52 protein-coding genes and 1 tRNA gene (2 of these 53 cut by a window edge) are annotated in these 57,671 nt (G+C 44.0%); 21 read left to right on the top strand and 32 right to left on the bottom strand.

Annotated elements, in window-relative coordinates; genetic code table 11:
* The 11 genes from rpoC to deoC all read right to left on the bottom strand — a co-directional run.
* Positions 1–2,885, bottom strand: the 5' portion of a protein-coding gene (gene rpoC, locus L3V43_RS19505) for a DNA-directed RNA polymerase subunit beta' (protein ID WP_039494556.1). The gene continues 1,297 nt to the left of window position 1, outside the view; 2,885 of the gene's 4,182 nt are visible here — the first part of the coding sequence; it begins with the start codon at positions 2,883–2,885; the stop codon falls past the left edge of the window.
* A 109-nt stretch (positions 2,886–2,994) separates the two neighbouring features.
* Positions 2,995–7,020: a DNA-directed RNA polymerase subunit beta gene (gene rpoB, locus L3V43_RS19500; protein WP_102055954.1), complete on the bottom strand. Its 4,026-nt coding sequence runs from the start codon at positions 7,018–7,020 to the stop codon at positions 2,995–2,997.
* Positions 7,021–7,370: 350 nt separating this feature from the next.
* Complete coding sequence (gene rplL, locus L3V43_RS19495; protein WP_070982798.1) at positions 7,371–7,733, bottom strand: 50S ribosomal protein L7/L12; 363 nt, start codon at positions 7,731–7,733, stop codon at positions 7,371–7,373.
* 71 nt (positions 7,734–7,804) lie between these two features.
* On the bottom strand, positions 7,805–8,299 hold the full coding sequence (gene rplJ, locus L3V43_RS19490; RefSeq protein WP_010376227.1) for a 50S ribosomal protein L10: 495 nt from the start codon (positions 8,297–8,299) through the stop codon (positions 7,805–7,807).
* A gap of 337 nt (positions 8,300–8,636) precedes the next feature.
* A complete protein-coding gene (rplA, locus tag L3V43_RS19485) occupies positions 8,637–9,341 on the bottom strand; it encodes a 50S ribosomal protein L1 (protein WP_010376228.1) in 705 nt (234 codons plus the stop codon).
* Between the two features lie 6 nt (positions 9,342–9,347).
* Complete coding sequence (gene rplK, locus L3V43_RS19480; protein WP_010376229.1) at positions 9,348–9,776, bottom strand: 50S ribosomal protein L11; 429 nt, start codon at positions 9,774–9,776, stop codon at positions 9,348–9,350.
* A gap of 167 nt (positions 9,777–9,943) precedes the next feature.
* Positions 9,944–10,501, bottom strand: coding sequence for a transcription termination/antitermination protein NusG (nusG, locus tag L3V43_RS19475; RefSeq protein ID WP_010376230.1), 558 nt, complete (start codon positions 10,499–10,501; stop codon positions 9,944–9,946).
* A gap of 4 nt (positions 10,502–10,505) precedes the next feature.
* Entirely contained in the window at positions 10,506–10,883 is a 378-nt protein-coding gene (gene secE / locus L3V43_RS19470; protein ID WP_010376231.1) for a preprotein translocase subunit SecE, read from the bottom strand.
* A gap of 133 nt (positions 10,884–11,016) precedes the next feature.
* A tRNA-Trp gene (locus tag L3V43_RS19465) sits at positions 11,017–11,093 on the bottom strand.
* A gap of 96 nt (positions 11,094–11,189) precedes the next feature.
* Complete coding sequence (locus L3V43_RS19460; RefSeq protein WP_102055952.1) at positions 11,190–11,690, bottom strand: hypothetical protein; 501 nt, start codon at positions 11,688–11,690, stop codon at positions 11,190–11,192.
* Positions 11,674–12,423, bottom strand: a complete 750-nt coding sequence (gene deoC, locus L3V43_RS19455; RefSeq protein ID WP_237117229.1) for a deoxyribose-phosphate aldolase — start codon at positions 12,421–12,423, stop codon at positions 11,674–11,676. The genes L3V43_RS19460 and deoC overlap by 17 nt, the downstream gene beginning before the upstream one ends.
* A gap of 664 nt (positions 12,424–13,087) precedes the next feature.
* Here deoC and cysG point away from each other — a divergent pair.
* The 6 genes from cysG to cysQ are packed head-to-tail and all read left to right on the top strand — an operon-like array spanning position 13,088 to position 20,006.
* Positions 13,088–14,509: a siroheme synthase CysG gene (gene cysG / locus L3V43_RS19450; RefSeq protein WP_237117228.1), complete on the top strand. Its 1,422-nt coding sequence runs from the start codon at positions 13,088–13,090 to the stop codon at positions 14,507–14,509.
* Between the two features lie 42 nt (positions 14,510–14,551).
* Positions 14,552–15,451: a sulfate adenylyltransferase subunit CysD gene (cysD, locus tag L3V43_RS19445; RefSeq protein WP_010376235.1), complete on the top strand. Its 900-nt coding sequence runs from the start codon at positions 14,552–14,554 to the stop codon at positions 15,449–15,451.
* Positions 15,451–16,866 carry a sulfate adenylyltransferase subunit CysN gene (gene cysN, locus L3V43_RS19440; protein WP_237117227.1) on the top strand — a complete coding sequence of 472 codons (1,416 nt, stop codon included), beginning with the start codon at positions 15,451–15,453 and terminating at the stop codon, positions 16,864–16,866. The genes cysD and cysN overlap by 1 nt, the downstream gene beginning before the upstream one ends.
* Positions 16,867–16,899: 33 nt before the next feature.
* A complete protein-coding gene (locus tag L3V43_RS19435) occupies positions 16,900–18,624 on the top strand; it encodes an SLC13 family permease (RefSeq protein WP_029215936.1) in 1,725 nt (574 codons plus the stop codon).
* 11 nt (positions 18,625–18,635) lie between these two features.
* Positions 18,636–19,232, top strand: a complete 597-nt coding sequence (cysC, locus tag L3V43_RS19430; protein ID WP_010607813.1) for an adenylyl-sulfate kinase — start codon at positions 18,636–18,638, stop codon at positions 19,230–19,232.
* Positions 19,233–19,235: 3 nt separating this feature from the next.
* A complete protein-coding gene (gene cysQ / locus L3V43_RS19425; protein WP_010376240.1) occupies positions 19,236–20,006 on the top strand; it encodes a 3'(2'),5'-bisphosphate nucleotidase CysQ in 771 nt (256 codons plus the stop codon).
* 48 nt (positions 20,007–20,054) lie between these two features.
* On the opposite strand, the gene L3V43_RS19420 is transcribed toward cysQ, so the two are convergent.
* Together L3V43_RS19420 and L3V43_RS19415 are read right to left on the bottom strand one after the other, a co-directional pair.
* The gene (locus L3V43_RS19420) at positions 20,055–20,885 is read right to left on the bottom strand and encodes an arylamine N-acetyltransferase (protein ID WP_237117226.1); all 831 of its coding nucleotides are present in this window, start codon (positions 20,883–20,885) and stop codon (positions 20,055–20,057) included.
* Positions 20,886–21,018: 133 nt separating this feature from the next.
* Entirely contained in the window at positions 21,019–23,676 is a 2,658-nt protein-coding gene (locus L3V43_RS19415) for a bifunctional diguanylate cyclase/phosphodiesterase (protein ID WP_237117225.1), read from the bottom strand.
* 129 nt (positions 23,677–23,805) lie between these two features.
* Here L3V43_RS19415 and L3V43_RS19410 point away from each other — a divergent pair, with 129 nt between their 5' ends.
* Positions 23,806–24,813 (top strand): extracellular solute-binding protein, encoded by a 1,008-nt coding sequence (locus tag L3V43_RS19410; RefSeq protein ID WP_237117224.1) that lies wholly within the window; start codon positions 23,806–23,808, stop codon positions 24,811–24,813.
* Here the strand turns inward: L3V43_RS19410 and L3V43_RS19405 are convergent.
* Positions 24,790–25,452, bottom strand: coding sequence for a hypothetical protein (locus L3V43_RS19405; protein WP_237117223.1), 663 nt, complete (start codon positions 25,450–25,452; stop codon positions 24,790–24,792). The two genes, L3V43_RS19410 and L3V43_RS19405, sit on opposite strands and share 24 nt — an antisense overlap.
* 84 nt (positions 25,453–25,536) lie before the next feature.
* Entirely contained in the window at positions 25,537–25,806 is a 270-nt protein-coding gene (locus tag L3V43_RS19400) for a hypothetical protein (RefSeq protein WP_010607806.1), read from the bottom strand.
* A 198-nt stretch (positions 25,807–26,004) separates the two neighbouring features.
* Here L3V43_RS19400 and L3V43_RS19395 point away from each other — a divergent pair, with 198 nt between their 5' ends.
* Positions 26,005–26,373 carry an RNA-binding S4 domain-containing protein gene (locus L3V43_RS19395; protein WP_045962213.1) on the top strand — a complete coding sequence of 123 codons (369 nt, stop codon included), beginning with the start codon at positions 26,005–26,007 and terminating at the stop codon, positions 26,371–26,373.
* Between the two features lie 268 nt (positions 26,374–26,641).
* On the top strand, positions 26,642–29,377 hold the full coding sequence (gene acnA / locus L3V43_RS19390; protein ID WP_237117222.1) for an aconitate hydratase AcnA: 2,736 nt from the start codon (positions 26,642–26,644) through the stop codon (positions 29,375–29,377).
* A gap of 49 nt (positions 29,378–29,426) precedes the next feature.
* Here the strand turns inward: acnA and L3V43_RS19385 are convergent, their stop codons facing one another.
* The gene (locus tag L3V43_RS19385; protein ID WP_010607803.1) at positions 29,427–30,188 is read right to left on the bottom strand and encodes a hypothetical protein; all 762 of its coding nucleotides are present in this window, start codon (positions 30,186–30,188) and stop codon (positions 29,427–29,429) included.
* 95 nt (positions 30,189–30,283) lie between these two features.
* On the opposite strand from L3V43_RS19385, the gene L3V43_RS19380 reads away from it, so the two are divergent.
* From L3V43_RS19380 to L3V43_RS19370, 3 genes are all read left to right on the top strand, one after another.
* On the top strand, positions 30,284–30,721 hold the full coding sequence (locus L3V43_RS19380; protein WP_010607802.1) for a hotdog fold thioesterase: 438 nt from the start codon (positions 30,284–30,286) through the stop codon (positions 30,719–30,721).
* Positions 30,722–30,798: 77 nt separating this feature from the next.
* Complete coding sequence (locus L3V43_RS19375; RefSeq protein WP_102055937.1) at positions 30,799–31,017, top strand: hypothetical protein; 219 nt, start codon at positions 30,799–30,801, stop codon at positions 31,015–31,017.
* A gap of 71 nt (positions 31,018–31,088) precedes the next feature.
* The gene (locus L3V43_RS19370) at positions 31,089–32,174 is read left to right on the top strand and encodes an NAD(P)/FAD-dependent oxidoreductase (RefSeq protein ID WP_235368568.1); all 1,086 of its coding nucleotides are present in this window, start codon (positions 31,089–31,091) and stop codon (positions 32,172–32,174) included.
* Here L3V43_RS19370 and L3V43_RS19365 read toward each other — a convergent pair.
* The 5 genes from L3V43_RS19365 to L3V43_RS19345 all read right to left on the bottom strand — a co-directional run bounded on the left by L3V43_RS19365 (position 32,171) and on the right by L3V43_RS19345 (position 37,955).
* Positions 32,171–32,710 carry a DUF4124 domain-containing protein gene (locus L3V43_RS19365; protein WP_237117221.1) on the bottom strand — a complete coding sequence of 180 codons (540 nt, stop codon included), beginning with the start codon at positions 32,708–32,710 and terminating at the stop codon, positions 32,171–32,173. The genes L3V43_RS19370 and L3V43_RS19365 overlap by 4 nt on opposite strands.
* Positions 32,711–32,723: 13 nt before the next feature.
* Positions 32,724–33,488: an amino acid ABC transporter substrate-binding protein gene (locus L3V43_RS19360; protein ID WP_237117220.1), complete on the bottom strand. Its 765-nt coding sequence runs from the start codon at positions 33,486–33,488 to the stop codon at positions 32,724–32,726.
* Positions 33,489–33,592: 104 nt separating this feature from the next.
* Positions 33,593–34,333 carry a phosphoadenylyl-sulfate reductase gene (locus L3V43_RS19355; protein WP_010607797.1) on the bottom strand — a complete coding sequence of 247 codons (741 nt, stop codon included), beginning with the start codon at positions 34,331–34,333 and terminating at the stop codon, positions 33,593–33,595.
* A 38-nt stretch (positions 34,334–34,371) separates the two neighbouring features.
* Positions 34,372–36,093, bottom strand: a complete 1,722-nt coding sequence (cysI, locus tag L3V43_RS19350) for an assimilatory sulfite reductase (NADPH) hemoprotein subunit (protein ID WP_235368570.1) — start codon at positions 36,091–36,093, stop codon at positions 34,372–34,374.
* Between the two features lie 44 nt (positions 36,094–36,137).
* Positions 36,138–37,955, bottom strand: a complete 1,818-nt coding sequence (locus L3V43_RS19345; protein WP_211859888.1) for an assimilatory sulfite reductase (NADPH) flavoprotein subunit — start codon at positions 37,953–37,955, stop codon at positions 36,138–36,140.
* A 300-nt stretch (positions 37,956–38,255) separates the two neighbouring features.
* Here L3V43_RS19345 and L3V43_RS19340 point away from each other — a divergent pair, with 300 nt between their 5' ends.
* Positions 38,256–39,866: an endonuclease gene (locus L3V43_RS19340; protein WP_237117219.1), complete on the top strand. Its 1,611-nt coding sequence runs from the start codon at positions 38,256–38,258 to the stop codon at positions 39,864–39,866.
* 67 nt (positions 39,867–39,933) lie between these two features.
* Here the strand turns inward: L3V43_RS19340 and L3V43_RS19335 are convergent, their stop codons facing one another.
* Together L3V43_RS19335 and L3V43_RS19330 are read right to left on the bottom strand one after the other, a co-directional pair.
* Positions 39,934–41,103 (bottom strand): DUF3103 family protein, encoded by a 1,170-nt coding sequence (locus L3V43_RS19335; protein WP_237117218.1) that lies wholly within the window; start codon positions 41,101–41,103, stop codon positions 39,934–39,936.
* A gap of 118 nt (positions 41,104–41,221) precedes the next feature.
* Positions 41,222–41,602, bottom strand: a complete 381-nt coding sequence (locus L3V43_RS19330; protein ID WP_010376275.1) for a hypothetical protein — start codon at positions 41,600–41,602, stop codon at positions 41,222–41,224.
* A 155-nt stretch (positions 41,603–41,757) separates the two neighbouring features.
* Here L3V43_RS19330 and L3V43_RS19325 point away from each other — a divergent pair, with 155 nt between their 5' ends.
* The 4 genes from L3V43_RS19325 (at position 41,758) to L3V43_RS19310 (ending at position 45,216) form a co-directional block, all read left to right on the top strand.
* Positions 41,758–42,468: a hypothetical protein gene (locus L3V43_RS19325; protein WP_237117231.1), complete on the top strand. Its 711-nt coding sequence runs from the start codon at positions 41,758–41,760 to the stop codon at positions 42,466–42,468.
* 85 nt (positions 42,469–42,553) lie between these two features.
* Entirely contained in the window at positions 42,554–43,174 is a 621-nt protein-coding gene (locus L3V43_RS19320; protein WP_010607791.1) for an endonuclease, read from the top strand.
* Positions 43,175–43,237: 63 nt separating this feature from the next.
* The gene (locus L3V43_RS19315) at positions 43,238–44,830 is read left to right on the top strand and encodes a S41 family peptidase (RefSeq protein WP_237117217.1); all 1,593 of its coding nucleotides are present in this window, start codon (positions 43,238–43,240) and stop codon (positions 44,828–44,830) included.
* Positions 44,830–45,216 (top strand): hypothetical protein, encoded by a 387-nt coding sequence (locus L3V43_RS19310; RefSeq protein ID WP_010607789.1) that lies wholly within the window; start codon positions 44,830–44,832, stop codon positions 45,214–45,216. The genes L3V43_RS19315 and L3V43_RS19310 overlap by 1 nt, the downstream gene beginning before the upstream one ends.
* Before the next feature lie 23 nt (positions 45,217–45,239).
* Here the strand turns inward: L3V43_RS19310 and L3V43_RS19305 are convergent, their stop codons facing one another.
* On the bottom strand, positions 45,240–46,127 hold the full coding sequence (locus L3V43_RS19305) for a LysR family transcriptional regulator (protein ID WP_010607788.1): 888 nt from the start codon (positions 46,125–46,127) through the stop codon (positions 45,240–45,242).
* Between the two features lie 107 nt (positions 46,128–46,234).
* Between L3V43_RS19305 and L3V43_RS19300 the strand changes: the two genes are divergently transcribed.
* The gene (locus L3V43_RS19300) at positions 46,235–46,801 is read left to right on the top strand and encodes an NAD(P)H-dependent oxidoreductase (RefSeq protein ID WP_010607787.1); all 567 of its coding nucleotides are present in this window, start codon (positions 46,235–46,237) and stop codon (positions 46,799–46,801) included.
* Between the two features lie 121 nt (positions 46,802–46,922).
* Positions 46,923–47,609 carry a 4'-phosphopantetheinyl transferase superfamily protein gene (locus tag L3V43_RS19295; RefSeq protein WP_237117216.1) on the top strand — a complete coding sequence of 229 codons (687 nt, stop codon included), beginning with the start codon at positions 46,923–46,925 and terminating at the stop codon, positions 47,607–47,609.
* Positions 47,610–47,765: 156 nt separating this feature from the next.
* On the opposite strand, the gene L3V43_RS19290 is transcribed toward L3V43_RS19295, so the two are convergent.
* From L3V43_RS19290 to L3V43_RS19275, 4 genes are all read right to left on the bottom strand, one after another.
* Positions 47,766–48,281: a DUF2489 domain-containing protein gene (locus L3V43_RS19290; protein ID WP_010376294.1), complete on the bottom strand. Its 516-nt coding sequence runs from the start codon at positions 48,279–48,281 to the stop codon at positions 47,766–47,768.
* Positions 48,281–48,868 carry a Der GTPase-activating protein YihI gene (yihI, locus tag L3V43_RS19285; RefSeq protein WP_010607784.1) on the bottom strand — a complete coding sequence of 196 codons (588 nt, stop codon included), beginning with the start codon at positions 48,866–48,868 and terminating at the stop codon, positions 48,281–48,283. Before yihI ends, L3V43_RS19290 begins: the two co-directional genes overlap by 1 nt.
* Before the next feature lie 24 nt (positions 48,869–48,892).
* The gene (locus L3V43_RS19280) at positions 48,893–49,546 is read right to left on the bottom strand and encodes a class I SAM-dependent methyltransferase (RefSeq protein WP_010607783.1); all 654 of its coding nucleotides are present in this window, start codon (positions 49,544–49,546) and stop codon (positions 48,893–48,895) included.
* A gap of 636 nt (positions 49,547–50,182) precedes the next feature.
* Positions 50,183–50,815 carry a c-type cytochrome gene (locus tag L3V43_RS19275; RefSeq protein WP_010607782.1) on the bottom strand — a complete coding sequence of 211 codons (633 nt, stop codon included), beginning with the start codon at positions 50,813–50,815 and terminating at the stop codon, positions 50,183–50,185.
* A 453-nt stretch (positions 50,816–51,268) separates the two neighbouring features.
* On the opposite strand from L3V43_RS19275, the gene yihA reads away from it, so the two are divergent.
* Entirely contained in the window at positions 51,269–51,907 is a 639-nt protein-coding gene (yihA, locus tag L3V43_RS19270) for a ribosome biogenesis GTP-binding protein YihA/YsxC (RefSeq protein WP_010607781.1), read from the top strand.
* A 17-nt stretch (positions 51,908–51,924) separates the two neighbouring features.
* Here the strand turns inward: yihA and L3V43_RS19265 are convergent, their stop codons facing one another.
* From L3V43_RS19265 to polA, 4 genes are all read right to left on the bottom strand, one after another.
* Complete coding sequence (locus L3V43_RS19265) at positions 51,925–52,455, bottom strand: DUF1285 domain-containing protein (RefSeq protein ID WP_010607780.1); 531 nt, start codon at positions 52,453–52,455, stop codon at positions 51,925–51,927.
* Positions 52,442–53,011 (bottom strand): YceI family protein, encoded by a 570-nt coding sequence (locus L3V43_RS19260; RefSeq protein WP_102055922.1) that lies wholly within the window; start codon positions 53,009–53,011, stop codon positions 52,442–52,444. Before L3V43_RS19260 ends, L3V43_RS19265 begins: the two co-directional genes overlap by 14 nt.
* Before the next feature lie 533 nt (positions 53,012–53,544).
* Positions 53,545–53,736 (bottom strand): hypothetical protein, encoded by a 192-nt coding sequence (locus L3V43_RS23845; protein ID WP_323054434.1) that lies wholly within the window; start codon positions 53,734–53,736, stop codon positions 53,545–53,547.
* A gap of 155 nt (positions 53,737–53,891) precedes the next feature.
* On the bottom strand, positions 53,892–56,648 hold the full coding sequence (gene polA, locus L3V43_RS19255; RefSeq protein ID WP_237117215.1) for a DNA polymerase I: 2,757 nt from the start codon (positions 56,646–56,648) through the stop codon (positions 53,892–53,894).
* A 431-nt stretch (positions 56,649–57,079) separates the two neighbouring features.
* On the opposite strand from polA, the gene elbB reads away from it, so the two are divergent.
* Positions 57,080–57,671 carry the 5' portion of an isoprenoid biosynthesis glyoxalase ElbB gene (elbB, locus tag L3V43_RS19250; RefSeq protein ID WP_237117214.1) on the top strand. Its footprint extends 59 nt past the window's final position, so only the first 592 of its 651 coding nucleotides appear in the window; it begins with the start codon at positions 57,080–57,082; its stop codon lies beyond the right edge, outside the window.

Raw genomic sequence — 57,671 nt, 5'->3', positions numbered from 1 at the left:
TGAAGTTTCAGATTACCATTGTTCTTAACTTGAACACTGTTCTCTGCAGAAGCTCGTGATGCCGCACCACCGATGTGGAATGTACGCATCGTAAGCTGTGTACCCGGCTCACCGATTGACTGTGCCGCGATTACACCAACTGCTTCACCAGGGTTGATGATGTGGCCACGTGCCAAGTCACGACCATAACAGTGTGCACACACACCAAAGTCGTTTTGACAGGTGATTACAGAACGTACTTTAACTTCGTCTACTGAGTGCTCTTCTAGAAGGTCACACAGTTTTTCGTCAATCATTACGTTACGTTCAACCAGTACTTCTGTTGTACCAGGCTTAACCACGTCTTCAGCAACAACACGACCTAGTACACGCTCACGAAGCGGCTCTACAACGTCACCACCTTCAATTAGCGGCTTCATTACTAGACCTTCTTCGGTACCACAGTCTGATTCATTGATAACCAAATCTTGTGCTACGTCTACTAGACGACGAGTTAGGTAACCCGAGTTCGCTGTCTTAAGTGCCGTATCCGCTAGACCCTTACGCGCACCGTGCGTCGAGATAAAGTACTGTAGTACGTTTAGACCTTCACGGAAGTTCGCTGTAATTGGCGTTTCGATGATTGAACCATCTGGACGTGCCATTAGACCACGCATACCCGCTAGCTGACGGATCTGAGCAGCACTACCACGAGCGCCAGAGTCTGCCATCATAAACACTGAGTTAAATGACGGTTGCTCTTCTTCGTTGCCTTCAGCGTTGATGACCGTTTCTTTTGAAAGGTTAGCCATCATCTCGCGAGAAAGGTTTTCGTTTACACGTGACCAGATATCGATAACTTTGTTGTATTTCTCACCGGCAGTTACAAGACCTGATTGGAACTGTTGGTTGATTTCTGCAACTTCAGCTTCCGCACGATCGATGATCTCACCTTTAGTTGGTGGGATTACCATGTCATTGATACCGATAGAAACACCTGATTTCATCGCGTAGTGGAAACCGGTATACATCACTTGGTCAGCAAAGATAACAGTATCTTTAAGACCTAGACGACGGTAACACTCGTTAAGAAGACCAGAAATTTGTTTCTTACCTAGTGGTTTGTTGATCAGTTCAAACGGCAAGCCTTCAGGGATATTCAATGAAAGGATTGCACGACCTACTGTCGTATCTACTAGGTGAGTTAACGTGCCGCGCTCACGTGTTTCTTCGTCGATAGTCACTTCTGTGATACGCACTTTAACACGAGCGTGAAGCTCAGCTGCACCTACACGGTATGCTTTTTCTGCTTCTTTAGCATCTTTAAATACAGTGCCTTCACCTTTACCGTTGATACGATCGCGAGTCATGTAGTAAAGACCTAGTACAACGTCCTGTGAAGGAACGATGATTGGTTCACCGTTAGCTGGTGCTAGGATGTTGTTGGTAGACATCATCAATGCACGCGCTTCCAACTGCGCTTCAAGCGTCAGTGGTACGTGAACAGCCATTTGGTCACCATCGAAGTCAGCGTTATACGCCGCACACACTAGCGGGTGCAGGTGAATCGCTTTACCTTCGATAAGTACAGGTTCGAATGCTTGGATACCTAGACGGTGAAGTGTTGGCGCACGGTTAAGTAAAACCGGGTGCTCACGGATAACTTCGTCTAGTACGTCCCAAACTTCTGGTACTTCACGCTCAACCATCTTCTTCGCAGCTTTGATGGTTGTCGCCATACCACGGCGCTCTAGTTTACCGTAGATAAATGGCTTGAATAGCTCAAGTGCCATCTTCTTAGGTAGACCACACTGATGTAGTTTCAGCGTAGGACCAACGGTGATAACAGAACGGCCTGAGTAGTCAACACGCTTACCTAGAAGGTTTTGACGGAAACGACCTTGCTTACCTTTGATCATGTCAGCAAGCGACTTCAGTGGACGCTTGTTAGAACCCGTAATTGCACGGCCACGACGACCATTATCAAGTAGCGCATCAACCGCTTCTTGAAGCATACGCTTTTCGTTACGTACGATGATGTCTGGTGCAGCTAGGTCTAGAAGACGCTTCAAACGGTTGTTACGGTTGATCACACGACGGTAAAGGTCGTTCAGATCTGAAGTCGCAAAACGACCGCCGTCTAGTGGTACTAGAGGACGTAGATCTGGTGGAAGAACCGGTAGCACGCTCATTACCATCCACTCAGGGTTGTTACCTGATTGGTGGAACGCTTCCATTAGTTTAAGACGCTTAGTGATTTTCTTACGCTTAGTTTCAGAGTTGATTGTTGGCAACTCTTCACGCATTTCAGCGATTAACTGACCAAGGTCTAGGTCACGAAGTAGATCAAGTACAGCTTCTGCACCCATCTTCGCTTCAAACTCATCACCGTGCTCTTCAAGTGCATCTAGGTACTCTTCTTCACCTAGTAGTTGACCGCGCTCAAGCGTAGTCATACCTGGCTCAGTTACCACGAATGATTCGAAATAAAGTACGCGCTCGATATCACGAAGCGTCATATCTAGCATTAGGCCGATACGTGACGGTAGTGATTTCAAGAACCAAATATGCGCAACTGGGCTAGCCAGCTCGATGTGACCCATACGGTCACGACGTACTTTTGTTAGCGTTACTTCAACGCCACACTTTTCACAGATAACACCACGGTGCTTCAAGCGCTTGTATTTACCACACAAACACTCGTAATCTTTTACTGGGCCGAAGATACGGGCACAGAATAAGCCATCACGCTCAGGCTTGAAAGTACGGTAGTTGATTGTCTCAGGTTTCTTTACTTCACCGTAAGACCATGAACGCACCATGTCTGGCGAAGCAAGACCAATGCGAATTGCATCGAATTCTTCGGTCTTATTTTGTTGCTTCAGAAACTTAAGTAAGTCTTTCACCTTAGCTCTCCTGTCGGAGGTTAATCTTGAGGGCAAGCCACGCTCACCCCTACATTCTTTTCAGTCCGGTTGCAGTTATGCAACGCCGCAGCGCACTGCGGCGGTCGGATTAAATTTCTTCCAACTCGATGTTGATACCTAGCGAGCGGATTTCTTTCAACAGTACGTTGAACGACTCAGGCATACCCGGTTCCATCTTGTGGTTACCGTCTACGATGTTCTTATACATCTTAGTACGACCGTTAACGTCATCCGACTTCACTGTCAACATTTCTTGTAGTGTGTAGGCAGCACCGTATGCTTCTAGTGCCCATACCTCCATCTCACCGAAACGCTGACCACCGAACTGTGCCTTACCACCCAGCGGCTGCTGAGTAACTAGGCTGTAAGAACCTGTTGAACGCGCGTGCATCTTGTCATCAACAAGGTGATTCAGTTTCAGCATGTACATATAGCCTACTGTTACTTGACGCTCAAATGCATCACCAGTACGACCATCATATAACGTTACCTGACCACTTCTTGGATAACCACCAAGCTCTAGCATGTCTTTGATTTCAGCTTCACGTGCACCATCAAATGCTGGTGTTGCGATTGGAAGACCACCTTTAAGGTTATCTGCCAAGCGACGGATTTCATCATCAGAGAAGTTAGCAATATCTACTTTCTGACGGCAGTCACCGATTTCGTAAGCTTTCTTGATGAATTCGCGTAGCTCGTGAATTTCGCGTTGCTCTTTCATCATTTCTTCAAGACGTTCGCCGATACCACGAGCAGCTAGACCCATGTGAGTTTCTAGGATCTGACCGATGTTCATACGAGATGGTACACCCAGCGGGTTAAGTACGATATCTACAGTACGACCTTTATCATCGTAAGGCATGTCTTCAACAGGAACGATAGTTGAGATTACACCCTTGTTACCGTGACGACCCGCCATCTTATCACCAGGTTGAATACGACGTTTAACAGCTAGGTATACTTTAACAATCTTAAGTACGCCAGGCGCTAGGTCATCACCTTGAGTGATCTTACGACGCTTGTTCTCGAAACGCTTATCGTAGTCAGCTTTAAGCTCGTCATACTGTGCAGCTAGTTGCTCAAGCTCTGCTTGGTGCTCTTCATCAGCAAGACTTTGCGTTAGTAGCTTCTCAGTGTTAAAGCCAGCAAGCTGCTCTTCACTCATACCTGATTTAATCAGTAGGTTACGAGCGTGAGTCAGGATACCGCCTTCAAGGATTCTGAACTCTTCGTTGAAGTCTTTCTTCGCTTCGCGAAGCTGCATATCTTCAACTTCTAGTGCACGTTTGTCTTTTTCAACACCGTCACGCGTAAACACTTGTACGTCGATAACCGTACCAGATACAGAGTTTGGTACACGTAGTGAGCTGTCTTTAACGTCAGACGCTTTTTCACCGAAGATAGCGCGTAGTAGCTTTTCTTCAGGTGTTAGCTGCGTTTCACCTTTAGGCGTTACTTTACCTACAAGGATGTCGCCGCCTTTCACTTCAGCACCGATATATACAACGCCTGATTCGTCAAGCTTACCTAGTGCAGATTCACCTACGTTTGGAATATCCGCAGTGATTTCTTCTGGACCAAGCTTAGTATCACGAGCAATACACTGAAGCTCTTGAATGTGGATAGTCGTTAGACGATCTTCTTTTACAACATTCTCTGAAAGTAGGATTGAATCCTCGAAGTTGTAACCATTCCAAGGCATGAACGCTACACGTAGGTTCTGACCAAGTGCTAAATCACCTAGGTCTGTTGAAGGACCATCAGCAAGCACGTCACCACGTACCACCGGCTCACCAACCATACAAGTTGGTTTCTGGTTGATACAAGTGTTTTGGTTTGAACGTGTGTACTTAGTTAAGTTATAGATGTCGATGCCCGCTTCACCTTGGATGCGCTCATCTTCATTAACGTTAACAACAATACGGCTTGCATCAGCATACTTAACGATACCGCCACGCTTAGCAACGATTGTTACACCAGAGTCTTTCGCTAGTGTACGCTCAATACCAGTACCAACTAGCGGCTTATCAGCACGTAGTGTAGGTACAGCTTGACGTTGCATGTTCGATCCCATCAATGCGCGGTTCGCGTCATCGTGTTCTAGGAATGGGATAAGCGCTGCAGCCACAGAGATTACCTGCTGTGGAGATACGTCCATATACTGGATGCTGTCGCTTGGCATAAAGGTTGATTCACCTTTAAAACGACATGGAATCAATTCTTCAGCAAATTGGTTGTCATCGGTTAGCGTTGTATTCGCCTGTGCGATAACGAACTGACCTTCTTCAATTGCTGATAGGTAATCAACATCGTCAGTAACGATACCGTCTACTACTTTGCGGTATGGAGTCTCTAAGAAACCATAGTCGTTTGTACGCGCGTAAGTAGATAGCGAGTTGATTAGACCGATGTTTGGACCTTCAGGCGTTTCGATAGGACAAACACGACCGTAGTGCGTTACGTGTACGTCACGTACTTCGAAGCCAGCACGCTCACGAGTTAGACCACCCGGACCTAATGCAGAAATACGACGCTTGTGCGTTACTTCTGAAAGCGGGTTGTTCTGGTCCATAAACTGTGAAAGCTGTGAAGAACCAAAGAATTCTTTTACTGCTGCAGAGATTGGCTTAGCGTTGATCAAATCCTGTGGCATAACGTTATCTAGGTCACCAAGACTTAGACGCTCACGTACCGCACGCTCAACACGTACAAGACCTACACGGAATTGGTTTTCAGCCATTTCACCTACAGAACGGATACGACGGTTACCTAAGTGGTCGATGTCATCAACATCGCCTTTACCGTTACGGATGTCGATCAATACCTTCATCACGCTCACGATATCTTCTTTAGATAGCGTACCGTCACCTTCGTCTGAATCATAACCAACACGGCTATTGAACTTCATACGACCAACAGTTGAAAGGTCGTAGCGCTCTTCAGAGAAGAATAGGTTATCAAATAACGCTTCTGCAGCCTCTTTTGTTGGTGGCTCACCAGGGCGCATCATGCGATAGATTTCTACCAATGCTTCTAGGCGATTGTTAGTAGAATCAACACGTAATGTCTCTGACATGTACGCACCGCTGTCTACTTCGTTGATGTAAAGCGTATCGATCTTTGAGTGACCTGCCTTCACCAATTCAGCCATAAGCTCTAGTGATAGTTCAGAGTTCGCTTCTGCAATCACTTCGCCTGTTGATTCGTCGATATAGTTTTTAGCAACAACACGACCGATGATGTACTCATGCGGTACTTCAAGAGTGTCGATGCCTTGCTTTTCGATGCTCTTAATGTGGCGTGCAGTAATACGACGGCCTTTTTCAACCAATACGTCACCGTTTGCATCTTTAATATCAAATGCAGCGGTTTCACCACGTAGGCGTGAAGGCACAAGTTCCATCAACACTTTGCCATCTTTTACTTCGAAACTTGTCGTTTCAAAAAATAGTGCCAAGATTTCGTCTGAAGTGAACTCTAGCGCACGTAAGATGATAGATGCTGGTAGTTTACGGCGACGGTCAATACGAACGTAAAGGTTATCTTTAACGTCGAATTCAAAGTCAAGCCATGAGCCACGGTAAGGGATCACACGTGCGTTATATAACACTTTACCAGATGAGTGTGATTTACCACGGTCGTTATCAAAGAATACACCAGGTGAACGGTGTAGCTGAGAAACGATAACACGCTCAGTACCATTGATTACAAAAGTACCGGTGTCTGTCATGAGCGGGATTTCGCCCATGTAAACTTCTTGCTCTTTTATGTCTTTGACTGTGCCAGGTGCATCTTTGTCCATTAGCACAAGACGTAGTTTAACGCGAAGTGGAGCAGAATATGTCACACCGCGAATTTGACATTCTTTAACGTCAAATACTGGCTCGCCAATACGATAACTGACGTATTGAAGTTCAGAGTTGCCCGAGTAGCTCTTGATAGGGAATACAGAACGGAAAGCAGCTTCCAATCCAGTATCGCCATCGGCATCAGGCGCAATGAACTTATCGAACGATTCCAACTGCATTTGCAGTAGGAAAGGTATGTCCAAAACCTGTGGACGTTTACCAAAATCCTTACGGATACGTTTCTTTTCAGAATAAGAGTAAGCCATGGGGTTCCTCAGCTTGCTGATCTTTGACCCAACCTGTCCAAAATTGAACAGACTTCACTGGCATCTAAGCCATGATAACAACATCTAAATTGTCACACTAACTTGCTTAACTAACGGCTTAAATGAGCACAATTCAGGCTATATTCAAATCGTTAATGTCATCAAATTAGTGTTACTTCAAATGCCATTGCGATTTTCAACAAAAACTTCTAAGTTATTGAAAATTACAGTGAAATTCGAAGATTTATGCACGATAGAAATGCATATCTCTATAGCGCAAAAGGGCCGGTGATTAAATAATCACCAGCCCTTGCCTGATTTCTCAGGCAGCGAACCTAGCGGGAGCTAGATTACTTGATCTCAACTTCAGCACCAGCTTCTTCAAGATCTTTCTTAAGCGCTTCAGCTTCTTCCTTAGATACACCTTCTTTGATAGGTGCAGGAGCAGACTCAACTAGCGCTTTAGCTTCTTTAAGGCCTAGACCTGTTGCGCCACGTACCGCTTTGATTGCAGCAACTTTGTTACCGCCAGCAGCAGCTAGGATTACGTCGAACTCAGTCTTTTCTTCAGCAGCTTCAGCAGGACCAGCAGCAACAACAGCAGCAGCTGCAGTTACACCGAACTTCTCTTCCATAGCTTCAACTAGTTCAACAACTTCCATTACTGACATTTCAGCAATAGCGTCAAGGATTTGGTCTTTAGTTACAGACATTTCAAATTTCCTAATTATTTACGAACCCATGCGGTTCAAAAAATTTATTAAAGAAAGGAGCGTTGCTTAAATTAAGCAGCTTGCTCAGCTTTCTGTACACGTACCGCTTCAATTGTTTTACACAATTTGCCAGCAGACGCTTCTTTCATAGCGCTCATTAAGCGTGCAACAGCTTCGTCGTAAGTAGGTAGCTTAGCAAGCATATCTACGTCAACGATTTTGCCTTCGAATGCAGCAGTTTTAAGCTCAAATGCTTCGTTCTTTTTCGCGAAATCTGCAAAGATACGCGCAGCAGCACCAGGGTGCTCTGAAGAAAAAGCGATTAGGCTTGGACCAACTAGTGATTCATTTAGGCATTCGTAATCAGTGCCTTCAACCGCACGTCTAGCTAGGGTGTTACGAACAACTTTCATCCATACACCAGCTTCACGAGCTTCTTTACGAAGAGCAGTGATTGCACCTACTGTTACACCACGAGAATCAGCAACAACTGCTGAAAGAGCACCTTTGGCAGCTTCGTTGACTTCAGCAACAATTGCTTTTTTGTCTTGAAGATTTAAAGCCATGGGTGTTACTCCTGGTTTATAGAAAAACAAACATGTTTTTCAGTTCTACTCTACCCTGCTAAAAACTTTAGCAGAGATGCTTTTTACGGCGAGAGCCAGAAGATTAGGAAAATCTAGCTGGGATTCACACCGTCTACGTAGGACGATTAAGGCCGAAGCCACCTACGGTCTTGGACGGAAGCGCAATTTATCGATTCATTGTAGACCATGATGGAAACAATTTTCGAAATTATACGCTTCAACCCGAATTCTTTGCTTTGTAAAGAAGCACACTTCTCTACAAAATGGCGCAAAATTATAGTCTAATTTTTACGCCATGTAAACGCTAAACTCTAAATTATACTACTTGAGTATTTAGAGTAGCTTGGTCTAAAGCAACACCAGCACCCATCGTAGTAGAGATGCTTACTTTCTTCACGAAAGTACCTTTTGCAGTAGAAGGCTTAGCCTTCTTAAGCGCGATGATTAGCGCTTCAAGGTTTTCTTGAAGTTGGTTAGCGTCAAAGTCTACTTTACCGATAGTAGTGTGGATGATACCGTTCTTATCGTTACGGTAACGAACCTGACCAGCTTTAGCGTTCTTAACAGCTTCTGCAACGTTAGGCGTTACAGTACCTGTCTTAGGGTTAGGCATAAGACCACGTGGACCTAGGATTTGACCTAGCTGACCAACAACGCGCATTGCATCTGGAGAAGCAACAACAACGTCAAAGTTCATTTCGCCTTTCTTAACTTGCTCTGCAAGGTCTTCCATACCTACTAAATCAGCACCAGCTTCTTTAGCAGCTTCAGCATTTGCACCTTGAGTGAATACCGCTACGCGTACATCACGACCAGTACCGTGAGGTAGTACAGTTGCACCACGTACGTTTTGGTCAGATTTACGAGCATCAATACCTAGGTTTACAGCAACGTCAACACTTTCAACGAACTTAGCAGTAGCAAGTTCTTTTAGAAGAGCAACAGCTTCGTTGATTTCGTACTCTTTAGTCGCATCCACTTTCTCGCGGATAGTACGCATACGCTTAGTTAATTTAGCCATTCTCAATTACTCCTCTACGTTCAAGCCCATTGCACGTGCAGAACCTGCAATCGTGCGTACAGCTGCGTCCATATCAGCAGCAGTAAGATCTGGACGTTTCGTCTCAACGATCTCTTCAAGTTGAGCACGAGTAACTGTACCAACTTTTTCAGTGTTAGGACGACCAGAACCAGACTTGATACCAGCAGCCTTCTTAAGAAGGTATGCCGCAGGTGGAGTCTTCATTTCAAAAGTGAAAGAACGGTCACTGTAAACAGAAATAACAACAGGAACAGGTGCGCCTTTTTCGATAGACTCTGTACGTGCGTTGAACGCTTTACAGAATTCCATGATGTTTACACCGTGTTGACCTAGTGCAGGACCTACTGGAGGACTAGGGTTAGCCATACCAGCAGCAACTTGTAGCTTGATTAGAGCTTCAACTTTCTTAGCCATGATAATACCTCAATTGTGGGTCTTTGCCTCGTGCGCGTGAGGACGCGTACTCAAACGGCTTCCCAGTTAAAAAATTCAGTCTTTTTGCCGCATATTTTTGCGTACAACAAAAAGGCCGCTGATTATAGATTAATCAGCGGCCTTTGACAACTTTTTCAAGTTAGAATTTATTTGTCTTTCTCAACCTGACCAAATTCTAGATCTACAGGCGTTGAACGACCGAAAATAAGTACCGAAACTTTCAGGCGACTCTTTTCGTAATCCACTTCTTCAACCACACCGTTGAAGTCAGCAAATGGACCATCTGTAACACGAACCACTTCACCCGGCTCAAATAAAGTAGCAGGTTTCGGTGCTTCAGCATTTTCTTGCAGACGGTTAAGAATACGATCCGCTTCTTTTTGACTGATTGGTGCAGGACGGTCTGACGTACCACCAACAAAGCCCATTACACGCGGTGTACTATTCACCAAGTGCCAAGACGCATCGTCCATTACCATTTGAACTAATACATAGCCAGGGAAGAATTTACGCTCAGATTTACGTTTCTGACCTGCACGCATTTCAACCACTTCTTCAGTCGGCACAAGGATCTCACCGAATAGGTCTTCTAACCCTTCGATTTTAATATGCTCGATAATGGTTTGTGCTACGCGTTTTTCAAAACCCGAAAACGCTTGGATCACGTACCAACGTAATTTCTTTTCTTTGTTCTCATCCGACATGGGATCAGATCTCCAATCCAGTTAAAAAGCCTACTGCACGGAAAAGTATACCATCTAATCCCCATAGGATTAATGCCATAATCACCGTTGCAATGATCACGATGAAAGTAGTGTGAGTCGCTTCCTGACGCGTTGGCCAGATAACTTTACGTACTTCAATACGTGATTCTTTAGCAAAAGCGATAAAGGTACGGCCTTTTTCAGTCGTTACCAAAATGCCCAAAGCCGCAGCGATAGCTGCAACTACGCCAACAGCGCGTACTAAAACAGATAAATCGGCATATAGATAATTACCAACTACGGCACCAGTTAGAAGTGCAATAGCAGCTAGCCACTTTACCGTGTCCATCGAGCTTGACGAGTTTTCAACATTAGTGCTCATAATCAATTTTACCTTAAATACAGACACAACAACCCCGCATAGAACAGGGTAAATCCATTCAATCCAAATTTACAAATAAGCGACTTAAGTGGTTTTGGGTCACGTTATTTTAAATGTGGACTTGTTGCTGAATTGGCAGGGGCGGCAGGACTCGAACCCGCAACCATCGGTTTTGGAGACCGCTGTTCTACCAATTGGAACTACGCCCCTGCAAAGTGGATGCCCATTATACTGACGAAGCAAACGAAAACAAGTGTAAAAGATATGCAAAGTAACATTTAATCTAAACTTGGTTTTACGACGTCTTCAGAAAAGACGCAATAAATCTCCGTGATAAAAATCACAAAGCACCCAAACTTGCTCAAATGGATGACAATCAGGGATCTCCCAAGTGGCTTTTAAGCGCTTAAAATCATCAAGATGATAGATGGGGCTAGCATTTCGAATTAACAACCAAACACGTTGTGAATCATAGTATTTTTTGGCTTTTTGATTGAGCAGCCGCTGTAAGCCGATACTCAGTTGATCGGAGTCAGCGGCTTGACTCATTGCTGCCAGCTCTCTTTGCGTGGAGAGAGACAGCTGACGTCCAAGCACAGCCATCGCTTCTTTCTCACTTGCATAAAAATGGGCTATTTCTATATCAAGCTGTATTTTTCCTTGATAACAACTGACGTCCGGTTTATTGGGCTCATTGTGCCAAATATGGCGCATATGCACTGCAAACTGCTTTTCATAACTGCGTAAAAACAGTTTAGCCGCGTCATGCTCAAGTTTTATTTTTTCTGCTTCACTCGCTCTGTCCATTCACAACCACTGCTACATCACTCAATAAGCTTGAAGCACCGAATCTAAAATTCTTGGCATTGAGCCACTCGGCCCCCATAATTTCTTCAGCCAATCGTAAATATCGCTGCGCTTCAACTACTGACTTTACTCCACCGGCCGCTTTAAATCCAACCGATTTACCGCTGCTTTTGATTGTCTTAAGGATAACTTCAGCCGCTTCAGGTGTAGCATTGACAGCAACCTTTCCTGTACTTGTTTTAACAAAGTCCGCGCCCGCCATAATGACAAGCTGCGCGGCTTCCGCAATGAGCTTTGGTTTAGCCAATACGCCACTTTCGATGATGACCTTGAGCTTTGCTTTACCTTGACAAGCAAGCTTGCTTGAATGCACATATTGCCAAGGTGTATCTGGGTCACCCGCCATCAGCTGCTGATAAGGAAGCACAAGATCAATTTCGTCGGCACCATCTGCGATTGCTGAATGAGTTTGTGCAACGACCTGCTGGAGCTTTTGTTCTCCAGATGGGAAGTTGGTCACCGTTGCCACTTTTATCTGCGGCCACTCACGCTTTTCCAACTCTTCTTTTACTAACATCACAAACTGCGGATACACACAAATCGCCGCTGGTAGTCCGATATCAGGGTTAATGCTATTCAATAATGCGAGAATACTTGCCGGCGTATCGTCCTCTTTCAAAGAGGTTAAATCCATTAAACTCAGCGACAACCGAGCATCAGATTGTAAAGTCATTACCGTGTTCCTTTTCATTCTATGTAATAAGCCTAGGGCCTGTTCATCTTTCAAGTTTGTTTTTGCAGCAACTTGATTGGTATTTATACAAGGCAGAGCCTGCGTAGCATAGTTGCTCTATGTGAGTTAGGCGATAAAGACTTTGTGCTCCTGCAAAGTCACCTTACCCCACATCCTTGTGGGGCAACACAGAAGAAATGCCAATCAAGCGCTGCCCTTTGGGTTCACCTGAGTGCGCTTTGTTCATTGTTGCTCAACTTTTGCCTAGATTACTAGGCAGCAAATTGAGCGCCGCGACCAAAACCCACTCAGAAGAACAAAAATCAAACAGCAAAGGTCAACAGACCCTAGTTAAATGCATACAGCAGGACCAACAATAGGACAAATGTCCGCATACAATTACCTGTCGGACGCGGTTTTTACTATTGTTCATTAAATGAATATCTCATAACCAAACACTATAATCGTCAAATCACAGCAAAAACTTAAGTTAACCTAATGAAACAAAAAGAAAATTACATTTAACTGGTTTTTTTATAACTTTTGGTTATATGGAGTCGGTTTAAATTATTTTTTCCCACATTTGCAACTCTATATGCTGCGCTCTATTACTGATATCAATCAATATTGATATCAACCGTCGTGATGTTTAGCAGAGGTTATCGTGCAATACTTGCCAATTTTTACCAAACTAGAAAATAAACCTGTATTGATTGTAGGTGGTGGTGAAGTTGCGCTGAGAAAGTGCCGCGCCTTTTTGAAAGCCAATGCAGCAGTCACTTTGGTTTCACCTGAGTTTTGCACTGAGCTTTTATCACTAGCAGCGGATGCAAGCGTTGCACTTCGACATAAGCCATTTGATGCATCAGACCTAGATAATGCCATGTTAGTCGTTGCGGCAACGGATATTGAGGCCGTAAATGCAGAGGTAGCAGAGCTTGCTGAAGCGCGAAACCTTTTCGTTAACGTAGTCGACGACCAACCAAAGTGTAATTTTATTTTTCCGTCAATCGTGGATAGAAACCCTATAACGATTGCCATATCCAGTGCTGGAACTGCGCCCGTCCTTGCAAGACGATTACGAGAGAAGTTAGAAACCCTTATTCCACAGCATATAGGTCCGCTGGCAACGCTTGTCGGTCAATTCAGACATAAAGTGAAAGCGCGCTTTAAACACTTTGCTGACCGCCGTCAGTTTTGGGAATCTGTCTTTGATTCAAATGTGGTAAGTGAAGTACAAGCTGGTAACAATGAAAATGCACAAATTCAACTTGAAGCCATGCTAGAAAGCACTCCCTCCCCTGAAGGCGAAGTTTATATCGTCGGTGCGGGTCCTGGCGACCCTGAGCTACTGACGCTTAAGGCATTACAACTAATGCAACAAGCCGATGTGGTAGTGTATGATTATCTGGTATCTGACGAAATAATGGACCTTGTACGTCGTGACGCTGATTTAATCTGCGTGGGCAAAAAAGCCGGTAATCATAGTGTTAAACAAGAACACACCAACGAGATTTTGGTTGACTTAGCCAAACAAGGTAAAAAGGTTTGTAGGATAAAAGGCGGCGACCCATTTATTTATGGTCGCGGTGGCGAAGAAGTGCAAGTGTTGGCCGAAAATAGCGTTAAATATCAAATTGTTCCGGGCATTACTGCTGCTGCAGGATGTAGCGCATACGCTGGTATTCCATTAACTCATAGAGATCATGCTCAAGCTATTCAATTTGTGACTGGGCATTGCAAGCAAGATGGACAAGAACTCGACTGGGAAGGCTTAGCTAAGGCGAATCAAACGCTTGCCGTATACATGGGAGTGATAAAATCTCCACACATTCAGGCACAATTACTCGCTTATGGCCGCTCGCCGAATACACCTGTAGCAATTGTTGAGAATGGCACGCGTAAATCTCAGCGTGTAGTAAAAACACAATTAGATCAACTTGCACAGACTATTACTGCGCATGATATTCAGTCGCCAGCACTATTGATTATTGGTGAAGTAGCAGCATTACATGAGCAATTAGCTTGGTTTAATAAGAACAATCAAATCAGTAGCTTTGCTCAACCCATTACGCAAGTCGCGTAATAACCGTAACAGATAGTTAAATTTATAAGTAGGACATTAATCATGGCTTTAACCCATCTCCAGCAACTCGAAGCTGAGAGCATAAAGATCATCCGAGAGGTTGCCGCAGAGTTTGAAAACCCAGTAATGCTGTACTCGATTGGTAAAGACTCGTCGGTACTGCTTCATCTTGCTCGTAAGGCTTTCTACCCTGCGAAGATCCCTTTTCCTCTACTCCACGTTGATACCAATTGGAAATTTAGAGAAATGATCGAGTTTCGCGATAGATTAGCAAAAGAGTATGGATTTGAACTGCTTGTGCACAAAAACCCAGAAGGGCTAGAGATGAATATAAGTCCATTTGTTCATGGTTCATCTAAGCATACCGATATCATGAAAACACAAGGCCTTAAGCAAGCGCTAGATCAATATGGCTTTGATGCGGCTTTTGGTGGTGCGCGCCGTGATGAAGAAAAATCTCGCGCAAAAGAAAGAGTTTACTCATTTAGAGATAAACACCATCGCTGGGATCCTAAAAACCAACGTCCGGAGTTATGGAATACGTATAACGGCCAAGTGAACCCTGGCGAAAGCATTCGAGTTTTCCCATTATCAAACTGGACAGAGCTCGATATTTGGCAATATATCTACCAAGAAGGTATTGAGATAGTGCCACTTTACCTATCTAAGCCAAGACCGGTTGTCGAGCGTAACGGAACGTTAATTATGGTCGATGATGACCGTATGCCACTTGCAGAAGGTGAAGTGCCTGAAATGAAATCAGTACGCTTCAGAACGCTAGGCTGTTACCCACTAACGGGGGCTGTTGAATCAGAAGCCGATACACTTACCGGAATTATCGAAGAAATGTTGTTATCTACGTCGTCAGAACGTGAAGGACGAGTGATTGATCACGATTCGTCAGGGTCAATGGAGAAGAAAAAGCGCGAGGGGTATTTCTAATGTCAACAGCAAATGAAGTGAAAGAATTAGGCATTGAAACCTACTTAGCACGTCAGCAAGACAAGAGTTTGTTGCGCATGATGACCTGCGGCAGCGTAGATGATGGTAAATCAACGCTGATCGGCCGTTTGCTGCACGATAGCCATCAAATCTATGAAGACCAATTAGCTGCGCTACACAAAGACAATGAAAAAGTCGGCAATGCGGGTGAAGATCTAGATTTAGCGTTACTTGTTGATGGCTTACAAGCAGAGCGTGAGCAAGGTATTACCATTGATGTGGCTTACCGCTATTTCTCAACTGCGAAGCGTAAATTTATTATTGCCGATACGCCAGGACACGAGCAGTACACCCGTAATATGGTTACGGGTGCTTCGACCAGTGATTTGGCCATTATTCTTGTCGATGCCCGTTATGGTGTCCAAGTTCAGACTAAACGCCATAGCTTTATTTGTGATTCACTGGGTATCAAACAGTTCGTTGTCGCGATAAACAAGATGGATATTGTTGATTTTGATGAGGCCGTATTTGAGCGCATAAAGGCCGACTATTTGAAATTTGCTGAACAACTGAACGTACGAGATATTCGCTTTGTGCCAATGTCAGCACTTAAAGGCGACAATGTTGTAAATCGCTCAGACAAAACGCCTTATTATCAAGACAAACCATTGCTGGAACTGCTGGAAGACTCTCCTGCGGCAGAGCCTAATCATGGTTTTGAAGCGCGCTTCCCGGTGCAATATGTTGTGCGTCCTAATCTAGACTTTCGTGGTTTCCAAGGCACATTAACCTCTGGTAGCTTAAGCGTTGGCCAAGCGGTTAAAGTATTGCCATCAGGTAAGACTTCAACCATTAAAGAACTCGTGACTTTTGATGGCAATCTAACTCAAGTGGAAACCGGACAAGCATTCACTATCACCCTAGCAGATGAAGTCGATGTGAGTCGTGGCGACGTGATAGTGCCTGTAGAGTCGACTGCTCAGGTGACGAATCAGATCACTGCTAAGCTGGTATGGATGCACGAAACACCACTACAATTGGGTAAAAGTTATAACCTTAAATTGGGTAGCAAGAAAACCGCGGCAATCGTGAAAAATATCGAGCACACTATCGATGTGAATACACTTGAGCACGGCCAAGCCGATTCATTGTCATTAAATGAAATTGCTATCGTAACCATCGAGCTGACAGAAAATGTCGTTGCGGATGAGTATTTAAATAATCGTGAAACCGGCTCGTTTATCTTAATTGATCGCCTATCTAACCTAACGATAGGTGCAGGTATGGTGGAAACGGTTCAAGCCGCAACAGCAACGTCCTCAAGTCAGTTTAGTGAATTTGAGATTGAGTTTAATGCATTAGTTCGCAAGCACTTCCCTCATTGGCAAGCGCTTGATATTTCGAAGCTAAAATAATGCAATTTAGCCTGTTAGACGAGGTATGACGTCATTATGGAACAAGTCATTTTAACAGGCATTATGCTAGCGTTAGTCGTGTGTCTTTTTGCCACACGCATTAACGCTGCATGGCTATTCACAGGCGCAATCGCCACTAGTTATTTGACTGGCCTCATCGATCTTGAATCGATGTTGGTGAATTATGCGAACCCGTCTTTAATCACGCTTGTGCTACTTATCCTAGTTTCTATTGCGATTGAAAAAACAACCTTAGTCAAAAAACTCGCCCACTCAATGGCACAAGGTAGTCTCGCAAAAGCGGTGATTAAACTGGGTTTATCCACCGCCTTTTTGTCTTCTTTTACCAATAACACTGCGGTGGTTGCTTCGCTGATCACCACCGTTAAAGAGAGCAAAACACACGCGCCTTCTAAGCTGCTATTACCGCTTTCTTATACCGCTATTTTAGGTGGTACGTTAACGCTAATAGGTACTTCTACCAACCTTATTGTTAATGGCTTTGCCGTAGAAGCAGGGATGGCACCGCTGGGCTTTTTTGACTTTACCTTAGTTGGTCTCGCCGTCCTGAGTGTTGGTTTATTGACCATCACGATTATGCTCAAATATTTGCCCGACAACGGCAAAAATAATGATGAGGTCGTGCCGTTTTATTTAGAAGGGAAAGTTGAGCCAAGTTCCAAGCTAGTTGGCCGCACGGTTGAAGAAAACGGCCTGCGCGACCTCAAAGACTTATTTCTTGCTGAAATCATTCGTGGTGAACGACGGATCTGCGCCGTTACGCCACAGCAAGAAATTCTTGCTGGTGATGTTCTGCTATTTGTGGGCGACATCAACTCAGTGCCACTGTTACAGCGTTTCGATGGATTAAAGATAGTCCATGATAAACACGAGAAAGACGTTGAGCACTTGGTGGAAGTGGTCGTCAGTCAGTCTTCACGCTTTCTTGGAAAAACCATTAAAGAGATCCGCTTTAGAGAGCAGTTTCATGCTGCTATTATTGCGATACGTCGTGGTCATGATCGCCTACAAGGTGGAATCGGTCAGGTCGAATTACAAGCGGGTGACTCTTTAATACTAGCACCAAGCAGCGATTTTTATGCACTCCCCAATCTCAAACGCGAATTTGTGTATATCTCGGGCCTAGATTTACAAACACATCTATCTCGCAATAAGTCCAACACCGTACTTGCGAGTTTTGCGACAGTGGTTGGCCTTAGCATCTTTGGAGTTGTACCGCTGGTAAAAGGGTTAATCGTGTTACTCGCTGCCCTTGTGGTGCTCGGTACAATTAAAGTCCCAGAGATGAAACGCCGTTTTCCTATTGAGCTTGTCGCTATTGTTGGCAGTGCGATAGGACTGGCGAAGTTAATGATTGAAACCGGGCTGGCAGCCGAGATTTCTTCGAGCTTATTGTGGTTGTTAGGGGATTTTGGTCCTTACGGTGCATTTATCGCCATTTTTGTGATGACTGTGATATTTACCGAACTCATCACTAACAATGCCGCGGCAGCACTTTCATTCCCAGTAGCTTATGCGCTGGCAAGTGGCTTTGATGTAAGTCCATTACCATTTGTAATGGCGGTAGCCTTTGGCGCATCCGCGAGCTTTATCTCACCTTTTGGCTATCAAACTAACCTCATGGTGTATAGCGCAGGCAACTATCGAATTCGTGATTACGTCACCATGGGACTGCCCTTGTCGTTGATTTATTCAGCGACGGTACTGACTGTTATTCCATTTGTCTTTCCATTTTAATAGAGCAAAGTATGGACGAAAATATTGTTTGGCATAACTATGCCGTAGATAAAACAAAACGTAGCGAGTTAAAAGGTCATAAGCCTTGCGTGCTGTGGTTTACAGGCTTTTCTGGCTCAGGTAAAAGCACCGTGGCCAATGCACTTGAGCATGCACTGCAAGCAAAAGGCATACATACCTACCTCCTTGATGGGGATAATGTCAGGCATGGACTGTGTAAAGACTTAGGGTTCAGTGATGAAGACCGCGTCGAAAACATTCGTCGAGTGGGTGAACTCAGCAAACTCATGGTAGATGCGGGACTAATGGTACTCACCGCTTTTATCTCACCTTTTCAAGCTGAACGAGACATGGTGCGTAACTTAGTCGCAAGCGGCGAGTTTATTGAAGTATATCTAGATACGCCGCTTGCAGTTTGCGAGCAACGAGACCCTAAAGGTTTGTATAAAAAAGCGCGTGCTGGAGAAATAAAACATTTTACTGGCATAGATTCGGCGTATGAGCCCCCAATTAGTCCAGAAATATGTTTAAATACTTCCGAGCAGTCGCTGGAAGAATCTGTCCAGCAGCTAATACACTATCTACTGTCAAAAAATTTAATAGGGTAAGTCATGAATCATACGGATCTGCTGGAAGAAGTATTAAATCTAAGTATTCGCGCTGGTGAAGCGATTATGGAGATTTATGCCAAGGACTTTAATGTTGAATATAAAGAAGATGAAAGTCCCGTCACTGAGGCAGATCTCGCTGCACATAAAATTATTGTTGCAGGCCTAAAGACTCTAACTCCCGAAATGCCGATATTAAGCGAGGAAAGCGCGGGTATAGATTGGCAAGAACGCCAACAATGGCAAGAGTATTGGCTGGTTGACCCCATTGATGGCACCAAGGAATTCATCAAGAAAAATGGCGAATTTACGGTAAATATTGCACTTATCAATAACGGTGAACCCATTCTTGGTGTTGTTCATGCTCCAGCACTTAATGAAAGCTACCTTGCAGAAAAAAGTATTGGCGCGTTCAAGCAAACGGGTGAAGCTCGCATAGAGCTCAAAGTCACCACCAAGCCCAATCAGGGTTTAATCAAAGTAGTTGGCTCGCGCTCACACCCTTCACCAGATTTAGCCGAGTACCTTACCCGCTTCGAGCAAGTCGACATGGTGCCTAAAGGCAGTTCACTTAAGTTATGTTTAGTGGCCGAAAGTAAAGCCGATGTTTACCCTCGTCTTGGCCCAACTTCAGAGTGGGATACCGGAGCAGGACACGCGGTGGCGAGTATCGCAGGGGCAAAGGTCAGCCAAGTGAATGGCGAGCCTCTGCGCTATAATCAAAAAGCCGAGTATCTTAACCCCTATTTTGTGGTTTCTAGGTTGGAAGACTAAGCTAGAAGGTGATAATACCGTAAACTAATTCACGTACAACCAGTCGAATTAACGTTCGACTGGTTTATTTGCGGCGCGAGTTAGGACTTTATCGTATACGCTTTTTAAAACTGCTCTTGGCGTTTCAAGCAAAAATGTCTCTTTTACTAACTGCTCTAGCTGAGCAAAGCTCTCCACTTTAGTTTCAGTAACACTGCCATCACATTCATGCCATTCGAAATAACTCTGATTACGCAGTAAATAACGGTGGCGATCTGTAATTCGAGAGACCACTAAGTTATTCACAAACGCCGCTTCAGGATGTTGATGGGAATAAAAGTGTGCCACTTCACAATCGGATTCGAACACTTCAGCAAGGTCGACATGATATAAAGTGAGCGGAGCTTCTCCTTCCTCTAACAGAGTCACTTTGACTGTGTCTGCTGTTTTTTGTACCTGATAAGTCTGCCGGCCTTGGATAGTTAAGGCCTGATTGATGTTAATCGGTACACGAGGCGACTTCACTCCAAATCCTACATCAACCAAGTACTGCTCACCATCCAAATTTAACAATGTCATCCGATGAGAACGAGGATTGGAGAGGTTACCATTTAGCATTACTCTCGCAAGAACCGGCCTTACCGTAAACCCAAGCTGTTGCAACGCTAAAAATGCCACCTTGTTATGCTCAAAGCAGTAGCCTCCTTGTTTGTTGATCACTAAGCGGTTAAATAATGGTAATGGGTCAAGCAACAGACGCTCACCATACATGGCATTAATACTTGAGAAGGCGTAACGAGAGAGGTGTTTTTGTTGTAACTCGGTGACCAGCTCAATCCCAGCAAAGTGCTGTAACGATAAGCTGCTAAGATATTGATTGATATTCGCTTCTAATTCCATGACTGACTCCTAAAGTTGATGAAGGCAGGTTAAAACCTCAACCCATGTTAAGGTCAATAGGTATTTTTACTTTTTCAACCATTGTTTCTATCACCTCATAAGATGTCACTTTGTTATCCAAACCTCAGGTTAACTAGGCAAATAACTGATGCACTTTTTTGCTCGGCAAAGCGAGGCGTTTAGCTTCTGCCACAACCAGCGGCTTCGACATAAGATAGCCTTGCGTTTGATGGCAATAAAGCCTTGATAACGTATCAAGCTGTGCTGCCGTTTCAATGCCCTCGGCTGTCACTACTAGATTAAAACTGTGCGCAATCGCGCAAATCGCTTCAATGAGTTGCGTCGCCTTACCACCCAGCTCAATGCCGGACATAAAAGCTCTATCTATTTTAATGCCATCCACGGGAAGATGATTGAGCCGGGCAAGGCTGCTATAACCTGTGCCAAAGTCATCAATATAGATGCCAAATCCCGCTTGATGAAGTTGCTCCAGCGGCCCTATAAGCATGTTTTCCTCTGCCATCATGGCGGATTCTGTCAACTCAAGCTTAATTTGTTTCATCGCAACATTTTCATCCTCACAGCGAGACACTAACCAATCGATAAATTCCTGCGACTGGAGTTGCAACGGAGAAACATTAACCGCGACAAAAAGGGTACTGTCTCCTATGGCATTGATAAAATTGAGCGCCTGATCAAATACCCAGCGACCAAGCTCTGAAATCTTCGCACATTGTTCTGCGATGGGAATAAACTCTGCGGGACTTACTTCTCCGAGCATTGGACTATTCCAGCGTAGTAGCGCTTCAAACCCTTTTAAATTCTGCCCTTTTTGACAATAGATGGGCTGCAAATTCAGGCTTAATTCGCGAGACATGACTATTGCCTGTAGCGCTTGCTCAATCTGGATCTTTCGACCCGCTTCGCAAGCGATAGCATTAGTGAATATATGATAAGTGTTCTTACCTCGCTTCTTTGCCTCATACATTGCAATATCGGCATCATGTAGTAGTTTCTCTGCATCGCAATGTAGACACGGAGCGGTAAAGTGACGTACGCCAACGCTACCACTTACACAATGACTGTTACCCTGATACAGAAATGGCGCTCGGATCCGCGCAAGAATATCTTCAAGCACCCCCTCAATTGGTTCAAGTAGATGCCCATCGTAAATAAGGACGGCGAATTCATCACCACCAAGCCGGGCAATATCGGCATAGCTACTAAGCAGCATACGCATTCTTGTTGCAAATTCAATAAGCAGCTTATCGCCGGCTTGATGGCCTAAGGTATCGTTTATTAGCTTAAAGCGGTCTAAGTCAATATATAGCAAAGTAAACTTGGCGCGTTTACGCTCACGAAGCTTATCAACCAAAGACACAAAGCTCTGACGATTTAGCAGATCGGTCAAGCTGTCATGTTGCGCTTTATATCGCAATTGCTCTTGGAACAGTTTAGCCTGAGTAATATCCGTCACTCTCCCCTCATACAGGCAACTATCCGGTTGATGCAGCCAATGCCCTGAATGTCTAAGCCAGATATGCTCTCCCGATTCTGCTTTTGCTAACCACTCCATTTCTTGGTGAGCTTGCTTCGTGGCAACAATCTGGTTCCACTGTTCATGACACTCAGAGTCTCGCATAAGCGCACTAAAGTCTGTATTTGGCGAAGGAATACGCCCACCAAAAAGTAACGCATTGAAAGCGGGGTTGGAGTCAATGATATAGCCCTCGCGGTCTAGTACAAATAAACCTTCATGGCTATTAACGAATAAACTCTTATACTTACGCTCTGCAGCGACCTGTTGCTGCAAAGCCCCTAAGCGCTTATTAGATTCGACTTGTAACCTGTGGTTAGACACCTCTAGGCTTTTAGTTCTTTCAACAACTAAATTATTGACAGTTTCATTGCGGTTTTTCAGTTGTCTTAGCTGGATCCACACCAATAAAATACAGGCGGCCAAAATACCTAAAAAGAGTATAATCAGTACGCTATGGTTATTTAACCAACTTGGATGTAAACACGCCTCATCATACAACTGCATGGTAATGGGCAAACCATAAAAATTAATGGTGTGTACCGCACTTGGCGTTAAATTCTGAAGGTCGAAACGTGTCTGCCAATCGGAGCTATAAATAATTTCTTTTTTTGAAGAGACCAATAAGTGTTGCTTACGCTGCTGATATAATTGGCCAAATAGTGAATCCAATAAAAAAGGTAACTCAAAACTTAATCCCAGTAGCGTTTTAAACTCTCCAAAACGCGGTTGCTCTATCAATACACTGAGTTTTTGCCTATTTGGCCGGACATAGGTCGTTAAGTCATTCTCATCCCGCTCTGCAAAAATATCTCTCTCAAGTACCTCCGCCTGCCCGACTGTCTGGCCAACTTCAGACACAGGTGCGGCACGGGTAACCACCAGCCATTGGTTAGCCTGATCATCTACATTGCCTCTAATTTTAAAGTCAAAATACCCTCTTTCTCGCTGCACTTTCTCTAATGTAGAGAATTGCTCAGGTGAAACCACTGCGTATGTTTCCATACTCAACCCTAAGTTCGCCGTGGTGAGCTGTGATTGCGCTATCTCATAAAAATCTGCATCTTGATGGGTGTTGAGGTAGGCATCTATCGAATACAGTAGGTGGGCAACGTGTTGCAACTTACTATCCAGTAAGTATTCTAATCGTGTCAACTCCTGCGCACTTTTGCTTTCTGATTGGTTCTGGTAGTAAATATTCGCTATCAAGCCAACATATATCAAACAGGCGAACAGCAAGATGAACCCCAACACAGGAAATCTTTGCTTAAAAACCTGTTGAGCACTATGGAGAATGGCATTTGTAAAAACGCGTCGTTTAAGTCTGGACATCTTCATCGAACATTGTATGCTACACCTATTCGATAATAATTCTTATTTGCAATGAATAAAAGTAAACTTTTTCTTTTTTTACTCTTTTGGGTACATTTTGGTCAAGCGGTTGCGAAGCAACCCCACACCTCGCAAGTAAACGTCTATTCATTTAGAAAATATGAATTAATTCAACCTGTCCTCCAGGCATTTGAAAAAGAGACTGGGATCACCGTAAACCTCGTAAATGGTAAATCAGTACAACTGCTTGAGCGTCTCAAAAGCGATGGCGCGGACTCAAAGGCCGATGTGTTGCTCACCTCCGATCTAATTCAGCTGCATGATTACAAAGCACTACTGCGTCCTATCGACAAGATCACAAATTGGCAAGCAGTAAACCCTGAACTCAAGGATGATGATAAGCGTTGGCTCAGTGTTTCGATAAGGACACGCGCATTATTCCGTAAAAAAGGTGTTTCTACACCCTTGCCCGAGCACTTTTCGGATTTAGATAAATCGCTTTACAAGGGTAAATTTTGCATTCGCCAGTGGTCTCATAGTTATAACTTGACGTTAGCATCGAGCCTCTACGCTTCTTCAAATAGCAATGACTCCTCATGGCTCAACCACGCTAATACGCTATTAGCAAAGCGTCCTGCTGGAGGAGATAGAGATCAACTGCGAGCGCTTGCACAAGGCCAATGTGAATTTGCGCTGGCGAATCACTATTACTGGAGCATGATGCAGCACTCCGAGAATAAGCGCGATAAGGCACTTGCCGAACAGCTAGAGATCCACTTTCTGAAGATGCACTCGGGAAAAACGCCTATTTCTACCACCACGGTTGCGATAGCAAAGCATTCACCCAATGCACACAATGCCGAGCTATTTATTGATTTCTTGCTGAAACCGAGTACTCAATCCATGTATGCTAATTTGCTTCATGAATATCCTGTGATTCAGAGCTCGCAAACGGCTCCTACTCCATTTGTCCCCGCCACGAAACAGGTGAAGCTCGGCCTGCAGCAAGTGTCACGAGCCCAACGAGTTATTAACTCACTCAGCAAAGATCACTTGTAAGTCACAGTTAAATACAGGCACAGGCCCATCGAAAAGCTGCTGGCGGGCAAATGTTTTTGCAGGCTTGGGTCCCTGTAATGTCTGCACTGTATGTTCACGCTCGGCATACACTTGCTGGTAGGGGTGCTGCTCGGATTTCTCATGCCACGTGAGCGTAAGAGAATTACTTTTATAGATCCAACGCCCCCGATACTCAGTGCCAACCTGCTGCCAATGACCATTGGGTTTCAGCTGCAATTGGATAGAATCATCTTTACATTGGTGGGCAAACAATAGATCTGGCAATGCTTGAGCAGCTCTGTTTTGCACCAGATACAACCCCGCGTTATTCGGTGTATAACGGTGCCCTTCCATATTAAATTCTGAAATTGTCAGCGTATCAAAACCAATCTCTTTCACTACATATTCAATATCCCTAAGCCAATTGTCGCCTGAAGTCATCGGTGGAATATTTAATTGTGCACTCTCATATTGTAGCGGTACGGGAAGCTCGGTAAAACGATAATGAATATCTCGCTTTTCCAATGCTTGAACTAAGTTAGCTCTAGTACCTTCATCGAGGCCGGATTCAAAGATATGTAAAGTTTGGGTGCTACAGCCACTCAACAATAAAGTAGCAATTGCGAAAATACGTTGCATTGTCATCCTTGGTGTTACGCCTCGGTTTGAAATGCACCTTCCTAGGGAAGTATGCTTCAACCTCAGTCTTATTAATGCTTCAAATTAACACCTAGACAACCAATTTTCAACAGAAGATTTAGGGTAAAGAATATCTTTAAACAATCGATGCTGTTGATGACGTAAGTGCAGTTCCTGACTTGGCAGCCCTGCTTGCACCTGACTATGATGCTCATTAAATCGGGAGATGACAGAAAGCTTATCCTTGGCTTGTGTGAGAGACTCATTGACATAGTGACGTACATCATCCGCGGTCATTAGATCTGTCTTATCTACATTCATAAGCTCTTTTCTTAATGCTGTGCGAATACCCATCGTTGCCTCCATAAAATACTGATAAAAACAAATCGCGTGGACGGCGTGCAAGATACACACCAAATGCTTCAGTAATGTTAAAGACCCCGGATTTAACGAAAAAGTTTCGTCATTCACCGCAGTAATTTTATATACTGTCGTATAAGGCAATAAGACACTGGCTGTGTTAGGTAAATACGGCATGTTGAGGTTATGAAAATGCAAGATGGGTTTATTGAAATTGAGCTCGAAGAAGAGCCGATAGAATTGTGTAACCTTTTGAAAGTACTCGACTTAGCAGAAACTGGCGGACATGCTAAGTTATTGATCACTGAAGGTTATGTAGCAGTCAACGATGAAATATGTACGCAAAAACGTAAAAAGATTTATTCAGGCGATATTCTGCATTTTGATGGTGATGAATTTCATTTAACCTTAGCACCTGATGCAACGCCGCAACCGCGTGCAGTTGCCACTCCACGCGCCGAAACGGCACCAACGCCGAGTAAGAAAAAACGACAAAAGTCAGGAAAATCTTACACACAAGTGGACAAAAATACAGGCCGAAAACCCATTTCCTTTGGCTAGCAATCTCACACGTTGACGTATTTAATTACAAAAACGCTCACCTTTTTAGTGCACCGATGCTTCGCGAAAGTGCACTTCCCCCTTGAAAAAGTGTCCAATCAACACTAGGACTATAGCAGTACAAAAAAACGGCAAGTCTGCAACTGGTACATTCTATGCACCTTGTTATGCATTTTTAGAACAAAACCAATTCATTTAATTGGATGCTCTACTCCCCTCTTATATGGAGCAAATCTTAAGTGCAGTTGGTATAAGGAAAGGGTCAAGCATGAATAATTCATATAACACCCTGACTCAGCTTACCGTCGGCGAGCGTCAGGTCCATATTCACTCACTTCCAGCTTTAAGCGATAGGGCAAGAAGATTACCGTTTTCGCTTAAAATTTTATTAGAAAATTTACTGCGTCATGAAGATGGCAAGAACGTGACTGCTCAAGACATCGATGCCTTACTCAACTGGAAGCCGGAAGATAAACCCAGTAAAGAAGTTGCATTTACGCCCGCGCGTGTCGTGATGCAAGATTTTACAGGCGTACCAGCCATCGTGGATCTTGCAGCAATGCGTGACGCTATGGCAAAACTCGGTGGCGATCCAAATAAAATCAATCCCTTATCACCCGCTGAAATGGTCATAGACCACTCTGTACAAGTAGACGAATATGGCCACGATGGCGCCTTTGATCTTAATGCAAAGTTAGAGTACCAACGCAACAAAGAGCGCTATGAATTTTTGCGCTGGGGGCAAGGCGCGTTTGACAATCTAAAAGTGGTGCCACCCGCAACCGGGATCGTGCACCAAGTTAACCTAGAGTATTTAGCACGTGTCGTATTCGAAAAAGAAATCGATGGTATGCCATTCGCCTACCCTGATACATTAGTGGGAACTGACTCTCATACCACAATGATCAACGGTCTTGGCATTTTAGGTTGGGGCGTAGGCGGCATTGAGGCCGAAGCCGCCATGCTTGGTCAGCCAATTTCGCTGCTCATTCCTCAGGTCGTTGGTTTTAAACTGGAAGGACAGTTGCCTGAAGGCACAACCGCAACTGATTTGGTACTCACCGTGACACAAATGCTACGTGAACACGGCGTAGTGGGTAAGTTTGTCGAATTCTTTGGTGATGGCTTAGCAGACTTACCACTTGCCGATCGTGCCACCATCGCCAACATGGCACCTGAATATGGGGCAACCTGCGGTATTTTCCCCATTGATAACGAAACCTTGGAGTATCTACGACTAACCAATCGTGATGAAGAAAAAATTGCATTAATCGAAGGTTATGCCAAACATCAAGGCATGTGGCGAGAACCAGGAGATGAACCACTTTACACCGACGTACTGACACTAGACTTAGCGACAGTGGTTCCAAGCCTTGCAGGTCCAAAGCGCCCACAAGATAGAATTCCTCTCAATGACGCAGGCAAAACAATTCAAGCCCATTTAGGTGAACTCCAACATGAGCGCAGTGAAAAAAATGCCGTGTCAGATCAAGATGAAGCTCGCACTGTTGGTGAAGGCGGGACTTCTCGAGTTGATCAAGATGAGCCCGCGACGCTTGGCGTCGGTAAGGTTACATTTAAAGATCAAGAGTTTGAATTAGTCGATGGCGCCTGCGTAATTGCCGCCATCACAAGTTGCACAAACACCTCTAATCCAAGTGTTATTCTTGCCGCAGGCCTTGTTGCACAAAAAGCAAAGACACTTGGCTTAAAGCCTAAGCCTTGGGTAAAAACCTCATTGGCTCCTGGCTCAAAAGTAGTTACCGATTACCTAAAACAAGCCGAGCTATTGGAACCTCTTGCTGAACTAGGTTTTGATTTAGTGGGCTATGGTTGTACGACTTGTATCGGCAACTCAGGTCCCTTACCGAAAGAAATTAACGAAGCCATCGTTAAACATCAGCTGGTTGTCAGTTCCATCTTATCAGGAAACCGCAACTTTGAGGGGCGGATCCACCAAGATGTAAAAATGAACTTTCTCGCCTCGCCGCCACTTGTTGTTGCCTATGCACTTGCAGGCCGCACTGATATCGATGTCTACAATGAGCCATTGTGCCAAACCGATGATGGCCAAGATGTGTTCTTAAAAGACATTTGGCCATCGGTCTCAGAAGTCAGTGAACTTGTGTCTCAGACAGTCACACAAGCCATGTTTGAGAAGAACTATGCAGACGTTTACCAAGGCGACCAACATTGGCAACAAATCGCGGTAAATCAGAGTGAGCGCTATGATTGGCAAGATAGCTCTACTTATATTCAAAAAGCCCCTTTCTTTGATGATATGAGTAAAGAACCACCAGGGATCCCAAGTATCAAAGGCGCACGCTGTCTCGCTAAACTGGGTGACTCAGTAACGACTGACCATATTTCTCCAGCAGGTAATATCAAGGCCTCGGCCCCAGCTGGGGAGTATTTACAAGCGCAAGGAGTGAAACAAGCTGATTTTAACTCTTACGGTTCGCGTCGAGGTAACCACGAAGTTATGATGCGAGGTACATTTGCAAACGTGCGCTTACGCAATCAATTGGCTCCAGGTACCGAAGGTGGTATTACTCGCCTATTGCCTGAGGGCGAACTTATGAGTATTTTCGATGCTGCGGAGCATTATCAGCAGCGTAATACGCCACTCGTTGTGCTCGCGGGCAGTGAGTACGGCACGGGTTCATCACGAGACTGGGCTGCTAAAGGGTCTTTACTACTTGGGATTAAAGCCGTACTTGCTAAAAGCTACGAGCGTATTCACCGTTCTAACCTCATTGGTATGGGGGTATTACCGCTACAATTTAAACCAGATGATGGCCACGAAGAACTGGGACTAACTGGCGAAGAAGAGTTTGAAATTGAAGGGATATACGACACATCAACCGAAGTGGTAGTCACGGCAACAAATGCGGATGGCAAAGAAATCAAGTTTTCGGCGGATATCCGGATCGATACCCCTAAAGAGTGGGAGTACTACCAACATGGCGGGATTTTACAGTACGTCTTAAGACAAATGCTATAGGCCTCATTTGGCAATACTTTAATGGAAAAGACGGCACCGGCCGTCTTTTTTAAAACCTTTGAGTGTAAATCAGCGTAATTGTATTGATGCCACCATCATCAAGCGCACTGCCAATTCCAAACTTCAGCGCCGATTGTGAACTAAACCAATAATCAGTCTGTAACTCCACTACGGATTGATCAAAATCATCTTCACGTAATCGAGCTGATGCAGAGATCTGCCAATTCTTAGCCAAATAATAGCCAGCATGGATCTGCCAAAAGTCGATGTCGGCTGCGACTTTTTGCATTTTTACATCCCATCCAACGCCATTATCAATCTCTGTATAACGAAAAAATGGCGCTATTGCCGTTTCTGTATCTCGTTCATCCACTCCGTAGTTATCAAATTCTGAGCGCTCACCAATGAGCGTAACACCAAGCTGCATATTCTCACTAACAAAACGTCCCACTTGTACCAGCGCTATCGTATCTCGCGTCGCAGTAAAAAGTGCAGAGTCATCTCTAAATTGAGTTACATCAACGGCAACTCGCCAGTCTCGTCCAATAAAGAACTCAGCATCAGCTTGATAAAGATGCCAATCATCATTTTTAAAACCACCTACAGAGAAGTTATTACTCTTTTGCAGATACCCCTGTAAACCATAGGGTGTACCATCATTCTCTAACTCAGTAAGGTAGTGTCGATACTGAACACCTAAGAATCCATCCTCAATCTCTAAAAACTCTCCGAAACCAACACTTACTTCGTGAGAGTTGGCCATACTGAAACCTGAATAAAATAACAGTCCTATCAGTGATAATGCTTTCATACTTTCCCCTTTATGTTAATGAAACGATTGTAACTACGAAAAAAAATCGCCATAGTAAAAAAATGTAAGCATATGTATTCAAAAGAGAGACAAGTATGGCAATCTGGTTTAAACCCGTAAGTGTAGAGTTATGCAAAAAGCTGGAAGATGGCATGACAGGTAAAGGTACGCTTATGAAAACGTTAGGGATAGAAATCAGCGAGGTGGGTGACGACTACTTAGTTGCTACTATGCCTGCGATTCCTGAACATCATAACCCCATGGGTATGGTCCATGGCGGCGCAAACGTTGCTTTAGCGGAAACCGTTGCAAGTTACGCAGCAAACTTTGTTGTAGATACCGAACAATTCTACTGTGTAGGGCAAGAGATCAATGCTAATCACTTAAAAGCATCGAGAACAGGCATGCTCACAGCTATAGCTAAGCCAGTGCACCTAGGAAAACGTTCATCTGTATGGGAGATCCGCATCACTAACAGTCGCAATGAACTATGCTGCATTTCCAGAATGACCGCCGCAGTAGTATCACGCTAAAACTTGATCTATCACAACTACAAAAAACCAAATCCACCTCATTATTATTGCAACACACAAAATAGTGAGGTGGTACTGTGTCAACTCAAAAGCTTTGGCCTCTGCATATGCTCATCGTAGCGGGATTGATTTTAATTTTCACGGGCCACACCATGTTAACGACCGACTGGCTGAATGATCTTGGTCCGAGCGGTTTTATAATTGGTGCGAGCTGTGTCGCGCTTGGTCTCATTTGTTCTTTACCGACTAAAATATATCTGACCATTTTGCTAATGCGTCGAGAGCACCGAGATTAGCGTATACCAGCTTGATATTGGGTTGGTTTTACTGCACCCTGAGCGTCTACGTTTATGAAGGTACTCAGTTTGTGGAAAAGGTCGACACCCTAATTATTGGCGCAGGCGTTGTAGGCTTAGCGATAGCAGCAAAGCTCAGCCAGAGCCGCAGCGTTATTGTTATCGATAAAGAATCTCGTGTTGGTGAGCATACGAGTAGCCGTAATAGTGAAGTGATCCATGCGGGCATTTACTATCCTTATGGTAGCTTAAAGCACCAGCTCTGTGTTCGAGGAAAAGCACTCCTTTACACGCACTGTGAGCAGCTAAACATTCCCTTTCAGCGACTCGGTAAATTCATTGTTGCGACAAACGCAGAGGAAGCGAAAAGCCTAGAACAAATTAAGACGCGTGCCCATGCTAACTCTGTCACGGATATTGACTTTGCTTCATCCAAGACCATCGAGCAACAGCTCAACTATTTGAAAATACATAGCGCACTATTCTCTCCCTCCACCGGTATTTTAGACAGCCACCAATTTATACTGTCACTCATCGCTGAGATTGAAAGTAATGGGGGGATTGTTGCAATGCAAAGTGAGTTTATTCACGCGCAGCAATTAGGCAGTGATTTTATTGTTGCGATGCGCTGCGATGGCGAGCAGTTCGAAATGGGCTGTGACCAGCTGATAAACAGCGCGGGGCTGAATGCCCCCGATGTGCTCAATAAAATTACCGGCGATAGCGACAAAGCCATCGCCTATTATTGTCGTGGCCGTTACTATCGCTATCATGGTAAGCACCCATTTCAACAGCTCATCTACCCTCTCCCTAACACGCATGGATTAGGCGTACACGCGACAGTAGATTTAGCTGGGCAACTCAAGTTTGGCCCTGATACCGAATATATTGAAAATATTGATTACCAGTTTGATGACTCCCAAAAAGCGCGCTTTGTCGCCGCAATAAAGCGGTACTGGCCAAGTCTGGATGAGAGTAGGCTTACAGCGGATTACACTGGGATAAGACCCAAACTAAGCAAAGAAAAGCAAAGTGACTTTGTAATTCAGTTCGAGGCAACACATGGAATATCAGGCTTTGTTAACTTAATGGCGATTGAGTCACCGGGATTGACCGCAAGTCTCGCCATTGCAGAATATATTGAACAACGACTTTAGCGCTGGTTTTCCTCCAGCGCCTTTTCAAGCTGTTTCGTTCTATCGTCCATCAGCTGTTGGATGTTTTTCGCATCTTCCATCACCTGTTTTACCGCTTTTGGATTTAATGCAGTTGGTAATGCCGAAGCGGTTTCTTTACTTACAGCTTGCGCTGGTTGTTTATTCAGAATACTTGTGTCTTCAGCTGCTATCACGGTAATTTTGCGCTCATCTAATTGATAGTACTGCGACTCGCCGTTTGGATTGGGTTTATCAGAGTAATGCCATTGTCCTTTAGCGTCCTGCCAACGATACACTTGTACCCCAGATGTAGGTTGCTGAGTGTCGTCACTCACAAACTCCTTCGTGTGTGTTTTCACTTTATCAAACGCTGTCACACCTTGATCCGTTAATTCTGTTACCTGCTGCTCAACTTTGTTGGTCAACGAATTTACATTTAACCATGGCTTGCCATCAGGGCGCTTCAATACAAACAAACTGGCTAACGCCACCAGCATTATCATAATCATTAAGTAACTTGCGGCTTTCATCTTCATACTCTGACTTTCCTTAGAGACCATACTTTAACAGTATCTGCTTAAATTGCTCCGTTTTTTTAAAGTCAGCATAAAAGTGATTAAAGTCATCACACAATTTTTTCGCTCTTTGAGTGCGGCCAAACTGCAATTGCAACGGCGCGACATCCGAAACGCCGCGCACGCTGATAGTACTTTTTAATACTGGATATTTCAGCTGTAACCAGCGTAGTGTTGGTTCGCCAACAATAGAAAAAGCGAGACTTTTGTCACTTCCGCCCGCAAGCACGGACAAAATATCAAATTCTGAGTAATAGTCTTTGCGCTGCAGCATATTACTGTCAAAATACGGCTCTAGCTGAGGATAGGTATAACCAAACCGACCTAAAAATAAATGCTCGTTTAAGCCATTTACATCAAATTGCTCAGCCTGCTTGTGTGTAACAAATACGTCTTCAATTGTGTAAATTGGCGCACTCCAACACATTTGCATAGTGCCACGATACCAATGCTCTGACTCCATCCGCACATCGACATTTCCTCGTTCGATTTCTACAGTCGAACGTTTTTCGGGATAAACAGGGTAGTTTGGTTGGTAATGATATTGTGCTGCAAACAGCTCAAAAATATCAATGAGCACACCCCGTTCTTGGGCATGTTCGATAATGAACGGAGGATAATACTGTACTGCAAAGTTGACAAACGTTTTACTTTCTTCCGCAGTCTTGGTATGTCCGACAAAAGATAGAGTACAACTAAATAGCAATAATATCGTCTTTGGAAAGTAGATCAAAGCCACCTCCAAGACCTTGAACAAATAATAGACTAAGTATGACCGATCGCTGGAAATTTCCAAGTCAAAAAACCAGCCACACTCAAATCTACTAAATGAACATTGCGGATCTAAATACCATCACCATCAATATGCAACCCACACTCACGATTTAGACCGAAGAAACGTGTTTCTTCCTCTGTCATACCAGGTTCAAGCTTACGGGTGGTGTGAACATCCCCCATAGAAACATAACCTTGTTCCCAGAGCGGGTGATAAGGCAAATCAAACTTCGTAAGATATTGATACACGTCACGATTATGCCAGTCAATAATAGGGTAAAACTTGACCGTGCCGCGACTGAGCTCAACGATTGGCTTATCCGCACGCGTTGAAGACTGCTGACGACGTAAGCCACTGAACCAAGTGCCTGCGCCAAGTTCCCGTAACGCTTGAGTCATCGGCTCAACTTTGTTTAGGGTATTGTATTTTTTAATCCCTTCTTCGCCTTGCTCCCATAACTTACCATACACCGCCTCTTGCCAAGCAGGACTCTGCTTAGCACGGTATATCTTAAGATTGAGTGCCAAACGCTCTGACAGTGATTCAATAAATTGATACGTCTCAGGAAACAAATAGCCCGTATCGGTAAGTACCACGGGGATATCAGGCTGCTGCTGAGTCAAAAGATGTAACATAACCGCAGCTTGAATACCGAAACTAGAAGACAAAAAGTGAGTATCCGGTAAGTTTTCCAGTGCCCAAGCCACTCTCTGCTCGGCAGTTTTATCACTCAGTAGGGCATTAGCATCCGCGAGTAGCATCCGCTGAGTTGCGCTGTCCAGAGTCAATATTTGCTTAAAATCACTCATTTTCTCATCCAATGGGCAGCCTAGCTGCCCGTTCTAAATCAAGCGTGGAAATCAGTTTTTGACACTTTGACTTCCGCAACGATTTCTTTGCGGATGACATAGTCACCAAAACATTCATCTTCGTTGCGCTCACTGACCCACTGACCAATCAACTCATCTAGCGCTGGCAGGAAGACGTCTTCGCCGACATTCTCCAAGTACAGCTTAGGAATGCGAGTACCAGCACGGTTACCACCTAAATACATATTGTATTTACCAGGTCCTTTACCCACGAATCCAACCTCGGCTAGCATCGCTCGACCACAGCCGTTAGGGCAGCCAACTACACGAAGGATAATATTCTCTTCAGCAACCTCATGCTTGGCGAGCAACCCTTCTACCTTTGTCACAAGCTCAGGTAAATAACGCTCCGCCTCTGCCATCGCAAGTGGACACGTCGGTAGCGATACACACGCCATCGAGTTTTTACGCTGCTCTGAATGCTCGCTATCTATCAAACCATGCTCGCGGGCAATTTGTTCGATTTGCGCTTTATCCTCAGCTGCAACTCCAGCAATAATTAAGTTTTGGTTTGCAGTCATGCGGAAATCCCCTTTGTGGATTTCTGCAATTTTGCGACAACCTGTTTTAAGTGGTTTATCTGGGAAATCTAAAATACGGCCATTTTCGATAAACACCGTTAAGTGATGCTTACCATCAATACCTTCAACCCAACCAAAGCGGTCGCCACGGTGAGTGAATTCATAAGGACGGCTTGGCTCAAACTTCATACCGGCACGGTTTTCAACTTCCGCTTTAAACACCTCAGTACCAAATGTATCTAGCGTATATTTGGTTTTTGCATTTTTACGGTTTACTCGGTTACCCCAGTCACGTTGCACAGAAACCACATGCTCAGCAACGGCAAGTGTATGCTCAAGCGGAATAAAGCCAAGGTCATCAGCTTTACGTGGATAGGTATTAACGTCACCATGGGTCATCGCCAAACCACCACCCACTAGCACATTAAAGCCAATTAGCTTGCCCTCATCTGCAATAGCAACAAAGTTGAGGTCATTGGCATGCACATCGACTTCATTGTTCGGAGGGATAGTCACAGTAGTTTTGAACTTACGTGGTAAATACGTATCACCCAAAATCGGCTCTGCCGTTGTCTCTGTTTTTTCACCGTTCAGCCAGATCTCAGCGTAAGCTTTAGTTTTTGGTAGCAAGTGCTCTGAAATTTTAGCCGCCCACTCGTACGCTTCTTGGTGTAACTCAGACTCGACCGGGTTAGTTGTACATAACACGTTGCGGTTTACATCCCCCGCCGTCGCAATAGAATCGATACCTACGCTATTCAGCAGCTGATGCATCCCTTTGATGTTTGGCTTCAGTACACCGTGGAACTGGAAAGTTTGACGTGTTGTCAGACGAATGCTGCCATACATGGTTTTATCCGCTGCAAACTCGTCAATCGCCAACCACTGATGTGGTTTAATGATACCACCAGGCATACGAGCACGAAGCATCACGTTATGCAGTGGCTCAAGCCGTTGCTTAGTACGCTCTGGGCGGATATCGCGGTCGTCTTGCTGATACATACCGTGGAAACGGATCAATTGGAAGTTATCCGCAGTAAAGCCGCCGGTTAGTTGATCGGTCAGATCCGTTGAAATTGTGCCACGTAAGTGGGCACTTTGTGACTTCAAACGCTCATTATCAGAAAACTTTGCGTTTGCATCGAGCTTACTATTCGGTTTGATTTCAGAGTTGCTCATTGTCTTTCCTACATTAAAATTGGCTGACGGTATAACAAGACGCGTTAGTAAACGTCTTTCTGATAACGGTTTGCGCTACGCAATGCTTTAAGATATTGCTCAGCTTGTTCATCATCTTTCCCTCCATGGGTTTTAATGATGTCGATAAGTGCTTGGTGTACATCTTTGGCCATTCTGCTAGCGTCACCACAGACATAAAAATGAGCGCCCTTTTCAAGCCATGCAAATACAGCTTCGCCCTTCTCGCGCAGTCTATCTTGCACGTAAATCTTTTCTGCCTGATCACGACTAAATGCCAAATCTACATGTGTTAATAAACCCGACTTTACATACTTTTGAATTTCTACTTGATAAAGGAAATCTTCTGTAAAGTGTGGATTACCAAAGAACAGCCAGTTTTCACCCTCTGCGTCACGCGCCTCACGTTCTTGCAAGAAGGCTCTAAACGGTGCGATACCTGTACCTGGGCCAACCATGATCACAGGTGTGGCATTGTCGACAGGTAATCTAAAGTTATCGTTGTGCTCACTGAATACTTTCACTTTCGTGCCTTCTTCAGCACGATTCGCTAAATAACCTGAGCAGCCGCCAAAATGCTTTTCACCAAAGGTATCAAATTCAACTAAACCTACGGTTAAATGCACCTCTTCTTCCACCTCAGCTTGGCTTGACGCGATAGAGTACAAACGCGCTTGTAATTTGCGACAACAATCAACTAGCGCTTGCGCCTCAATGTTGGCAGGGTTTTGCTTTATCACATCAAAGATTTGACGTTCTTCGATATAAGCACGCAATGCCGCTTTATCGTTTGCAAGTGCGCTTAGCTCCTCATTCCCAGTCGCAATCGCATACTTTTCAACAAAGCCAGGATACGACTGTGTTAGCTCAAGATGTTCAATCAACGCCGTTTCTAATGAAACGGTGAGTTCACCTATTTTAACGGTTTGTGCTTTGTCGAGTTTTAAGACATCGATCACCGCCGCCACTTCTTGTGGGTCATTTAAGAAATACACGCCAAGTGAATCACCCGGCTGATAGGTGATATCAGAGCCTTCAAGGGAAATTTCAATGTGACGCACATCTTTACTTGAGTTTCTGCCAGTGATCTTTTGTACCACACTCAGCTCGGCCGCGAATGGGTTTTGCTTTGTATATTGACTAGCTGCGGCCTGAGGAGCACCAAACGGCATGCTGATAACGTTACCACCACCTGCTTGCTGCTGAGCTTTAAGCGCAGGCTCTAATGCATCTAGCGCCTGTGCGATCCACGCCTCGGCTTCAGCTTCATAATCCACATCTAAGTCAGCTCGCGGCACAACAATTTCAGCACCAAGGGCAGCCAAGCGCGCTTCAAAATCCTTTGCCGTTTGGCAGAAGAATTCATAACTTGAATCACCAAGGCCAATCACAGCTTGCTTTACACCTTCCAGTTTAGGCGCCTTCTTACCCGCTAAGAATTCATGCAATGCTTCTGCATCTTCTGGTGGCTCACCCTCACCGTAAGTAGAGACAGCAATCACTAAGAACTTCTCTTTCTTCAGGTTGGCAGGTTTGTAGTCAGCCATATTGACCAACTTAGTCGTCAAGCCACGCGCTTCCGCCTGAGCTTTAATTTGGTTTGCAACCCCTTTTGCGTTACCAGTTTGTGAACCAAATAAAATAGTCAGAGGTGCAGACTCGTCAGCGCCCGCTGTTGCTTGTCCAGCAATACCTGATAATGCAGCTGAATTTGCGGTTGCAGCTAAATAGCCACTCACCCATGCCTGTTGGATTGGATTTAACTCTCCAACTAAGCCTTGTAGTTTTTGCAGTTGTTCATGTGTCAGCGGACTTGCTGCAGCATTAAGTTGACTTAACAACATCATGGATCCCCGTACCCAAAAGGTTTTGCTTGCTCATTGCATAACTGGCTCGCACGCAGCGTAGCCTACTTTTATTAGCGTGAAGCATACGTGGCAAATTGAGAGATCAAAAAGAATAGAATCTGCTTTTATATTCCTTTTAGTTATTGAAGATTGAAAAGTCCAAAGAAAACAGATTAAAAGAAGTTCGATATTTAACCGTTAAAAAGTTTAACATTGCCGTAACAGTTTTGATGCAAAATCAAACTGTCATACACAGACAAATCAATAATACAGATAATCATAATAATGAGACTAAAAATGAAACACGGGAAATATATAAACCTAATACTCAGTTCTTATTGCTCAATACTCAGCTTAAGCGCTGCTGCAGAAGTTACAAATGGCAGTTTCGAGAGCTGGAGCGGTCAAGTCCCTAGTGGATGGACGACGATAGACTCGGGCATCACACTTAGCTCGGTTACGACACCAATAAAAGACGGTAATCTTGCCGCAGCGGTGCAGGTAACTACTGCAACACAAAGTAGCACAGACTTACAACAGCAAGTAAACGTTGAAGCAGGTAAAAGCTATCAATTTAGCACTTGGGTCTATCACACGGAAGGTGGCGTCAAAGCACGATTAGTGGTGGACGGCTATCATGGTTATTCAGATCAGTTTAATGTCGGGCAGTGGCAACAACTTAGCTATACCTATACCGCAACTGCAACCACTGCGATTAATGTTGGCTTACGTTTTTACGATGGCAGTGGTTTTGACGGTAATGAAACTGTCTACGTTGACGGCTTTGGTCCAACTTCTACCACACCAGAGCCGCCTCAGAGCTGTCAAAATAATAGTGTCACTCTCGCTTTGATGACCGATAATTATGGTAGCGAAACAAGCTGGCAAATCACTAATACAGCAAACACAACAGTTGCTAGTGGTAGTGGCTATAGCAATAATCAATCGGTAAATGAAAACTTATGTCTTAACGACGGTAGTTATACCTTTACGATTTTAGACAGCTATGGCGACGGAATTTGTTGCACCAATGGTAATGGCCAGTATACCTTAACGCACGCTGGTACAACGCTCGCTTCCGGCGGCCAGTTCAGCAATCGTCAAGATCATACCTTTACGCTTGGCGCAACCACGCCTCCCCCTTCAGGTGATGGTTACTATGCCTCTACTACTGGACTGAGCGGTTATGCACTGAAAACAGAGTTACACCAGATTATTCGTAACCACCAATCACAAGGTTATTCTGCTATTTGGGGCTTTATCGATCAGAACGAGCGCGATCGCCATTTTGAAAAAGATAACAGCATCTTAGATCGCTACTCTGAGAAGCCAACGGCAAATGATAATGTTAGCTATGTGTCTACAGGATCCCAGTGCGGCAGTTACAGAAGCGAAGGCGATTGCTATAACCGAGAACACTCCTTCCCCAAATCTTGGTTTGGCGGTCAAGTAGAACCGATGAATTCGGATATCCATCATATTTTTGCTTCTGATGGCTATGTAAATTCAAAGCGCAGTAACTATCCATTTGGTGAAGTAGGAAGCGCTTCTTATACCTCTAGTAACGGGAGTCGTCTAGGTTCAGCATCTGGTATTAATTACAGTGGCACTGTATTTGAGCCAATTGACAATTTCAAAGGCGATTTTGCTCGTGTCTACTTTTATATGGCAACACGTTATCAAGATGTGATTGCAAACTGGCAAAATAATACCAGCTACAGCAATGCAGTACTCAATGGCACACAACACCAGGTATTCGAAACTTGGGTCGTCAACATGCTAAAAAAATGGCATAACGAAGATCCTGTCGATGCCCTAGAGCAAGCGCGCAACCAAGCGGCTTATGAATTTCAGGGTAACCGAAATCCATTTGTAGACCATCCAGAGTTTGTCGAAGCAATTTGGTAACTATAAATAAAAAGAAATAAAAAAGGCCAGTAACTGGCCTTTTTTCAATAACATATTTGGCTAATATTTAGCGAGGGTTAATTGTAAGTGGCTCAATCGTCACTTTCGCATTACCACTTGCGCCCATATGCCCGTTGTAAGTTTGTCCTTCAAACAAGGTGTAAAATACATCAACATAGTCATCATCGTTAGTAAACCAATGGCTTGGCATTGCTTTGATCAATTGATTCGTCAGTTGCGGGATAATCGCATAGCCTTGAACATTAGGATCAGGAATAGCACGCATCACTTGCGTCACAATATCCAAAAGTGTTGTTGCTAAGTCTTGATAGTTAGTATTGTCGTCTTGCTCCATCAGCAATAAATCTGCCGCTTGCCAACGATATCGCTCCCAATGAATGATAATTTGGTTAGGCGTATAGTCCGTACCATCGTGGTCCAAATATGGCATATCCACAATATCTAGAACAGGCTCATCTCGGGATGGGTTGACGCCTGTTACAATGCCGTAAACTTCCGCAGCCCCAGATACCCAAGGCTCTTCATCGTCATTTAGTCTGATTTTCTTCAATACACTGGTTGAAATCGGCTCTGCATCATCGTTGCTCTGCACAGCTGTTGATGGCATTGCCAAGCCTTGCTTGGCAAACACTTGCTTCATTACCTGAATGCCTTCTTGTTTTACCTTATCACTATCAAGTTCAACGATTAGCACAGGTCGCTCTGGCATTGTATGTGCGTCAAGTAAATGCAATTGACCGTGCTCATCAAAAGCCTCTACATATTGCCAGTGCTTATCATCACCTTTAGGCGCAAAAGCAATTAATGGCGCTTCACCTTGTTGCCACTTTGTTAGCATTTCGCTAGAAGCAATACGCAGCTGGTATAGATTAGAGCTATAGTCAGTCAGGCCTTTTAATGAGCGAGTGTACTGGCTCGCTTCTGTCATGAGCTGCTTAGTTGACCCCTGAACTTGTAGCTGCTCCAGTGAAACTGCATCCTGATACTGGCTAAGTTGAGTTTGAACTTGGGGACCTAAGTGATTAAGTGATAGCGCTAATTTTTTCGCAATTTGCTTTTTTATATCAGCAACTTGAATTGGTGCAGCGTTAAATTTATCAAGCTGCTTAAGTGAACTGTAGGTATTAAGATTAACCTTGTCTGCCGCAGAACTTGCGAAAGACATTCCGCCGAGCATGGCTATCATTAGTGTAGAGAGGGTTACATGTTGTTTCATCTTGCGTTCCTAGAAATAATCCGTGTTATGGAATAAACAAGATAAAACAACAAAAGTAAATTATCAACACGTTAACATAGTTAACATATAAAACAATTTAATCTAGCTTTTAGAGTTTTTATTCTTCTACTGGGTAGATAGTAATTTCTATACCGGCACCTATTGCAGAGATCCTAAGCAACGTATCTGCCTGTAGTGCTTGCGAAAAGCACTTTGGCGACTTGCCTGAGTTAAAGCCAATGTCAAAAGTTCGCTTGGTACAACCTAGCCATTGCTTAAGTGCCGCTTTAGAACAAGACTCAATTAACTCACACAGTTGGTTAATCGCTTTATCAGGGGTTAATTCATTAGTATTTGCTTCGATTCGAGCCAATTGACGATAGTCATCTTGATCGTAATGCAGCACGATAGCATTTTTCTTTAAATCCGAAACTAGCGCACTGATATCCTGCTTTGACTCCAGTTCCAAATCGACATTTAAAAATTGAATTTCAGACATGTATTAAAAGCTACCTTGTAAAGCTAAATCTAGTAATGACTTATTTATCAGTGTGATAAGGACATTACTTATTGGACAATGCGACAATTTGTCACATTCTAAGCACCGTGCATTATAGTTATCATACTCACGAGCAACTAGAATAACATATTGTGATGATTAAAAAACTGCTAAAACCCGCACGTAAATTCCACAAGTACCTTGGCTATTTATTGTTTTTACAGATCTTTGCTTGGCTATTAGGCGGGCTGGTCATGAGCGCGATCCCATTGGCAAAGATCCATGGTAAACACTTAGCGCATAGAAGCTTAGACAACCCCTTTCCCACCGCCGCGTACCAAGCTGATCTCAATCAGTTAGTACAAAGCACGGTGCAAGTGCGCCAAATCCAGTTCGGCCATTTTCTCGATACTCCCATCATCAAGCTAAACCAAGATGAAAAGCTCATTTTCAACGGGATAACAGGCGCACCTTTTACCACTCCAAATCAACAGCAAATAATACAACAGGCCAAGCAACACCTATTAATTGCAGCGGATGTGAGCCATATTGAACGACTTGCCACAGCCCCCAGAGAAGCAGGTTACAAGGAAGATGTTTGGCGAGTCGAATATAACGATATCCTCTCCACCACGCTGTATCTAAGTGCAACTAGCGGTGAAGTTGTGACGGTGCGTAGCACGTTGTGGCGCATCTTTGATTTTTTTTGGATGCTACACATTATGGATTACGACGAACGAGAGGATTTCAATAACCCCTTGCTCATTTCCTTCGCCGCTACGAGTGTACTCTTTTGTCTAACAGGGATATTGTTATTATTGCAATCTCCACCTTGGCGAAAACGTCGCCCTGCACCGAATAAATAAAGGGACTTACTGTACACTCTTGTTGGTATTGATGATTTTTTTGATATAGTGACATTCCCTGTATTCCACCATTTGGTGAGAGGTTATGTCACGATATTGCTATATCTTAGCGCTTAGCTTATTTGTATTAACAGCTAACGCTCAAGAGTTCACGTCTTTCTCAAAAGCAAAGAAACATTTATCACAACAAGTTACCGACAATACCCGCACGCTTTATTGTAATTGTAATATCAAAAAGCAAGGCAAAAAGCTGGTGCCTGATCCCGCAAGTTGTGGTTATACCCCGAGGTTACCTTACACTCGCAATGGCAAAGAAAACGCCCGAGCTCAGCGCATTGAGTGGGAGCATATCGTGCCCGCGTGGGAATTTGGACATCAGTTGCAGTGCTGGCAAGATGGCGGCAGAAAGCACTGCCGTAAAGTCAGTGAGCAATTCAGGAAGATGGAAGCAGATATTCACAACCTTGCTCCAGCGATTGGTGAAATCAATGGGGATCGGTCTAATTTTCGTTTTGGCATGTTACCAAGTACTGAAGCAAACTATGGCGCGTGTCCAGTAAAGATTGACTTTAAGTTACGCCGAATTGAACCACCAGAGTACGCTAGAAAACGCATTGCTGATGCGTACTTTTACATGGAAAAAACCTACGGGTTAAAAATCTCTCCACAACAGCGGAAATTATTCACGGCTTGGCAGAAACAGTGATTGCGAGATAACCCAAGCGGTGCTAGTTTTTAGTCATACAACTAAAACAGGAACGTGAATACGATGCAACGTATTACTCTAGTTTTCGCATCAACAGCAATGAGCTTGTTATTAGCCGCTTGTGGTGGCGGTGGCAGCGATTCATTAGGCACCGATAACCCAGGTAGTAACACTGGACAAACCGAGCCGCCCACTTGGACGTTTAATCAATTTCCTGCGTCAAGTCAGTTAATTAACTATTGCGCCTCCCCAAGAACGGGTACAGACAAATATAACAACGACCAACCTTATCCCGATAAGGTTGGTACGGCGATGCATGAAAAAATGTGGCTCCGCTCTTTTACCAACGAAACCTACCTTTGGTACGACGAAGTACTAGATAACGACCCAACACAATTCGATACTGTTATTGATTACTTCGAGCAATTAAAGACAAACCAAACGACGGCGTCGGGCAATGCCAAAGATCAATTTCATTTCTACGAATCTTATGAAAGCTTCCAAAAAGAAGCGCAATCGGGTGTTGCAACCGGTTATGGCATTCGTTGGGCGGCCATATCCACATCACCACCACGTAACTTTACTGTCGCCGCAGTAGAGCCTAATTCACCAGCCGCGAATGCAGGGATCGTACGTGGAGATAAGATCCTCTCGATAGATGGCGTCGACTTTATTTCAAGTGATAATACCGCTGCGCTGAATGCAGGCCTGTCACCAGAGCAAAGCGAGCCACATAACTTTGTATTTGAAGATAAATCAGGCAACGAAAAATCCGTCACCCTGACTTCAGTCGATATTGAAACCTCACCGGTGCAAAACGCTAAAGTCATTAGCTATGGCGGCAAGCAGGTTGGGTATGTGCAGTTCAATCAATTTATTCCAACAGCCCAAGAAGGATTAATTGAAGCATTTAATCTATTTAAAACACGGCAAATAGACGACCTGGTACTCGACATGCGTTACAACGGTGGTGGTCGCGTCATTATGGCAGCGCAACTAGGCTATATGGTTGCGGGCAACAGCAGCCTAAACAAAACCTTCACTTATAGCACCTTAAATGACAAGCGTACTGCTGAAGAAGAGCGCACCGCTTTTGAGTCTAGAACAATTAACTGGGCTGAAAACAAGTTTACAACCACCTCTTTACCCACGGTAACTTTACCTAGAGTTTATATCCTCTCGACACGAGGCACGGCCTCTGCCAGTGAAAATGTAATTAATGGCCTGCGCGGCATTGATGTTGAAGTCTTTTTGATCGGTGGTACCACTCGAGGTAAGCCCTATGGCTTTGTGCCCGCGCAAAACTGCGGCACGGTTTACTATACCATTCAGTTTGGTTCGGAAAATGCGAAGGGCTTTGATGCTTATGCCGATGGCTTTACCCCTTCAGGAGCGTCAAGCAGTGGTGAAATTGGCCTAAGCGCACAAGTGCCAGGCTGTATTGTCGCAGATGACTTCTCTGCACCGCTAGGCAGTCAAGAGGAAGATCTTTTCGCCGCAGCACTGACACATATAGATACCGGTCGTTGCCCAAATGTAGCGCAATTTGCGCCTACTGCTCTGCCACAGTATCAAAATAAGGAGCATGCGGTTACGCTTCCAGTCTATCCACTGCGGGAAAATGCAATTTTAATGAAGCCTAAGGATCCGCAATAATGGCGCCGCTAAAAGCGGTGAAAATCATCGCTTTGGCTTTATTGATGCAAGCATGCAATAGCGCGCCTGCATCAACTTCGGTTAATGAGGCTGTACTCTCAGCTTCTACGCCCGAGGTGTTATCACAACTCAAGCAAGCTATAGTAAAACTCAAAGGCGGCGTACCACCGACGCTCGCAAGCACCGTTTTTCAACGTAGTCCAACACTACTGCTTGAGCATGGCCAAAGCCTAGATGGCAATGGCAGTCCAATTTTAGGTGCCCATAATCTCGCTTATGAGAGTTTCATCTTGCAGCTTCGTGACACCCAGTGTGTACTCTACTATCCGAAAAAGGATACTTATGTCGTGCTCAGTAAAGTTAGCTGCAAAAAGCTGGAAAAATAGCGCCTGATCTCAATCTATTAGCCTCAACTCAAATTAGCAAAATGGCGCTTTAACACGTCACACAATGCCTGTACTTTTGCAGTTCGGTGAACCAGTACATGGGTAACTAGCCAAACTTGGCTTAACCATTTTAACTCATCATGCAACACCGGCTGTAAATCTGGATAACGTTTTGCCACATCATGCTGTAGCCCACCAATACCTAAACCGTTAACAATGGCACGCGACGCGTCTGACGTTTCAGATACCCTAAGTGTCACTTGTGTCTCAGGGATATGTTCATCTACCCAAGCGAAATATGGCACTCTTGCATTAAACCCGGCCACACCAGAGACAAAGTAATGCGTCTGTAACGCTTCAAGTGTTTTGGGGATCCCCATACGCTTGATATAGCTTGAAGACGCATACAAGCCTGCTTCTAAAGTATTTAGATGCTGCACTATGTAGTCGGGCTCATCGGGCTTTGGTCCTGCCCTCACCGCAACATGCGCCTGTCCATGATCTAAGCGTAAACGCTTTTGGTCGAGAATGACTTCAAGTTGTACCTGTGGGTGTAATTGCTGAAAAGTCAAACAAGGCTCCGACAGCATATCCATAAAACCACTGACCGTTGTCACCAAAAGCTTACCTCTAAGCTGGCTGTCCGAAGCAACAATAGAAGTACTCAACTCCATCAAGCGCTCGTCTATTTGACTCGCCGTCGCAAGTAACTTTTCTCCTGCCTGTGTTACCTGATAACCTCGGGCATGACGGTGAAATAACCGCGTTCCCAGTGCTTCTTCTAAGCTATTTATTCGCCTCAGTACCGTGCTGTGGTGGATCTCTAAATGCTCTGCCGCCGCTGATAAGGTACCAAGCTTGGCAACCGTATAAGCGACCTTAAGATCCTGCCAATCTGTGAATTTATCCATAACCACCTCTGTGCATATATGCACATAAGCTTTGCGTTTATTTCGGTTTTGTGCAAGTAAAATTTTGCTACTATCACTTTAACGAAACAAAATAAGGTATCAGCAAGATGACTACAGCAAAAATTATCGCACTCGCAGGCAGTTTAAGAAAAGACAGCTACAACCAATTACTCATCCAAGCCGCGGCAAACTTTGCACTAGAAAGTGGCGCAGAAGTAGAAGTGATCAAGTTACAAGATTTAGATATTCCAATGTTCGATGAAGATCTTGAAGCGCAAGGCACACCAAAAGGTGCTCAACTTTTAAAAGACAAGCTGCGCGATGCCGATGGTATTCTATTAGCAAGCCCAGAATACAATGGTTCTTTCACTGCGGTGCTCAAGAACGCAATAGACTGGGCCTCTAGAACAGAACAAGGTGCAGTGCCAGCATTTAGAAACAAAGTAGTGGCACTCTATGCGGCCTCACCAGGCGGCTTAGGTGGATTACGCGGTCTAAACCATGTCCGCGATGTGTTATCTGGCATTGGCAGTTTAGTACTCGCAGACCAATTGGCTGTACCTAGCGCATTTAATGTATTTGATGACCAAGGTAAAATTAAAGACCCAGAGCTTGCTGAAAAAGTATCAAGCCTAGCTCTGCAACTGGTGTCAGTTGCAAGTAAGTTAAAATAACTTTCAATCTCTCGTTCATATCTTGCTATGGACGCTTAGCTCATGCACACTAAGCGTCCAAAGCGAATTAGAGGCGCAATATCAGCCTTGTAATAATGGATACGAATAACGGGAGTCAGCTTTGCAAAGCACTCAGAGTCACCTATTTACCCCCTATCTCTCACACCATTTTCATTGCATTCAGTTTGACCCTGACAGCTTTAACGCGCATTCCTTTGAACAGCAAAATATACTCCTGCCCGCTTCACTTGATAAAGCGGTAGCGAAAAGGCGAGCCGAGTTTTTAGCGGGACGAATATGTGCCAAGACTTGCCTAGCGCATTTTGGACAAGGTGACTTTACACTGCTTAACGGCTCTGATCGGGCGCCTATCTGGCCTGCTAATATTGTTGCCAGTATCACGCATACTCGAGGGATCGCGGCTGCAATTGCTACAGATGATATCGCCGTGAAAGGCTTAGGCATTGATATCGAAAGAGATATGAAACCGAAGCAAGAAGTCGAACTACAACGACAAATTCTACATCCTGAAGAAGCTGAAATTTTTACACTATTCGGCGAGCAAGTGCACTGCCCGTTGACTGTTATTTTCTCGGCCAAAGAGAGCGTATTTAAGGCACTTTATAGCACGGTGCAAAAGTTCTTTGGTTTTGATACTGTCAAGCTGACTCAGTTTGATGACAAGAAACTTATTTTCACTTTGATGGAAACACTACACAAGAATTTAAGCAAAGGACAACAAGTGGAAGTATATTACCAATGCAAAGACGCCTTAGTGCTGACCGAGTGTGAATACATCGCACAGTAAAATCATGACTATTTGACTTAATACTTACTCAACTTGAAGGAGTAAACCTGACCCTAGGTGGGTTAAAAATTTCTCATTTGGAACTAAAAACGCCCACTTGGGGCGTTTAATCTGAAGTTTGGATAAAGATTCACTCAGCCGTTTTCCAAAGCCAACTTACTGAAACACAACATTTTCACTGCCAGCAGCCGCTTTAAAGCGCGCTATCAGCTTTTCACAGTCCTGTAAGATCTCCGCTTCTAGGCGCTCTTCAGCACGCCAACGCTGGCTATCCATTTTGAAAATCTCTTTTTTAGAATACTTCTTACGCGCGTCATGAGTTGGCATTTCTTTGACTTCATCATACATCTGATAAACACCAGGATAACTCTGTTGTAAGTCAACTTCCTCGTCAAAGCTATATTGCGAGATGAGTACCCAAACTCGTAAACACCCTTCAGAATATTCACATTGTTTTTCCTTCATCGCACGCGCGATCAAGTTAACGCTATCCGCAATTTTTCCATTGCGCTGCTGCCGTGACTTTTCAAGCTCAGCAGCCTTTTGCTCGCGATGTTTGGCAATCTGCTCTTTTTGTACCTTCAGCTGCCATAGTAATTTACCCGCGTAAAACGCCAGTCCAGCAATAATCAGGGCACCAATAATGATTGCGATGATCCATGCAGTATTCATTACTTATCATCTTCCTCAAAGTCGTCGTCTAACCATTCATTTGCTAGATCATTACTCATAAACTGATCCATTGGATCATCTTCTAGCATATCGCCTTCTTCAAACTCATCATCAATTCCTAAGATCTCACATAGCTCCTGATGACGTGCAATGCCGCGATTGAAGTATTTCGCATCTTTACCTGTTAGCAGTTCACCGCGCTCATGGCGTTCAAGTAGCGCCATCAAGCGTTCATCATTTTCTAACTGCTCAAGTTCTTGCTCTGGAGTTAACGTCTCAACCGCTGTAGTTAACTTAACTTGCGGCTGTAGATGACGCTTCATCTCTGGTTGTGTATTCGACTTAGTCGGTTGTGGCTCTGCAACCAAAGAAATGGGCTTTTTGCTACCAACACGCGGATCTTTATTGGTCGTCGTGTTTGATTGCTCTTTCACTAGGATCTCTGGTGCATTTCTAGAACCCGGCTTTTTACCTTTGGTTTTTTTGCTACGCTGCTCTTTGAGTGCACGTAACGCTTGTAGCTTTTCTTTACTCAGCCTTGGTGTTCCATTGGCTGCAACTTTACGTGTCTTTTTCTTTCTGGTCATAATTGGTTATCCAAAATTCTCGCGTTAACTACGCTTGGTGAGAATGATGACATCATTCCCAATAAATTCTAATTCACAATCCTGCTGCGCGGCAAAATACGCAAAGCTTTCTTGACTAAAAAATGAAATATGCGTCAGGTCATTTTTATAGTGCCAATTCGCAAAGCGTGCTTTATCAATGACGAGCTTGGTCATCAAGGCTAGCGGCTTTCCCACTTTTAAGCATGCTAACAATTGCGTTAATACTTTTGCAGGTTCTGCTAAATGTTCCACCACTTCTGTACTGACGATAAAGTCGTACTGACGAGTCAGTACACTGGCATCATTAGCATAGTACAGGTCAAACAAAGCAACTTGATGCCCAGCTTCTTCAAGCATTTTCGCAAGCAGCGGCCCTGGCCCACAGCCAAAATCTAAGCCTTGGCTTGGTATCACCAAACGTGCCAACAGTGGATCCGCCACTCGTGCTAGAAAGCGACGATAGCCTTCATCAGCCAGATCGTTTTCATGGCTATCATAAATGGCCTTTTCTTGAGCTGGTGTTAATCTCGACTTGGGATCAACCATCACCAACTGGCAGGTTTGACATTGCCAGTACAGTCGATACTTGTCTTGATGGTAGGCTTCAAGCTGATTACCTTGGCACAGGCCACAACTGAATAGAGTTGAATCTTGCAATAGTCAACAGTGATTGCTTAATAAGGCGGCTATTGTATCAGGTATAATAGAGGCAACCAAATAAAAAGGCGGCAGAGATCACTCTCTACCGCCTACTAATCTGAGCGTCACAACTGGACACTTCTCCCTTCGACTTTTAAGTCTTATTATTATTCTTTTTATTTTATTGTCGTCCGTATTGTTTTTATTTTAGACTTCCGTGACACTTTCCATATTGTTTTTATTATGAGACTTCCGTGATTTTCTTATTCTCGGCCTTCCTGACGCTTTCTTGATAGTCCTTCGTATCTAACTAGATACATAACTTTGCCACCTACGCTTCCGTATCGAATTGTCCCTTTTTTTGTATTGCTTGGCGACAACGAATAATCTACGCTCCTGAGCTTGAGTTACAACTGTTTAATAACAAATTTCTTACCTTAATTTTTTTAATTAAACAAAAAAAAGATGAATTACATAAACTTACACTGAACAACAGCTTAAAAATAAGCTAAAACTCACATGTTGCACGAGCAAATATCTCACATTAAAAGTGAGATATGTCTCACAACTTCAACAACAAAAAAAGGCAGCCTATGCTGCCCTTTTTTCAATAGTAGGAGTTTACACTGAGAGAGGTAAACTCACTATACGACTTTAGTGTAGACCACCTAAGTACTTAGATAATACTTCGATGTCTTTATCCGTAAGCTTCTTCGCGATATCACGCATCATACCATTCATGTCATTGTTGCGAGTGCCATCACGGAACTTCTCAAGCTGTGATTTGATGTACTCAGGGTGCTGGAATGACACTTTCGGGAACTTAGCTAAAGAAGTACCATTACCACGAGGACCGTGACACGCAGCACAAGCAGGAATACCACGCTCAGCATCACCCGCTTTGTATAGCTTTTGACCTAAAGCAACAACATCTTCAGGCGTTGAACCCGCAGACATAGGTAAAGAAGAGAAATATACAGCTAAATCTTTCATATCTTGATCTGACAGCGGCATAGCCATACCACTCATCACAGGATCCATACGCCCTTCTTTACCACCAGACGTCATACCTAGCTTAAACTCTTGTAGCTGCTTATAGATATAATCTGCATGCTGACCTGCGATTTTAGGATACATAGTCACAGGGGCATTGCCATCTGGACCGTGACATGCTGCACACGTTGCAGACTTTGCTTTACCTGCTTCCGCGTCACCATCGAATGCCGATGCGTTGCTTGCTGACAACGTACCAAGCAACATTGTTAAAGTTAATGCTATTTTTTTCATGGTAAATTCTCTGTTTCCGACCCTGTAATTTGTACCCTCGCGAACAAAGTCGCTCTCTTTATTGCTCGGGCAAATAATACCAATCAGTACTAATTAGGTTGTTATGTTAATCAGATGAATCATACATGCAAACTTAGCAAATATAACGCCAAACAGCACCGATCCATCTAAATACGCCTTGCTCAGTAGTGACTACTGATAGGTATACACTTTAGATTGACATTGCAATTTCTACATTCTACACGATATTACTTTCTCTGGCACGTTTTCTGCCCATATTAAGCTTATAATTTATAGGGACTTGACCTAGATTAATTAATATTGGGACGACGGTTTGGTCAATTAGCGACAAAAGCGGCGTTTAGAACAAATCTCACAATGCTTTTGGTTTCCGTCATACTGTTATAAAATACGCAATTCCATCCGCGAAAGTTTAATCAGTTAGGAGTCAGCGTGCTAAAATCTCGCGTTAAATACAATCAGGCACAATTTATCACAAGTGCCCCAGATATCAGTAAACTGCCACCAGACACTGGAATTGAAGTTGCTTTTGCGGGTCGTTCTAACGCTGGTAAGTCGAGCGCGCTCAATACGCTTACAGACCAAAAGCTGGCACGCACCAGTAAAACACCTGGCCGGACTCAGCTTATTAATACTTTTTCTCTAGGTGAAGATCAGCGTTTGATTGATTTACCTGGCTATGGCTTTGCGAAAGTCCCATTAGAGATGAAAAAGAAATGGCAAAAAGCATTAGGTGAATATTTACAACGCCGCAAATGTCTTAAAGGGATTGTGGTATTAATGGATATTCGTCACCCTCTTAAAGACCTCGATATGGATCTCATCAACTGGGCGACTGGCAGCAATATACCGGTATTAGCGTTGTTGACCAAAGCCGATAAGCTAAAACAAGGTAAACGCAAAGCAGAAGTACTACAAGTACGTCGAGCGCTAGCTGAAATAGACGGTGATATCACCGTTCACGCGTTTTCTTCTCTGAAAGGTATCGGATTGAACGAATTGGCGTGGAAACTGGATGATTGGTACTTAGGTCCGTTTGTGAAAGAAGCTCAAGAAGAAGCGAGCGAATAATCAAGCGTAGGGCGCGCTTAGCTAAGATAAAAGCGCGTCTTTGCCGACATCAGATAAAGACCTTTTTCATCTTCCTCGAGCAATTCAGCCCACTGATAATAGACATTTCGTGAAATTCTAGCGGTTAAACCATAATTGAGTGTGAGAAATGGAATATCTCCTCCATTAACATGCTCAAGGGCTAGTGGAAACACATCACAAATGGGCCACTCACGGCCTAAATTATCTATCGCGATAATACAAGGTGATAACTCCAAAGCCGATGCTTCATCACAATAACGCCATTGCTCGATAATAAAAGGATGAGCAAGCACCTCAATCTCACAACTTTCTGCTGGTGTTTTTAACCAATACTGTTGACCATCAAAGGTTAAAACACTAGCAAACAAGGCAACAAGTGATTGCCGTTTAATTTCACGCCCTTGATGAAACCAACGACCATCCGCAGCAATTTTTATGTCAGAAAAACCGCACGACGGCGCCGACCAATTTTCGGTCGGCGCATGAGTCGTAACATACTGTTTGATTAACGAATCAATTTTGTTCATCAAAAACCAAGTTGAAGCTAACAGGCACACTAGTCGCGATAGTCTTCAGACCCGCAATTTCTCGTAGCGCTTCAATTCCTTTATCTAACCCAAACTGCTTAGAATCGAGAATAAATGCATTTACCGGTGTAACCACCAAGCCATTAGCACTTTTCGTTATCAATAAGTCTAGACTGATCTTTTGGATCTGACCATGCAGTGTCAATGTTGCTGTTACATCATTGATTTTTTGTGTACCAGCTTTAAGTTTAGCAAGCACTTCAGAAACATCAGCGTTAACTTTCGCCTTTGGGTGTTGCGCTACATTGAACAGCATCTTTTGCATGCGTTCATTACGGATCGGGATCATCGTTTCAACGCTTGCCAAGTCAATATTAACCTCAAGCTCGCCTTTAGCAGATAATGTACTATCTATCGTTTTAAAATGATGTACTTCTGCAACGCTAGTCTGTTTCACAGACACAAAACTAACATCGCTTTGTTGTTGATTAAATTGCCAAGCTGCGAACGCCTGAGAAGAAATAAGTGCACTACCTAAAAGAAGGTACTTTAGCATGACGACTTCCTTATGAAATGAGAGTGAATTGCATTTGAGCGCTCAGTGTAAAACGCAGTGCAAATTAAATAAACCTTTAATCATAAACTCGTCGTTATGTTGGAATACTTTTACGCCCATCGTATTCACTTTATAGCGAGAAAATAGCCTTAGTAGCCAAGCAAAAACGTTGTGATTTAGCTACCCTAAACGATCAATTTTTAACGAAGTTAATAGGGGTTTCATATGCACATTGATTGGGGAGTTACATCAATTGCTATCATCTTTGATAAGAGAAGAAAAAGACGGCCCGTAAAAGTTACGAGCCGCTATAGCAATCTGGGGAGAAGCTATCAATACACTGTATCCTCTTTCGAGAGATACATCATCAACAGGATGTCCTACAGGATGAGGACGGCGCGAACTCTAACAAATAGACGTCCAGAAATAAACACCAAAAAGCAAAACTTGAGCCAATTTGATAAACTTTCAACGTTAATTTGTTTTTTGTTACTAGGGATTAACAGGAGCTACAAAATTAAGACGCTATGCTGCTAGTGTATACTTGCCAACAAAGATGAATGAAGTTGCACTAGGGCCTGTTGACCTTTGCTGTTTGATTTTTGTTCTTCTGAGTGTGTTTTGGTCGCGACGCTCGACTTGCAGCCTAGTAATCTAGGCAAAAGTTGAGCAACAATGAACAAAGCGCACTCAGATGAACCCAAAGGGCAGCGCTTGATTAGCATTTCTACTGTGTTATCGCCAGACTTACATAGAATGACTATGCTACGCTGGCTCTGCCTTGTATAAATACCAATCAAACTGCTGCAAAAACAAACTTGAAAGATCAACAGGCCCTAGTCTAATCGAATAGTGCAACTCGGGTAGATTTTAATATCAACTAGTGTGCTTGTTCCCAGTTGTCACCACTGTCGGCTTCAACTAGTAACGGTACATCAAGTGCTGCCGCAGCGCTCATCAACTCACAGATCTTTTCACTGTATTCAGCAACTTTATCGCTGTGTACTTCAAACACCAATTCATCGTGCACTTGCATGAGCAACTGGATATCATTGCTATCACAGCTTTGTAGCCATTCATCCACTTTAATCATCGCTTTTTTGATGATATCCGCCGCAGTGCCCTGCATCGGAGCGTTGATAGCTGCACGTTCTGCTGCTTTTCTGCGAGCGCCATTACGCGCATTGATATCCGGAAGATACAAGCGGCGACCGAATAAGGTTTCTACATACCCTTTATCAGCAGCCTCTTCACGCGTACGCTCCATATACTCTAATACACTAGGGAAGCGTTCAAAGTACATATCCATATAATGTTGCGCTTCATTTCTTGGAATATCTAACTGACGTGACAGACCAAACGCACTCATGCCATAGATCAGACCAAAGTTAACCGCTTTGGCTTTGCGGCGCATATCAGAAGTCACTTCCTCAAGCGGCACGGAAAACACTTCAGACGCCGTTGCACTGTGTACATCTTTACCTTCAGCAAAGGCACTCAACAACCCTTTGTCTTGTGACAAATGTGCCATGATCCTAAGCTCGATTTGGCTGTAATCCGCCGCAACGATTTGTTTATTATTGTCGGCAACAAATGCCTGACGAATACGACGTCCCGCTTCATTACGGATCGGAATATTTTGCAAGTTAGGATCACTTGAGCTTAAACGGCCCGTTGCGGTAACGGCTTGATGATAAGAAGTGTGCACGCGACCGGTATCCGCATTAACCAATTTTGGTAATTTGTCGGTATAGGTTGATTTCAGCTTAGCCAAGCCACGGTGCTCAATAATAAGTTTTGGCAGTGGATAATCATGCGCCAACTCTTGTAGCACTTCTTCGGCCGTTGAAGGCGCGCCTTTTGGCGTTTTCTTAATCACTGGCAGCTCAAGTTTGTCGAACAGTATCGCTTGTAGTTGCTTTGTTGAACTCAGGTTGAACTCCTCACCTGCAATTTCAAAGGCTTGTTGTTCAAGCTCACCTAAGCGTTTTTCAATCTCGATACTTTGCTTCGCTAGCATATCGCCATCGATGTGCACACCAGTGCGTTCAATGCGAGAAAGTACACTCAGCAGCGGTAATTCAATCTCTGTAAATACCTGCTTAAGGCGATTTTCTTTTTCAATTAACGGCCAGAGATGTTGATGCAATCTCAGCGTAATGTCTGCATCTTCCGCTGCATAAGGAGCCGCCTTTTCTAGCTCAATTTGGTTAAAGGTCAGTTGGTTCTTACCTTTGCCTGCGATGTCTTCAAAGCTAATGGTTTTATGGCCTAAATATTTTAGCGCCAAGGAGTCCATATCGTGGCGAGTTCCTACGCTGTTAAATACGTAAGACTCCAACATGGTATCAAAAGCGATCCCCTGCAGTTCAAGCCCGGCACGAGCAAGCACACTTTGATCATATTTTAAATTTTGACCCACTTTTTTGAGCTGAGGATCTGCAAGTAGCGGTGCCATGATCTCGAACACTATATCTTGAGAAAGCTGCTCAGGTGCTCCCACATAGTCGTGATTGATCGGTAAGTAAGCCGCTTCGCCCGGTGCAACCGCAAAGCTCATTCCAACTAGATCCGCCTGCATATAGTTAACGCTGGTGGTTTCAGTATCAAAAGCGATGAGCTGGGCTGCTTTTAACTTAGTTACCCAGTCATCAAGCTGTGCTCTTGTCAAAATGGTCTCGTACTGGGTGTCGACCTGCGCCGCCGCAGGCGCCGACCCTTCAGCCTCCACATCAACGATATCAGCTTGTGACTGACCATCCAGCAATTCAGCTAACCAACGCTTAAATTCACACTGACCATATAGCTCGATTAAGCGATCTTTATCCATCTCAGCTATCTTAAATTGCTCTAAGTCTTGCTCTACTTCACAATCCAGCTTAATGGTGGCTAATTCATACGACAGTTTTAGCTGCGCTTGGTGTTCCTCTAGTTTTTTCGCCATGGTTTTTGAGCCACGAAAACCTAAATCAGCAATTTTGTCTAAGTTTTCGTAAAGCGAATCAATAGAGCCTAATCCCTGCAGCATCGCCAATGCCGTTTTTTCACCAACGCCAGGTACGCCCGGAATATTATCGACCTTATCTCCCATTAACGCGAGATAGTCGATGATCAAGTCAGGACCAATACCAAACTTATCCACTACCCCTTCAGGGTCTAAGATCGTATTCGTCATTGTGTTGATCAACGTGACATGTTCATTAACCAATTGCGCCATATCCTTATCACCAGTGCTGATTAGCACATGGCGACTTTGCTCTGACGCTATTTTAGAGAATGTACCGATCACGTCATCGGCCTCGACACCACTAATACTTACCAGTGGCAGGCCCATTGCTTTAATTATTTCGTGGATCGGCTCGATTTGCGTTCTCAGATCATCCGGCATAGGCGGACGATGCGCTTTATACTCGCTATACATTTCGTTGCGGAAAGTTGGCCCTTTAGCGTCAAAGACTACTACCATATGACTTGGTTGATATTGCTTAAGCAAACTCTTAAGCATATTGATCACACCGTAGATCGCACCAGTTGCTTCACCTTTTGAATTTGTTAAATGTGGTGGCGCATGATAAGCACGAAATAAATAGGAAGAACCATCAACCAAGATCAACGGATTTTGAGGGATCTGAGACATAAATATTGGATCCTAAATTAGTCTTTTGTGGAGTAGAATGTAAGGATGCCACAAGGCACAAGATAAAACGAGTTTCGCGTTATCTCATCATTAGATAAATCGTGCTGCACCTGTGGATAACTTTGTAGACAAACACGAAAAATCGCTCCGAAACTTTGTTGTAAAAGTCAGAGTGTAAATTAAAACTTTGATTTACTTGCGCTTTTTGTGCCTTTTTTATTGTTATTATCTTTACCGCTTTGTGGATAAAGAATTTTTTTAGTCACGCTTAACAAACTAGGTGAGTAAAAAATAGCCTGATTTTCTCAAGCGGAGGAGTATACTAACACAATTGCTCAAAGATCATAGAAGATCCTTTATAATTTTTTAATTCGTGCATAATTCTTTTTATGCATATAGCGCGCATGATGTGACATTGAAGGGAGAAATGAATGAAAAAAGTAGCGGTAATTTTAAGTGGCTGTGGTGTATTCGACGGTGCCGAGATCCACGAGTCAGTATTAACACTACTCAATCTTGAAAAAGCAGGGGCAAACTATCAGTGCTTTGCACCTAATATTGATCAATTCCATGTGATCAATCACATCACCGGTGAAGAACAAGATGAACGTCGTAATGTTCTTGTTGAAGCCGCCCGCATTGCACGCGGAGAAATTGCAGATCTGGAAACATTAAGTGCTGACGAATTCGATGCTTTGGTATTACCAGGAGGTTTTGGTGTAGCAAAGAACCTTTCCGATTTTGCTTTTAAAGGCGCAGACTCTACGATCCTTGAAAGCGTAAAGCGCGTATGTCGTGAGTTCAATCATCAGCAAAAGCCTATTGCTTATTTATGTATTGCACCAGCACTCATCGCCCATATCCATACACCGGGTACACTCGCGACCATAGGTAATGATGTTGATACCGCAGCGGCAGTTAATACGCTTGGTGCAAAGCACGTGGATTGTGAAGTGACCGAGATCGTCGTTGATGATAATGAAAAAGTGATTAGTACACCGGCATACATGCTGGCGTCATCCA

It is taken from the genome of Pseudoalteromonas sp. L23, from assembly GCF_021728455.1.
Lineage (GTDB): Bacteria > Pseudomonadota > Gammaproteobacteria > Enterobacterales > Alteromonadaceae > Pseudoalteromonas.
Note: the sequence above shows the minus strand (reverse complement) of the source record. Positions and strands in the feature narration are given on the sequence as shown.

Coding starts and splice junctions, on each gene's coding strand:
- L3V43_RS19345 (WP_211859888.1), bottom strand. CDS start 37,955: ATGTTGTTAAGTCAACTTAATGCTGCAGCAAGTCCGCTGACACATGAA.
- acnA (WP_237117222.1), top strand. CDS start 26,642: ATGAATAATTCATATAACACCCTGACTCAGCTTACCGTCGGCGAGCGT.
- L3V43_RS19310 (WP_010607789.1), top strand. CDS start 44,830: ATGGCGCCGCTAAAAGCGGTGAAAATCATCGCTTTGGCTTTATTGATG.
- L3V43_RS19305 (WP_010607788.1), bottom strand. CDS start 46,127: ATGGATAAATTCACAGATTGGCAGGATCTTAAGGTCGCTTATACGGTT.
- cysD (WP_010376235.1), top strand. CDS start 14,552: ATGGCTTTAACCCATCTCCAGCAACTCGAAGCTGAGAGCATAAAGATC.
- L3V43_RS19460 (WP_102055952.1), bottom strand. CDS start 11,690: ATGGACAGAGCGAGTGAAGCAGAAAAAATAAAACTTGAGCATGACGCG.
- rplA (WP_010376228.1), bottom strand. CDS start 9,341: ATGGCTAAATTAACTAAGCGTATGCGTACTATCCGCGAGAAAGTGGAT.
- L3V43_RS19410 (WP_237117224.1), top strand. CDS start 23,806: ATGAATAAAAGTAAACTTTTTCTTTTTTTACTCTTTTGGGTACATTTT.
- L3V43_RS19275 (WP_010607782.1), bottom strand. CDS start 50,815: ATGAAAAAAATAGCATTAACTTTAACAATGTTGCTTGGTACGTTGTCA.
- L3V43_RS19320 (WP_010607791.1), top strand. CDS start 42,554: ATGTCACGATATTGCTATATCTTAGCGCTTAGCTTATTTGTATTAACA.
- cysN (WP_237117227.1), top strand. CDS start 15,451: ATGTCAACAGCAAATGAAGTGAAAGAATTAGGCATTGAAACCTACTTA.
- yihI (WP_010607784.1), bottom strand. CDS start 48,868: ATGACCAGAAAGAAAAAGACACGTAAAGTTGCAGCCAATGGAACACCA.
- L3V43_RS19300 (WP_010607787.1), top strand. CDS start 46,235: ATGACTACAGCAAAAATTATCGCACTCGCAGGCAGTTTAAGAAAAGAC.
- L3V43_RS19340 (WP_237117219.1), top strand. CDS start 38,256: ATGAAACACGGGAAATATATAAACCTAATACTCAGTTCTTATTGCTCA.
- L3V43_RS19400 (WP_010607806.1), bottom strand. CDS start 25,806: ATGGGTATTCGCACAGCATTAAGAAAAGAGCTTATGAATGTAGATAAG.
- L3V43_RS19290 (WP_010376294.1), bottom strand. CDS start 48,281: ATGAATACTGCATGGATCATCGCAATCATTATTGGTGCCCTGATTATT.
- L3V43_RS19395 (WP_045962213.1), top strand. CDS start 26,005: ATGCAAGATGGGTTTATTGAAATTGAGCTCGAAGAAGAGCCGATAGAA.
- cysI (WP_235368570.1), bottom strand. CDS start 36,093: ATGAGCAACTCTGAAATCAAACCGAATAGTAAGCTCGATGCAAACGCA.
- rpoB (WP_102055954.1), bottom strand. CDS start 7,020: ATGGCTTACTCTTATTCTGAAAAGAAACGTATCCGTAAGGATTTTGGT.
- cysC (WP_010607813.1), top strand. CDS start 18,636: ATGGACGAAAATATTGTTTGGCATAACTATGCCGTAGATAAAACAAAA.
- L3V43_RS19265 (WP_010607780.1), bottom strand. CDS start 52,455: ATGAACAAAATTGATTCGTTAATCAAACAGTATGTTACGACTCATGCG.
- L3V43_RS19380 (WP_010607802.1), top strand. CDS start 30,284: ATGGCAATCTGGTTTAAACCCGTAAGTGTAGAGTTATGCAAAAAGCTG.
- rplL (WP_070982798.1), bottom strand. CDS start 7,733: ATGTCTGTAACTAAAGACCAAATCCTTGACGCTATTGCTGAAATGTCA.
- L3V43_RS19335 (WP_237117218.1), bottom strand. CDS start 41,103: ATGAAACAACATGTAACCCTCTCTACACTAATGATAGCCATGCTCGGC.
- L3V43_RS19405 (WP_237117223.1), bottom strand. CDS start 25,452: ATGCAACGTATTTTCGCAATTGCTACTTTATTGTTGAGTGGCTGTAGC.
- L3V43_RS19420 (WP_237117226.1), bottom strand. CDS start 20,885: ATGGAATTAGAAGCGAATATCAATCAATATCTTAGCAGCTTATCGTTA.
- cysQ (WP_010376240.1), top strand. CDS start 19,236: ATGAATCATACGGATCTGCTGGAAGAAGTATTAAATCTAAGTATTCGC.
- L3V43_RS19325 (WP_237117231.1), top strand. CDS start 41,758: ATGATTAAAAAACTGCTAAAACCCGCACGTAAATTCCACAAGTACCTT.
- rplK (WP_010376229.1), bottom strand. CDS start 9,776: ATGGCTAAGAAAGTTGAAGCTCTAATCAAGCTACAAGTTGCTGCTGGT.
- L3V43_RS19355 (WP_010607797.1), bottom strand. CDS start 34,333: ATGAGTGATTTTAAGCAAATATTGACTCTGGACAGCGCAACTCAGCGG.
- nusG (WP_010376230.1), bottom strand. CDS start 10,501: ATGTCGGATGAGAACAAAGAAAAGAAATTACGTTGGTACGTGATCCAA.
- L3V43_RS19365 (WP_237117221.1), bottom strand. CDS start 32,710: ATGAAGATGAAAGCCGCAAGTTACTTAATGATTATGATAATGCTGGTG.
- rplJ (WP_010376227.1), bottom strand. CDS start 8,299: ATGGCTTTAAATCTTCAAGACAAAAAAGCAATTGTTGCTGAAGTCAAC.
- secE (WP_010376231.1), bottom strand. CDS start 10,883: ATGAGCACTAATGTTGAAAACTCGTCAAGCTCGATGGACACGGTAAAG.
- deoC (WP_237117229.1), bottom strand. CDS start 12,423: ATGACTTTACAATCTGATGCTCGGTTGTCGCTGAGTTTAATGGATTTA.
- L3V43_RS23845 (WP_323054434.1), bottom strand. CDS start 53,736: ATGCTAATCAAGCGCTGCCCTTTGGGTTCATCTGAGTGCGCTTTGTTC.
- L3V43_RS19330 (WP_010376275.1), bottom strand. CDS start 41,602: ATGTCTGAAATTCAATTTTTAAATGTCGATTTGGAACTGGAGTCAAAG.
- L3V43_RS19385 (WP_010607803.1), bottom strand. CDS start 30,188: ATGAAAGCATTATCACTGATAGGACTGTTATTTTATTCAGGTTTCAGT.
- L3V43_RS19315 (WP_237117217.1), top strand. CDS start 43,238: ATGCAACGTATTACTCTAGTTTTCGCATCAACAGCAATGAGCTTGTTA.
- polA (WP_237117215.1), bottom strand. CDS start 56,648: ATGTCTCAGATCCCTCAAAATCCGTTGATCTTGGTTGATGGTTCTTCC.
- L3V43_RS19260 (WP_102055922.1), bottom strand. CDS start 53,011: ATGCTAAAGTACCTTCTTTTAGGTAGTGCACTTATTTCTTCTCAGGCG.